Origin of the sequence: Actinophytocola sp., from assembly GCF_036378875.1 — a bacterium.
GTDB lineage: Bacteria > Actinomycetota > Actinomycetes > Mycobacteriales > Pseudonocardiaceae > Actinophytocola.
The window spans coordinates 1-56,716 of sequence record NZ_DASUVO010000129.1; the positions used below are offsets into that span (position 1 = coordinate 1).

Genomic DNA, 56,716 nt, shown 5'->3' on the forward strand with positions numbered 1-56,716 from the left:
ATGGCGCGGCGACAATCTGAGTCCGCCGACGTGCTCTGGGTACACTCATCCACCCATGGCTCTCCCGCCGCTTCAGAACCGCCCGTGCGGCGGTCGCTACGGAGACGTCGTCCAGTCGATCGGCAACACGCCGCTCGTGGAGCTCAAGCGGCTGAGCCCGAAGGCGGGGGTCCGGATCTGGGCCAAGCTCGAGTCGCGCAACCCGACCGGCTCGGTGAAGGACCGCGTCGCGCTGCGGATGATCGAGAAGGCCGAGGAGGACGGGACGCTGCGGCCCGGCTGCACGATCCTCGAGCCGACCTCCGGCAACACCGGCATCTCGCTGGCCATGGCCGCCAAGCTCAAGGGCTACGGCCTGGTGTGTGTGATGCCGGAGAACACCTCGGAGGAGCGGCGGCAGCTGCTGCAGGCGTACGGGGCGCGGATCGTGTTCTCGCCCGCGGCGGGCGGCTCCAACGAGGCCGTGCGGCGGGCGAAGGAGCTGGCGAAGCAGAACCCGGACTGGGTCATGCTGTACCAGTACGGAAACCCGAACAACGCGGGTGCGCACTACCACGGCACCGGCCCGGAGATCCTGCGTGACCTGCCCACGGTGACGCACTTCGTGGCCGGCCTTGGCACCACCGGCACCCTGATCGGCGCCGGCCGGTACCTGCGTGAGCACAAGCCGGACATACAGATCATCGCGGCGGAGCCCCGGTACGGCGAGCTGGTGTACGGCCTGCGCAACCTGGACGAGGGCTTCGTCCCCGAGCTGTACGACCCCGAGGTCCTGACCGGCCGCTACTCGGTGGGTTCGTACGACGCGCTGCGCCGCACCCGCGAACTGCTGGAGATGGAAGGCATCTTCGCCGGCATCTCGACCGGCGCCATCCTGCACGCGGCCCTGGCGGCCGCGGACAAGTCGGTACGCGCCGGCACCCCGGCTGACGTGGTCTTCATCGTGGCGGACGGGGGCTGGAAGTACCTGTCCACCGGCGCGTACAGCGGCTCGGTAGACGAAGCAGCAGCCCGCCTGGACGGCCACCTCTGGGCCTGAGACTTCGCGAGTCGCGCGTTCGGCCCCCGCGAGTCGCGCTTTCGGCCCCTGCGAGTTGCGTTTTCGAGCGCGCCCTACGTCGGATCCGACAGTAGGGTGCGGCCATGATTGAGGTGTTGCGGGAGGCTCGCGTGCCGGCCGGCGCCGACCAGGTGTGGGCCATCGTGTCCGACCCGGCCCGTGCCGCGGACTGGTTCGACTTCTCGGACCGCACCGAGGTGGTCCTCGGCGAGGGCGTCGGGCAGAAGAGGGTGCAGTACGGGCACTGGGGCCGCAAGAAGTCCGAGATCGACCAGGAGATCATCGCGTGGGAGCCCGGCAGGCTCCTCGCGTGGAAACACCTCGAGGAGCGCCTGGAAGGCAAGCCGGCGCCCAAGTTCGCGGCGTCGACCGTGTTCCGCATCGAGCTGGACGGCGACGACGAGGCCACCACCGTCCGCCTACGCTCGACGCAGGAACCGGCCGGGCTGGTGAAGGGGTGGGTCATGAAAGCCTTTGGCACCAAGGACATCGAGCGCAACCTGGAGCGCTCGCTGGAACGGCTGCGCGCCCTGGTCGCGCAATGAAGGTCATCGGCCTGCTCGGCGGCATGTCCTGGGAGTCGTCGATCGAGTACTACCGAATCGTGAACGAGCGCGTGCGGGAACGGCTCGGCGGCCTGCACTCCGCGCACTGCGTGATGTACTCGGTCGACTTCGCCGAGATCGAGGAACTGCAGGTCACGGGCCGTTGGGACGTCGCGGCCGCGCGGCTCGACGAGGCAACGACCGCGCTGAAACGGGCCGGCGCCGACTTCCTCGTCCTGTGCACCAACACCATGCACAAGGTCGCCGACCAGCTCACCGGCCTCCCGCTGCTGCACATCGGCGACGCCACCGCGGCGACCGTCAGGCAGGCCGGCATCCAGCGGATCGGCCTCCTCGGCACGGCGTTCACCATGGAGCAGGACTTCTACACGGGCCGCCTCGCCGGACACGGCCTCGAGGTGCTCACTCCCGACGCGGACGACCGCGCCGAGGTGCACCGGGTCATCTACGAGGAACTGGTCGTCGGCGTGGTGCGAGAGGAGTCGCGGCAGGCCTACCGCGACGTCATTGCCCGTCTTGTCGATCGCGGCGCTGAGGGCGTCATCCTGGGCTGCACGGAGATCGAGCTGCTCGTGGGCGCCGAGGACAGCCCGGTGCCCGTGTTCCCCACCACCCGCCTGCACGCGGAACTGGCGGCCGACCACGCCATGGGACTGGCCGAGATGCCAGGGACTTCTCAGGGTTTCACCGGACGCGGGCGTGACAAAAGCCACGTAACCTCGGTTATGTGAGCGGAGCTTGCGGAGCGAACCATTGGCACGAAGGACGGCGCCGAGTCCGCGGAGGGCGCCGGAGTAGCGGAGCCTGCGGAGCGTTCCGGCGCCACGGAGCGGGGGAGGGGTCGTCGTGAGCACGCTGCCACCGACGACGCAGAAGAAGCCGGTCAACCGGATCCTGCCGCCCAACCCCGTGCAGGCGTTGATCGTGATCGGCTTGTTCACCGCGCTGCTCTACCTGATCGAGGTGGTCGACGCCGCCATGTCCGGCCGGCTCGACCAGTTCGGCATCCAGCCACGCACACTGGGCGGCCTCGACGGTGTCCTGTGGGCGCCGCTGCTGCACGCCGGCTGGGCGCACCTGTTCGCCAACACCCTGCCCGTGCTGCTGTTCGGCTTCCTCGCGATGTCGAACGGGGTCGGGCAGTGGATCGCGGTGACGGTCACCATCTGGCTGTTCAGTGGGCTCGGGGTGTGGCTCACGGGCGCCGACGGGATCACCATCGGCGCGTCCGGGATCGCGTTCGGCTGGCTCGCGTTCCTGCTGGTCCGCGGCCTGTTCAACCGCGCGTTCGGGCAGATCGTGGTCGCCGTCGTGCTCTTCCTGTACTGGGGCAGCACGCTGCTCGGGGTCCTGCCAGGAAATCCCGGTGTCTCCTGGCAGGGGCACCTGTTCGGCGCGATCGGCGGCATACTCGCGGCATGGCTGGTGTCCCTGGCGAACAGAACCCGATCGGCATCTTCGACTCCGGCGTCGGCGGCCTGACGGTCGCGCGTGCCATCGCCGACCAGTTGCCCCACGAGCGGCTGCGGTACGTCGGCGACACGGCGAACAGCCCGTACGGCCCGCTGCCCATAGCCGAGGTGCGCCGCCACGCGTTGGCCGTCGCGGACGACCTCGTGGCGAGCGGGGTGAAACTGCTGGTCATCGCGTGCAACACGGCGTCGGCGGCGTGCCTGGGCGACGCGCGGGAACGCTACGACATCCCGGTGGTCGAGGTCGTCGTACCAGCCGTGCGGCGGGCCGTGGCCAGCACCCGCAGCGGCCGCATCGGGGTCATCGGCACCGAGGGGACCGTCCGTTCCCGCGCCTACCACGACGCGTTCGCCGCCGCGCCGAATTTGAGCGTCAGCAGCGTGGCCTGCCCGCGGTTCGTCGACTTCGTGGAGCGCGGCATCACCTCGGGGCGGCAGATCCTGGGGCTAGCGCAGGCGTACCTTGAGCCGCTCCAGCAGGCCGACGTTGACACGGTCGTGCTCGGCTGCACGCACTATCCGCTGCTCACGGGGGTCCTGCAGATCGTCATGGGGTACGACGTGACGCTCGTGTCCAGCGCGGAGGAGACGGCGAAGGACGTGGTGCGTGTGCTCACCGAGCTGGACATGTTCGGCTCGTGGGAGGACCCCCGTCACGAACTGCTCTCCACCGGCGCCACCGACAGCTTCGCCCGCCTGGCACGGCGGTTCCTCGGCCCGGATCTCGGCGCGTTCGCAGTCGCTCCCGCAAGCTGATCATGTGAAAGGGTGTCGCTTGTGCGTTTGACCGTGCTCGGGTGTTCCGGCAGCACCCCTGGTCCTCAGGCCCCGTCGTCCGGTTACCTGCTGGAGGCCGACGGCTTCACGCTCGGCGTCGAGCTGGGCAACGGCACACTGGCCGAGCTACAGGCGCTGCGGGACCCGTTCACCCTGGACGGGCTCGTGTTCTCACACCTGCATCCGGACCACTGCGCGGACTTCACCGCGCTGACCGTCCTGCGCCGCTGGCACCCGTCCCCGCCGGTAGACCCGCGCGTCCACCGCCTGCCGGTGTACGCACCGAAGGAGGCCCCGACCAGGTTCGCCGCGGCATACGCACCGGACGAGGCGGAACTGGCCGGCACAGACCTGACGGACGTCTACGACTTCCACCCACTGGCCCCGGGCACCCAGACGATCGGCCCGTTCACCATGACCACGGCCGAGGTGGACCACCCGTGCGACGCGTACGGCTTCCGGTTCACCCACAACGGGCGAACTTTCACCTACACAGGTGACACCGCCGTATGCGACACACTGGACGACCTGGCACACGCGGCGGACACGCTGCTGGGCGAGGCTTCCTGGACACACAGCCCCGTCCGTCCCCCGGGCGTGCACCTCTCGGGCCGCGAACTGGGCGAGCTGGCCACCCGAGCATCGGTGGGGCGCCTGCTGATCACACACGTGGCCCCGTGGACGGACCCAGCGGCGGTACTGGCGGAGGCCCAGGAGACCTACGAGGGCGAGGTAGCCCTGGTCAGCAGGGGCGCGACGTACGACCTCTGACTGGAATCAGGACTGGACCCAGCCAGTGTGTGTCTGGTTGCCTACCTCGACCTCGATGATCGGTTCGAACGTGCGTCCGTCGATCCCGTCGTAGTCATGCTTGACCACCGTGCGGTGGATGTATTCGGAGACCACGAGTACGAGCAGCGCCTCTATCTGCCGCAGCCGGTGCTTCAGTTCTGGCGCCTCGACCAGCCGGCATGTGATGTCGATGTCCTCGCCGAAGACGCCCTGTTCGTCGAAATGGACTTCTCCGAAATGGATGGCGACGCGGAGCCGGAACTTCCGATCCGGATGAATCGCCGCGTGCTCCGTCAGCATCTCGCGCAGGCTTGGCACAAAAGTGTCCAGTAGGACGGTTTTCGGTACACCGTCGGCGTGCACCAGAGTGATGACGCCATCCCCGCGGTCGTTGAAGGGCTCGAGAAGCTCCTCGGTGATCCCGCTCTTGTGCAGCGCCGCCTCGAGCATGCGGTACATGGCAGTGCGGAGGTCCGCCTTCGCGGAGTTGGTTCTGGACGTCGAGCCTTCGATGTCCAACGCGATGATGATGCGGGAAAACGGCTTGGGTCGAGCTTTCCCGTTCATGGCGGCTCCTGTCCTCGCCAACTTCACTAAACTTTAGTAAAGTTGGCTGACGTGTGCGGAGTTCAGCGATGAGCCAAGGGTAGGCCGTGGAGAGTTTCCCCGGCAAGCCGCGAAACTTCTGCGCTAACGCGAGGATACGACAGCGTGAACCGGTCGGCCGACTGGGCTCCAGCGTGTTCAGCGATTCGCTGAACACGCGGCATTCGCCACCCTGCGTTCCGACATTAGACGGTGACGTCACTTCAGCAGCCGGCAGTTGACCCTGAAGTTATGCTGAAGGACGTGAGTGTCGTGAACTCGGCTGGGGGTCCGACGCATCGTCTCGCGCGGCGACTGCGGTCGCTTCGCGTCGATGGGTTCGCCGGTCACCGACTCACGCAGAGCGAGCTCGCTGAGGCGCTGGGTACCAGCGTTCCGCTGATCAGTTCGTGGGAGAGCAGAACCGCTCCGAAGACACCGCCGAAGGGACGGTTGGAGGCCTACGCTACGTTCTTCGCCACGGAGAAGTCGGTGGCGCAGACCCCGTTCCGCGTACTTCCCAAATCGCAGTTGACGAGCGAGGAACAAACTCGCCGTGACGAGCTGTTTCGAGAGCTGACCAGCCTTCGGAACGGGCCAGAGGGCCACCAGCCCGGCCTGACCGCTGCCGACCCGATCGGCAGCGGCCACTGGCTTTTCCCGCCTGACCAGGACATTACGATCGTTTGTTCGATGCTGCCCCCGGAATACCTTCGGTCGATTCCCTACACGGATCCGAACGCGCCGGATTACGTCGACCTCTACAAGTTCGCCGACCTTGACGCGTTGTTCGAGCTGTTCGGGCACGTCCGCGCGGCCAACCCGCTCAACAACGTGCGTGTCCGCACCCCCAATGAGGTCACGACCGACGACTACACGAGCCATCTCGTGGTGCTCGGTGGCGTCGACTGGAACAGGACCACCGCGGTGCTGCTGCACCGCCTCGAGCTTCCCGTGCGGCAACTGCCCAGGCCGGACGAGGGCGAGGCGGGCGGCTTCGTGGTTGGGGAGGGCGAGGACCAGAAGCTGTTCGCTCCGGTGCTGGAGAAGGTGGGCGGCAACGAGGCCCTGGTCGAGGATGTCGCGCACTTCTTCCGCGCGCCCAGCCCGTTCAACGAACAGCGCACGATCACCATCTGTAATGGGATGTACGGGCGCGGCACGTATGGCGCCGTCCGCGCACTCACTGATGTCCGCTTCCGCGCTCGCAACGAGAAATATCTACGCGAGCGGTTCGCCGGCAAGGACACGTTCAGCATCCTCAGCAGGGTCAAGGTGTTCCTGGGTGTGGCGGTGACCCCGGACTGGAGCAGCTCCGAGGACCTACTACACGAATGGTCCGACACTTGAGCGAACCGATCGGCGTTCTTCTTCGTGATGGGGAGCGCTCCGAACACCACCATGGTTCGCATCACCAACTGTTGAGCGAGCCGCCTTCCGTTCGCCGTCGGGTTGTGGTGGACGCGATCGTCGTGCCGACCGCCCGGAACGTGGCCACGCTGACGTCGGCCGTCGCGCTTGCCGAGAAACTGCGGGCCACGCTGGTCACGTTGTGCAGTAAGTGGTCTTCGGCCAGCGAGGTGGCCAAGTTCGTGAAAGGACGTCGTGTCAGGCTCATCGCCATCGATGTGGGCGCACTCCCGGCTGGGGCGGTGCCCACGTTCCAGACGAGCGGGATTCTCGCCGGCACCAGGTTCGAGCGCCGTACCGACATCAGCCTCAAACGGAACCTCGGACTGATCCTCGCGCGGCTCATGGGCTGGGAGCGGATCGTCTTCCTCGACGACGACATCGAGGTGCCCAGGGCTCGTGACCTCAGTGAGGCGGCCGGACTGACCGACCAGTACGCGGGCGTGGGGCTCAAGATCGACGGAATGCCCGACAACTCGGTCGTCTGCCATGCCTTCCGCGCGGCTGGCGGTGATCAGGACGTGTTCATCGGCGGTGGTGCTCTCGCGGTCGGCACGAAATACCTGACCTCGTTCTTTCCCAACATCTACAACGAGGACTGGTTCTTCCTCCTCGACGACGACGGGTTGTCTCCCGCCACGTGGACGGGCAGGGCGGTCCAGCAGGAGTACGACCCCTTCCGGGAGGAACGCGCCAGAATGGAGGAACTCGGCGATTGTCTCGCCGAGGGTCTGTTCTGGCTGCTCGACAGTGGGCGATCGTTGCGGGACGCGACCCTGGAACACTGGCGGCACTTCCTACACGCGCGTGCCAAGTTCATCACCGATGTCATCGACAGGGTCGAGCGGATGGGTGGCGATCCAGCAGAGCGCCACCGGATGTTGGTGTCGTTGAAGGCCGCTCGCGGCCGGTGCAAGACGATCGAGCCGGAACTGTGCGTCGAATACCTCGATGCCTGGCGCGCTGACCGCGTGACCTGGCGCCACCATGTCGAAGAGATCCGCAGCCCGTTCCTCCCGGGGGAAGTCAGGGGTAAACAGGACGTACATGACCTGTTCAGGTCATTCCTGAGGATTCCGGACCGGGCAATGCACCTAATTCTTCGGAAGTAGGGCCTTCACCATGACCCGGCAGATCTCAACGGCTCGGTCTCCGTTGCCGTCGGCCAGCGTGAGGCACCGCACCATCGGATGAGGCCAATCCTCGTAGCCGAGCCGTTCGTACAGGCGCGCCGCACCGGAGTTGGTTTTCTCCACCGCGAGCGCGACTTTGTCGAAACCAAGCATGCGTAATCGGCGCTCGGCCTCCTCGATCAGTTTTGTGCCGGTGCCGACACCGCGGTGGTCCGGATGGACCTCGAGGTGGTTGAGGATCGGCGTGCCGGGCAGATGCCTAAGGAGTTCGGCCTCTTCCGCGTCCTCGAGCCACAAGTACACGACGCCGATCGGGCGGTCGCCTCGCCACGCGGTCAGCAGCATGCCGAGGTGCTCGTTCTGTCGTGACAAGCGATCTTCGAAGAACCGCCGCTGGCCCAGCTCCCCAACGAGGATGTCGAGGTCCGCCGGGCGGGCTCGTCGAATGTGCAGGTCCCCCATGGCACTGACCAACGGTAGACGAGCGTTGGTCACGTACGTCTAGGAAAGTTGGCAATTGACGTTAAACTGTCCAACGGCCCGCAGGGTGTGGGCCGGGGGAGGCTGACACCGAAGGACCGCCGTGTCCACCAAGGTCGCCGAACACAAGCAGGTCGTCCGCCGTCGGCAGGTTGACAAGCTCAGCAAGATTGACAAGTTCGCACAGCGTCGGGAGCAACTCGCCAACTCCGCGTTACGGACGTTGGCGGAGCTCGGGTACGCGCGCACGAGCCTGCGGGAGATCGCGCAGAACTCCGAGTTCTCCCATGGGGTGCTGCACTACTACTTCCGCGACAAGGTCGACCTCATCACCTACTGCGTCCGGCAGTACAAGGCCGCGACCATCAACCGGTACGACCAGGTCCTCGTCGCCTCGGTGACGGCCGGCGAGCTGCGGGAACGGTTCGTCGGCGGCATGGTCACCTCGCTGGCGCGGGACGCCGACATGCACCGCCTCTGGTACGACCTGCGTGACCAGAGCATGTTCGAGGAGTCGTTCCGCGACGACGTCCGCGAGATCGACCGCAGCATCGAGCGCATGGTCGGCCGGATCGTCGGCCAGTACGCCGACCTCGCCCGGCTACGGCTCGCGGTGCCGTCCCGGCTCGTATACGCCCTGGTGGACGGCGTGTTCCAGCACGCGCTCCGCTCGTACCTCGCCGGCGAGGAGCGGGTCGTCGCGGAGCTCGCGAACGACCTCGGGCTCGTCATCGACCGTCTCGTGGTGTGACGGCCGGCGTAACAGCAGCCAGCACAGCGACCCGACAGGGATGATCAGCCAGCACGACAGCAGCCGGTAGACCAGCACGGTCGCGGCCGCCCCGGCCTCCCCGGCGCCCGCGGCCATCAGACCAGCGAGCAGGCTCACCTCGATCACGCCGATGCCGCCGGGGGTGAGCGGGACCTGCCGCACGACCTGGACGGTCAGGTACACGGCGGCGATCGCGATCGGGCTCACCGGCAGGTGGAACGCGCTGGCCGCCGCGTACAGGCACAGCAGGTCGGTCAGCCAGTTCGCGACCGCGGCGCCGGTCGCCAGCGTCCAGTGCCGGACACTGACCTGCCGCGAGCTGACGATCGCGTCGGTCACCGGTGCGATGAGCGGGCCCAGGCGAGGCCACCGGGCGACGATCGGGTGGTGGGTGCGCCGGTGGCACGGCTGGATCTGCCAGCTCGACTGCCACGCGAACAAGCCGACGATGGCGACCAGCACGAACGCGATCAGGACTGACACCCGCGTCGCGCCCGACTCGTCCTGCCACGCCGCGCCGATGTGCACGGCGCCCGCGGCGAGCGCGCCCATCGCGTAGAGCAGGAACAACGCGGCCGCCGACAGCAGACCGGAGAGCACCATGACCGTCGCGGCCGTCGTGCGGCTCGCGCCGCCGTTGCGGAACTGGCGGAACGCGTACGCGGCGGAGATGGCCGAGCCGGCAGGCAGGCTGATCGCGATCGCGGATCGGCTGTAGGCGAGGGCGAGCGCGCGGTGGCGCGACATCGGCACGCCGAACGCGGTCAGCAGCCGGCGTTGCTGGCGGCCGAACATGCCCATCGAGAAGACCTCGGCGAGCACGGCGACGGCGAGCCAGCCGGTGTCGGCGGAGCCGATCGCGTCCGCGACGGCTGTGACGCCCGGCAACTTGTCACGCAGGGAAACGAAGGCGACGATGAGGAGTACGAGCACAACCGCGGCTTTCCCGATACCGGTGAGCAGCGGGTGCCTGTTCTTCCTGGTGTGTTGGTCCTCATCGGGCATGAGGCGCCTCCGATTTCAACCTACGTTGAATGCTCCTCCCTGATGGCCGTTCGGTCAATCGGCCTATGCGTAACGTCCGACACATAGTCAACTCGACGCGGTCAACGCCAGATTTACTCGACACCTTAGAGTTCAGGCGTGGTACGTAGCGATGGCAGGAACGACGACCAGCTCAGGGACATCCAGCTCACGCGTGGTTATCAGATCTGGCCGGCGGGCTCCGTGCTCGTCGAGTTCGGCAAGACCAGGGTGCTGTGTGCGGCAAGCGTGACCGAGGGGGTGCCCAGGTGGCGCAAGGGTTCCGGCCTCGGCTGGGTCACCGCCGAGTACGCGATGCTGCCATCCGCGACCAACACCCGCGGTGACCGCGAGTCGGTCAAGGGTCGGGTCGGCGGCCGCACACACGAGATCAGCCGGCTCATCGGCCGCTCGCTGCGGGCCTGCATCGACCTGGCCGCGCTCGGCGAGAACACCATCGTGATCGACTGTGACGTGCTGCAGGCCGACGGCGGCACCCGCACGGCGGCCATCACCGGCGGCTACGTCGCGCTCGCCGATGCGGTCACCTGGCTCGGCGCCGCCGGCCGGCTCGCCGACCCGCAGCCGCTGTCGTGCGCGGTGCAGGCGGTCAGCGTCGGGGTCGTCGACGGCCGGATCCGCCTCGACCTGCCCTACGAGGAGGACGCCCGCGCCGAGGTCGACATGAACGTGGTGGCGACCGACGCCGGCACGATCATCGAGGTGCAGGGCACCGGCGAGGGCGCGACGTTCACCCGCTCCACGCTCGACCGCATGCTCGACCTGGCGCTCGCCGGCTGCGCGGAGATCAACGCACTGCAGCAGACGGTGCTCGCCGAGCCGTACCCCGGCGAACTCCCGACCCAGAAGGTGGTCCGCTCGTGACCCAGCTGCTCGTGGCGTCCCGCAACGTGAAGAAGCTCCAGGAGATGCGCCGGATCATCGAGCGCGCCGGCATCGAAGGCGTGTCGGTCGTGGGCCTCGACGAGGTCCCGCCGTTCGAGGAGGCGCCCGAGACCGGCGCCAACTTCGAGGACAACGCGGTCGCCAAGGCCAGGGACGCGGTCGCCGCGACCGGCCTGCCGACGGTCGCCGACGACTCCGGCCTCGCCGTCGACGCGTTGAACGGCATGCCCGGCGTGCTGTCCGCGCGGTGGGGCGGCAGCGCACGGGACGACCGCGCCAACCTCGAGTTGGTGCTGGAGCAGGTGGCCGACGTGCCCGACGAGCGGCTCGGCGCCCAGTTCGTGTGCGCGACCGCGCTCGTGCTCACCAACGGGACCGAGATCGTCGTCCGGGGCGTGTGGCCGGGGACGCTCGTACGGAAACCACGCGGTACCAACGGTTTCGGCTACGACCCGATCTTCGTGCCGGAGGGCGAGACCAGGACGTCGGCGGAACTGCTGACCGAGGAGAAGGACGCGATCTCCCACCGCGGGCGCGCGCTGTCGCTGTTGCTGCCACACCTGCGCAGCCTCGGCGACCGCTAGCCTCGCGTGTCCAACAATCTGGACGGGTGAGTTCGACAAGTCCTGCACATGACTGAGTTTGTTGAACTCGCCGGTCGGTGCGGTTGGACACGCGAGTTGTGCACAGGCGGCAGCCCGAGCGCCCGGGAATGTCGGTGGTGGCCGGTAGGCTGGAAATCGGGGGCCGGAGGCCAAGCCTGCCCGGTCACGCGTCCGGGAGCAGACCGGTCAGCGCGCCAGCCGCCGCGGTCACCGATTCCGCCGCCCTCCGCCACCCCGAGCCGAGCGGGTGTTCGGTCAGCAGGATCACGACGTACCGGTAGCCACCCCCGACCAGACCCGTGCTGTGCAGCACCATCGCCGTGGAGTTGTTGCCCCAGCCCTGCTTGATCGCCCACTGGGTGTTCAAGCCGTGGGGGATGCCGAAGAACTGGTTGAACCCGTCGGCCGCGACCTCCGATGCCCGAGCGAGCGCGTCCACGATCAACTTGTGGTCCTCGGGCAGCAGGTTGTCCATCACGTACTGGTACACGCGCACCATGTCACGGGCGGTCACCTTGACCTCGCCCCACTTGCCGGCGACCTCGGGTGCCTCGGTGTGCTGCAGCCCGAGCGTTGCCGCCATGCGGGGGACGATGTCCGGCCCGTACTTGACCCACAGCGAACTCGCGATGCCATCGTCGCTCGTCGACAGCATGTTCGCGATCCGCTGCCGTTCCATCGGGTTCGCGCCGCCGCTACGTAACGCGTCGATCGCGATCAGCACCTTGACCAGCGACGCGGACCGGAACTGCCGGTCGGGATCCATCGCAAGCAGCTCCCGACCCGTGACGCGGTCGAACACCACCGCACCAAGCGTCGTGTTCGGCTCGATACCCTGCGCGGCAGCCAACAGCGGCTGCGGATCGAGCCTCGGGCCGACCTCGGGCGAGGTCGCCGGTGGAGACGACGGGGTGGCCGCCGGTGGAGTGGTCTGCGACGGGCTCGTCTGCGCCGGTGCCGTGGCGATGGTCGGCGTGGGTGCCGCGACGGCCATGTCCCCGACGGTCGCGGTTGGCCGCGCACCACACGCACCGGTCAGGGTCGTGACGCCGACCGCGACGGCCACCGAGATGCCGATGAACGCCACACGGCGGGAGCTGTTGCGCATGCCGTGAATACGCCGCCGCCGGCGACGAAGTTGACCCGATCGTGAGACAACTTCCCGCATGTAGGTGACGTACGCGCGACAGACCCATCAGGTTGCAGGCAATCGTGTCTCAGTTATGTATCAGAGATGGATCAAACCTTCAGGTCCTTCCTCAGCTTCGCGACGTGACCGGTCGCGCGCACGTTGTACATCGCCTTCTCGATCTTCCCGTCGGGGTCGACGATGAACGTTGACCGGATCACGCCCATGATCGTTCGGCCGTAGTTCTGCTTCTCGCCGAAAGCACCCCAGGCGTTGAGCACCTCCTTGCTCTCGTCGGACAAGAGCGGGAAGGTCAGGCCCTCGTCGGCGACGAACTTCGCCAACTTGGCCGGCTTGTCGGGGGAGATGCCCACGACGTCGAACCCGGCGCCGTTGAGCTCGGCCAGGTTGTCCCGGAAGTCGCAGGCCTGCTTGGTGCACCCGGGGGTGCCGGCCGACGGGTAGAAGTAGACGACGACGTGCCGCCCGCGGAAGTCGGACAGCGACACCTCGTTGCCATCCGCGTCCGGCAGCCGGAAGTCGGGGGCGACATCGCCAGCGGAGAGTCGGTTGCTCATGCCGGTGACGTTATCCCGTGGTACCGACAGTCGTCAGACCGTGCCGTCGAAGATGGGGATGGAGCTGGCCGCGGACGACTCCCGCACGGCCACCCGCACCACGCAGGGTTGGTCGGGAACCCCGAACGCGACGGCGAAACGGAGCGTTTGGGAGGGCAGCACCTCGTCGACCGTGCCGACGACCCCGGTGTAGCCCTGGGTCGAGTCGATGACCTGGTCGGCCTGCAACCCGTCCGCGGTCGCGACGAACGACAGCTGCGCCGCCCGGTACACCGTGTCGCTGTTGTTGTGCAGCACCAGCTCGAACGCCACCGCCCGGGTCGCCTTCGGGTACGCCTCCTCGGTGGGCGTGAACGACGTGGGCGCCGACACCGAAAGAGTGATGTCATCGCGGATCGATCGGGTGATTCCGCCCCTTGCCAGATAGTCGGACTGCTCAGCCGCAGCACTGGGCTTCGGAGGCCCCAGCGACTGGCGCGCCTCGTCCGTCACGCGCCCGGCGCCGCACGCGGTCAGCACCACCAGGAGGCATGCCGCGACCGCAAGTCTGACCACTGGCACGAAGAGCCCCTTCCCGGGCGAGACACGTACGTCTGAATGCACTATGCCGGTGCGGCAGCTGGTGCACGGGTCAATTGCCGGAGCTGGTGTCATGCCGTAGCCGTCCTGTGACCAGAGGGCCACCAGGAGTGATCGAGGACACGCGCTCAGGAAGCAAACGCGAACAGCAGGACGAAGAGTGCCACGGCGACGAGGAAGCCGGCGATCAGCCACCCGAAGTCCCGCCAAGGTGAGATCGTCTTGTTGTCCTCACCCGGCACGTAGATGCCCCGCGCCTCGAACCGGTCGACCAGGTGGAGGATGGCCATGAGCGCGCGCGGTGCACGCATGCCGGCCTCCTTCCCCGTTGTCGCCTGACCCTCTAGCGTAATACGCCCTGCCCGCACCACCGCCGAACTCCGCACGCTGCCTGGCCGCCCGTGCGCCCGGCCGGCCACTGTCCGTGGTGTCACCCGACCGCGACGGGGATGTCGTGATTTGTCCGGCGAGCGTCCGGGCTACCCTGTGCTGGCAGTACCGGGGGCCGTAGCCCAACAGGCAGAGGCACTGGATTTAGGTTCCAGCCAGTGAGGGTTCGACTCCCTTCGGCCCCACCGCGTCTGACCAGCGGACAAGATCGAAAACTTGATCATTGGGTGTGGCTTTGGGTGCGAGTTCACTCAAGGCGATGCGCGTGCGCGCTCAGAGGGCCGTCTGCGGTCGTATCGAGGAACGCGGAGGCTCTCTCCGCGTGAGCGTCTATGCTGGCATCGATCCGGTGACCGGCAAGCGCGTCTATTTACGCGAGACCATCAAGGGCGTCGACAAAGCGGCATACAAGCGCGCCGAGAAGGCGATGAATCGCGCTGCTCGTACATGTCGACACCCAGCGGTCACCAACGTCTTCTGTGTTCATTTCCTACGTGAACCACATTGACCGCTACAGCAAACCGGTGCTTGGTACTCTTCCGGTGCGCAAGGTTGACGCGCACACGCTAGAGAGCTTCTACACGGAACTACGCCGCTGTCGAATCCGCTGTGACGGAAACCGCTCATCGAGAAGCACAAGGTGGAAGGTGAACACGGCTGCGTTGAGCAAAAGTGTGAGCCACACCGGGGCGATCCGCTGGCAAAGTCCATGGTCCGACAGATCCACTCCGTCATCAGCGGCACGCTGAATGCTGTCGAGCGCTGGGGCTGGATTGACTCAAATCCTGCCTGTGCGGCCTGCCGACGATGGCGCAAACGGACTGAGAGTGGAAGTCTCGGGAAGAAGGGGAGAGGTGAGCCTTGCCTCCGAACTTCCGGAAGCGGAACCCGTCTTGGATGCGGTAATTGCGCGCCTAGAGAACCTCGGGCTGAATGGCAGGTCACAGAGTTTGGTCTACTCTGAGTGGTAGAGCTGCACGGCAATTCTGGCTGACCTTAGCGCCGGCGGCAAGTCAAGTCGGCGCGCGGAGGCGTGGAATTGTGCTCCCGGTTGAGCTGTACGAGATGCTTGTGCAACATCATGCTTGTCCGACATCGAGCGGCGAGAGGCAGCACACGGACACGGCACGGCAGAAAGGCGGACAGGATTTAGCGAGCCAGCCGGCTGATCGACAGCGGGTGCCCGGGAGGCACTGATAGTTGGCTGGTGGGTTCACGAAACTTGCGTAGGTTAACATTTGTTAGATGCTACGGCGGACTTAATAATGTCGCTCTCTATGCTCCAGGTATCGCCTACGTGTCGCAGTTGCGACGCTTATTGCAACACCTGTGGTGATGCTCAAAACTCCGATCATTGTGCTCGCTCCCGTCGATATCTGCGTGATGCCGACGAGTACATAGACAAGCGGTGCAACTAGGAGAAAGATTACTCTAGCCAGCCCTGCTAGTCGCTGGCTTAGTATATCCAAGCGCCTCTGTTCGGCGGTCGCCTGTGTCTGCTCGGCCGCAACTGTCTTGTCGGCAATCGACTTAACTTGTTCTAGGTACTGAATTGCAGTTATTCGCCCCGCGAGGAAGTCGTTTTCGGATTCCTCGCGTAGAGGCGTGAAATTGGTGACAGTTCGCGTTTTCATGTTTGGTTCACTTTCTCAAAACTTCCATCCGAAACGACCCGGTAGTCATCCTGGCCAAGAATGGCTAAGCCTGCTGCAAGCACGCCAGCGACGAGTATCGTGTTCCTTCGGTCAACCTCCCTTAGTGCTCCTGGCTCTGGCGAGTCAATCGATAATATTCCAAAGTGCTGATCGCCGGCATTCACTGGTACCACCAGCATGGTTCGATAGAACCTTTCCTTCGGCTTCGATATGTCCTCCTCGAGCTTTTCGTTGTGAAGATCTTCAATAAGAACGGACTTTTCGCCTTCGGCGATCTTGCGTGCGAGCTGTGCATCCGCGCGTCGCTGAAGGTTCTGATCATTGAGATCGAACTTAGTTCTTGGTGGATCAGTTCCTTCGCGGCCTTCGTAATGGACTCTGGTTAGGCAATCGGTACATAGTGTGTAAAAGCAGCTGCGATATTGTTCACGGTTTCCCGTGCCGCATTCGGCGCGAATCGTCGAGATGGCGCTGTGAATCAGCGTTTGAATAGTCTCTTTCTTCCTTGCAAGGTTGTCGGCAGAAGCCACTCTTCCTAAAGCTGTCACCAGTGGCTGAGCCGCGTCGGCAAGTAGTAGCCTTAATCTTGCTTGAGCGCTCTTGGCGCGCAGGGTCGCCTTCTCTGTTCTGATCTCCTTGAATACGTTTACGAGTGAAAGACCGATAGTTGAGACTATGGCGCCGAGGGTCCAATAGACTCTGACTTGCCCTGAGTTTGCTGCTGAGATGCTTGATGTTGCCGCGATGACGACGGGAAGGGTGCCAGTCATGACATACCGGCCTACATCCTTAAGTCGTCTCACCGACACCTACATCCCTTCATCAAGCGACTGGTACTTGTCAGCTCTCTGTCAATCTCGGCTGTCACACCTGAGAGTCGGTCCGCACACCCTTGTGCGTTACACCAGTATCGCAGATGTATAGGAGTACGTGGAGATGACGATACTGGTCAATTAAGGGACAACTGAGGATGATCAAATTTTCTGCCGTCGTGTCGGGGCGCTGTCATATCTTGATCTTTGGCTCAGGAAGTTGCAGGTGCAGGTGTGTCTTGGGGCGGTTGGTTGATCGCAGTTTAGGCAATAATTCCACCACGATCTTGAGCATGTTGTTGATCGTTTTGCTCCGAGCGGGTGGGTGTGCCGCCGCCGGCCTTCGGGCTCGTGGCGAAGGGCTAACACCAGGCAGTTGCGCTGACGTCAGAGGTTGACGACGTAAGTTCTAGTGCGGCGCTATAAAGCGTCTATCACGCGTCGAACAATCGGCGATCATCTATGGCTTCGATGCCTGTGATCTGGCCAAGTGACTTTGGCGCCCCCGGGTCTGACCGGGACGTCCATTAGGCCGTTCGGGTGAACTCGCAAAGTTGGTGCCGTTTCGGTTACCGCCGTGGCGACGCCTGGCTGTTGCCAGACGGGCCACCACGCTGCACCGCGGTGGCCCGTCTGGTTAAAGGTGAGGAGTGAGATGCTCTACCGTGCGCGGGCTGCCACCCGTCTGCGACGGGCCTAGTGGTCCTGGACGTCCTCGCATGGCGGCGACCGGGACCTGGGACGGCGGGGGCCAGTGGCGATCATTCAGGCGCCAGCGTGCCACTGATACCACGAACGTGCAGGCCAGAGGTTGTTCGAGATGGGTTGGTGCGAACGTCCCGTCAACCCATGCCTCTGAGTCAACAGATCCGCCCTGGCTATTCGGCGTTCTCCCAGGTCACCGGGGTGCTACGACTTGTAGTCGATTAGGTTCCAGCCAGTAGGGGTTCGACTCCCGTCGGCCCCACAAGCTCCGGGCGTGGCTCGCCGCCGCTCACGTGAGGGGCTTGCTGCCGCCGGTCGGCGAGACGGGCGCTGAAAGTCTGGAGCGCTTGCAGTCGGAGAATACGAACTCGCGCGAAGCGAAGCCCGTAACGCAGGGGCTGAGGAAGTCGACCGGTTCGCCAGCGGCGTCCTGATCGGTCAATCCACTACAGGTAGCCCGCTTCTATCTCGCCTGTCGCTCGCATGAATGTAGGAGATTGAAGTCGGGAAGTCCCGAGCCGGTTGTGGGAGGGGCACGGATTGCTCATGCACGGTGACCGGACTGGTGAGATGCGCGAGTCGCGCCGAGGCGGATGAGGGCCCGCGTTGATCGTGACGAGCGGGCGCGGGTTTCGATCAGAGCTGAGCTGGGCGACCACTCTGCTGATCGCCAGTGTGGAACGAGGTTCCATTCGCGGCACTTGGGTCACGAGCCGCGTTGATTCAGGCTTCAGCTCGGTCGGTGAACGCTTGGCGACGACCCGACAACTGATTCGAACACGTCGACTTCGAAGCAACTCTATTTGTCAATGCGGGCAAAAACGGACGGCCGGCTTCAGGCCAAGTTGGCGCGAAGCCGACCGTCCGTATAAGAAGCTGTCAGCCCTGGCGCCACCGTTGGTTGCCGCCGCCGTGGCAGGACCACTGGATCACTCGGGCGCCGTTCGCGTGGCTGGCGCCGTAGACGTCCAGGCACTTACCGCTGTGGGAGGCGACCAGGCGGAAGAAGCCGCCGCCGATGTCGACCTTGCTCCAGCGCTGGTTGGGGCCGCCGTGGCAGGGCCACTGGATCACGCCGGCGCCGTTTGCGTGGCTTGCGCCGTAGACGTCCAGGCACATGCCGCTGTGCTGGACGATCAGCTGCACGTACGGGCCACCGGCTGGCACGATCACCCACTGCTGGTTACCGCCGCCATGGCAGGACCACTGGATTATCGCGGCGCCGTTCTGTTGGCTGACGCCGCTCACGTCGAGGCACTTGCCGCTGTGGGCGGCGACGATGGGGCGGAACTGGGACGCGGCGCTCGCCGACCCGGTCCCTGTGAGCAGCAACGCGGCCAGCATGCAAAGAACGGCACTCGCACCGATAATTCTTGCTCTCGGACGCCGTCGGCTACATTCCGAAACGATTGAGGTAACGGGCTGCATTGACACGAAACCTTTCTCTTGGCCAATTTGGCTCGACCAAAGGATGTAGGTGGGGTCTCGTGTGGGCAAGCGGGCGTGCCTAGGTGCACCGGAACGTGTCAGTTAACGAGTGAATTACCGGTCTCAGCGGCCGTCGCTGGCCGGAGGGCGTTGCTCGTTATACCCACGAGGGTGGGGATTTGAACCTTTCGAGTATTTGTCAGTTGCGCTGTGTCGCGTCAGCCGTCGGGTGCGTCGGCTGTCACGGGGGATGCGGCCGCACGGCTCGTCGTCGCCTCGGGTTGGGTACACCGGCTCGAGGCGTGGCGGCGCACCGCGGCGGCCCAGCCTCGCTGCGCGAAGTACGGAGCAAATCCGGCAGGAATACCGGCGACCGCCAAATAGGATTGCGCTAAATCGAACTATCCGCTGCCGTGCGGTCTAGCGCCGCACCGGCAGCGAATACAAGAATGGGTCTTCCCGTTGATGTTGTGCTCGGCGGTTGCCGGGCCTTGCGAGGGAGGGCGCGGTGGCGTCGTGGAACGGGCCTGACTACCCCAGCTCGTTGAACCTTCTCATCGACCGGTTGGAGCAGATCCCTTCCCTGCGTGACCCGGCCAGCCGGCGGTTGTGTCTCGACCTGCTGGTCGACCGGCTCGGTGTGCGGCTCGTCGTCGAGGATCTGCCCACCACCAGGGCACATCTGATCGGGATCGTGCAGGCGTGCCGGCGGCAGCATCCGCGTGCGGTGTATGCGTTCCTCGACGCGGTGGAACAGTTGGAGCCCGGTTCGACGCCCGTGCAGCGGGCACGTGCCGCGGTCGACGACATGACGGCTCTCGAACTCGTCGGTGAGAACGACCGGAGTGAGTTGCTCACACTGCTCGGCGGCGGGCCGGACGACCGGTTGGGGGAGTTCGTGCGGTCGGCCGCCGGGCCCGCGGCCGCCCTCATCGCGGAGGAACGGTATCCAGCCGACGCCCTCGCCACGCTGGAACGGATGAACGCGCGCCCGGACGGAATTCCGCCGCTCCTCGTTTTCGTCGAGCTGCTCGCCGCCTATTTCGGGGGCGAGCGCGCGGACCGGCTGCGTCAGTGGAACGACCGGCAGGCCGAGCGGGTCGGGCTCATCGAGGGACTGCACGCAGTGCGGCACGAGGCGATCACCGAGTCACCGCCCCAGGAAGTTGTGGCGTACCTTGTTGTTCGCGTCGAGGCCGACCTGCTCGATGCCGATCAGCTGACCGTGACACATTGGCGGCAGAACCACCCGACCGAGTGGTGTCCCCGGCGGGGCGAGCCGTTTTCCGGGGACCTCGACGCGGTTCGCGCGCACGTCGCCGAGCTCGTGGCGGAGGCGGAATCCGGGTGGGCCAGGAAGGCGGTGACCATCCAGATCGAGTTTCTCCTGCCGTACGACCTGTTGAACCTGCCGGTGGACCAGTGGGATCTCGAGGCCGGCAGCGGACTGCCGCGCCCGTTGGGCCTGCACTACCAGGTCGTGATCCGAAGCCTTGACCGGGCGCGTTCGCCACAGTGGCACCGTGAATGGCGGCGGCGGTGGGAAAATCTCAAGGCCACATCCGGACTCCAGGGATGCGAAGAACAATGGCTGTGGAGCGAGGGCACGAAGCCGCGACAGTTGGGTGCTCTCGACGCGAAGCTGGCCGTACGCAAGGATGTCGTGTCTCTGGTGCTGCGTGCGGCGCCGGATGGCGGGAAACCGGGTGAGGTGATAGTTGGAGTGCGCACCGGGGTACCTGTGATGATCTGGCACCGTTCCGACTCTGGCCGCGCGGCGTTCGAAACCGAGGTCAAGGCGATGATGCGGGACGCGCTTCCCGATCTCGCGGAGAACCTGCGTCTCTTACGGAGCGACGCGCGGCAGGCGCCGCGACCCGGATCCCATGTCGGTAGCCGTGTCTCACTTCTGTGGGACGACCCGGAACGCCCCGTGGAGCCGCCAGAACCACCCGCGGCTCCCCTCGAGGAGGTGCCCGCGTCATGACCGCGCCAGGCAAGCCAGGATGGTGGATCTACCAGGGGCACGGGCTGCCGCCCGACGCGGGCACCGAACCCCCCGAGTTACCGGATCCACCGGGCTGGCGCGCGTTCGACGGCGGACCACCACTGCCGACCCCACCCGCGTCCGACGCGGAGTTCGTCCGCCGACTCGGTGTGCCATCACCTATTTCGGCCTCCGACGCGGCCGTCGACGAGATCCAGACGGTCAACGCAGCGCTGTACCTGCGGCGACCTCTTCTGGTGACCGGGAATCCCGGCACGGGGAAATCCAGCCTGGCGCACAAGGTCGCGCGTGAGCTGGGCCTCGGGCCGGTGCTGCAGTGGCCCATCAGCAGTCGCACGGCTTTCCGGGACGGCCTCTGGGAGTACGACGCGATCGGCCGGGTCCAGGCCGCGACGACGGAACAAGGCGACGACATCGGCGGGTTCGTTCGGCTCGGTCCGCTGGGCACCGCGTTGCTGCCCTACGACAGACCTCGGGTGCTCCTCATCGACGAGCTGGACAAGTCGGATATCCACCTGCCCAACGACCTGCTCGCCGTGTTCGAGGACGGCGAGTTCGAGATCCAGCCGCTGGCACGGGTCGCCGCCACGCAGCCCGAGGTCACGGTGTTCACCCATGACCGCGGCGGCCAGGCCACCGTGCGCGAAGGGCGGGTGCGGTGCCGCGCCTTCCCGTTCGTCGTGATCACGAGCAACGGGGAAAGGGAATTCCCGCCCGCTTTCCTGCGCCGCTGCCTTCGGCTCGAGATGCCGCAACCGGGTCTGGAGCAACTGGTGAGCATCGTGGCCGCGCACTTCCAGGAGGTCCCGCTGCGCGGACAGGACCTGATCAGGGAGTTCGTCGCCAGCAGCGAACGAGAAGGCGGGCTCGCCAACGACCAGCTCTTGAACGCCATGCACCTGGCGACCTCCGGCGCCTACCTACCGGACGAGAACTGGGCCCTGTTACGGGACGCCCTGTGGCAGCGATTGAACGTAGGGGGAACGGACTGACCGGTGACCGATGCCGCTGCGCTCAGTACTGAAGAGCTGAGCTCACAAGAGATCTCCGACGCGGTGTGGCTGGCCGCGCGGATAGCGGCGGCCGGTCCACACAGCGCACACGAGAGTGCCGGCCCGCCGCCGCCTCCGATGGTCAGGCCACCTCATCGGCCCGACCAGGCGCCGCCGGTTTCCCACGACGTCGAAGAGCCCGTCTCCTTTGCGCGGACGCCGGTCCCGACCTCGGTGCGACTGGTGTCTCTCGGACGGCGGTCACAGTCGGCCACGACCTCCGCGCCGCCATCCGAGCGCTCGGTGCTCCCCGATCTGCCGCCGGGGCTGCCGAAGGCGTTGCGGCCACTGAACCGGCTCGTCCCCAGCTGGCTCGACTGTGAGCTCGACGAAGAGAAGACCGCTGTGGCCGCCGCGGAGTCGCGGGTGTGGCTGCCCGTGCACCGGCCGTCGTACGAGCACCCGTTCGAGGTCGTCCTGGTGGTCGACCGCGGTTCGTCGATGCGGATCTGGGAACGGACCACCAGCGCGTTCCGCACGCTCCTGGAACGCCAGGGTGCGTTCTCGGACGTCCGGACCGTGTGGGTCGACACCGACGAAACCTGCGTCGAGTCGGTCGAAACCGCGCCAGGTACACACCGTGCGCCCGCCCTGCTCGCCGACCCGACGGGCAAACGGATCATCCTCGTGCTCACCGACGGTGTCGGCAAAGCGTGGACGAGCGGGGCGATGTTCACGCTCATGTCCCTTTGGGCGCGAACATGTCAGGTCGCGCTCGTTCACCTGCTGCCGCCGGAGCGTTGGGACTGGACGGGGATTCGCGTCGAGCCCCGCACACTGCACACGACGCAGGCCATTCCCGTACTGGCACTGGAGTCGCGTTTCCTGCGGCGTTGGGCCGAACTGGTCTCGGGGACGGGTGGTGTCCGGTTGCCCGTGCTGGTGCCGCCGGGGGACGAGAACGGCGAACCAGAAGACCACCGCGACGATCTCACACCCGACGAACGGATACGCAGGTTCCGCGCGACCGCGACACCCAACGCGGTGCGGCTGGCCGGGCTTCTCGCCGCCGCGCCGTTGAACCTGCGGGTCATGCAGGCGGTGCACGGCACGTTCCTGCCGGGCTCCCACCACTGGAATCTCGCTGAAGTTCTGCTGGGGGGCCTGGTTCACAAGGTTCCGCGCGACAGCGCATCACCCGTCGAGTATGAATTTCGTCCCGGGCTGCGGGGACACCTACTCGCGACGGTCACCCGGGACGAGACCGCATACGTGCAGCGCGTCGTCGAGGACGTGCTCGGCAGGGAAGAACCCGCGGTGGCGAACTTGCGCTCGGTTCTCGCTGATCCCGACCATGTCGACCTGCCGGCGGTCACCGCGGAAAATGCGCCGGTCTTGGATGTTCTCCGTCAGGTGTTCACGGCTTTGTCAGGTCCGTACGCCAGACGTGCCACTCGATTGGCGGACGTGCTAGGTACTGAGGCGGCGGGGGCCATAGACTTCAGCGGCATAGAGGAAACCGCTCATGCCACAGATCTGGGGAATCCGCCTGTGACCACCACGAGTTCGGAGCCGTCGGGCACCGAGGTCCGCCGTTCCGAAAGAAAGCCGACCGTCTGGGGTGGTGTTCCGCTACGGAACGTGAACTTCATCGGCCGTAGGGACCTTCTGGGGGCATTGCGCTCCGAGTTGGCCAAATCCACGGCCACCGCCGTGTTGCCGGGTGCCCTGCACGGAATGGGCGGCATCGGGAAGTCCCAGATCGCCGTGGAGTACGTGTACCGGCACGCCTCCGACTATGACCTGATCTGGTGGATTCCTTCTGAGGAACCGTCCGGGATCCAGAAGTCGCTGGTCGACCTCGCCAGGCGGCTCGACCTGCCGGTCGAGCAACTGGTCGACACCGCGGTCCCAGCGGTGCTGGAGGCACTGGGCAACGGCGAGCCGTTTCGCCGATGGCTTCTCGTGTTCGACAACGCCGACCGGCCAGAGGACGTCCGCACGTTCTGGCCTCGGCGAGGGGACGGCCACATCATCGTGACGTCGCGCAACGGCGAGTGGGCCGGCGTCGCGCAGACCGTGGAAGTGGACGTTTTCCAACGCGCCGAAAGTCGCGAGCTCCTGCAACGCCGCAACAAGGACCTCGCCGACGAGGAGGCGGACCGCCTCGCCACGGTGTTGGGTGACCTGCCCCTCGCGGTTGAGCAGGCGGCGGCCTGGCGCGCGGAAACCGGCATGAAGGTCGACGAGTATCTGCGACTGTTCGAGGACAAACGGACCGAACTGCTCGCGTCACGGGCGCCGGCCGATTACGACGTCGCCGTTGAAGCGGCCTGGAACGTGTCGCTGGACCGCCTGCGGGAGGAAAGCCCCGGCGCGTTGGAACTGCTCGAAGTCTGTGCGTTCTTTTCGCCGGAACCCATTTCTCGGGACATATTCAGCGGTGTCCGCAACATTCCTGTCTCGGAAGACCTCGGGAACACTCTCGCCGATCCGATCCAACTGGGCAGGGCAATCCGCGAAATAAACCGCTACAGCCTGGCTAAGCTCGATCACCGCAACGACACGCTGCAGCTGCACAGGCTCGTCCAGATGGTGCTCCGCAACAAACTCTCCCCGGAGGAGCAGGAACGGGTACGGCACACCGCGCATTTGCTGCTCGCCAACCGAGACCCCAAGATGCCGGAGTCGGTCGACAACTGGGCGCGCTATGCCGAGTTGTTGCCGCACGTCCGCGCCGTCGACGCCCGCAACTGCACGGACCAGTGGGTCCGGCACATGGCCATCAACGTCGTGCACTACCTGTTCGCGTTTGGCGACCCCGCCGGCGGCCTCGAGATGGCACGCGACTTCGCCCAGTTCTGGGGCGAGAAGCTCGGCGAGAAGCACCCTGACACGCTCATCGTGTCGCGGTGGTTGGGCCGCATGTTGCGTGCTCTCGGCCGGTTCGACGAAGGACATGCCGTCGGGCAGCGGACCCTGGATCGCATGCGGGAGACCCTGGGCGAGGAGCACGAGGAAACGCTGCTCACCATGCAGGGCGTCGCCTCCGGTCTGCGCGCCACGGGCGCGTTCGCCGCTGCTCGCACGATGAACGAGTTCGCGTACAAGACCGCGGTCAAGAAGTTCGGCCCGGACGACCCCGACTCGTTGTCCGCCGCGAACAACTACGCGTTGAGCCTGCGGCTGGTCGGAGACTTCGCCGCGGCCCGTCAGCTCGACGAGGACACGTTGCGCCGCAAGCAGATCGTGCTCGGCGAGGACCACCGGTTCACCCTGCTGACCGCGGACAACTGGTCCGTCGACCTGCGCGAGGTCGGTGACTACCTCCGGTCGAGGACCGAGCAGGAGGACACCGTGCGTCGCATGCGGGCCCAGCTCGGCGACCGGCACCCGATGACCCTGTCCGCGATCAAGAACCTGGCCATCGCGTACCGCAAGGCCGGCGAGCACCTCAACAAGAAGTCACTGAACCTGGCCATCGAGGCGACGGACGGGTTGATCACCAAATATGGTGAGTCACATCCCGACGCGATGTCCGCCGCGATGGACCTCTCGATCGAGCACCGCCAGGACGGCAACCTCATCGAGTCCCGACGGCTCGGCGAGCACGTCAAGAGCCTCTACGAGAGGACGTGGGGCGTCCAACACCCCTTCAGCGTGGCCGCGGCGACCAACCTCGCCGTGACGTTGCGACTCCTCGGCCTGATCGGCCAGGCGCGGGCGCTGAACGAGAAGGCGGTGGCTGACCTGCGGGGCTCGGTCGGGGCCGATCATCCGTTCACGTTGGTGTGCGCCACCAACCTGGCGAGCGATCTGGCCGCGGCCGACGACTTCGATGGCGCGTTCGCACTCGACGAGGACACGTTCGACCGTTCGGTTCGCGTCCTGGGCGAGGACCACCCCTCCACGCTCGCGGTGATGGTCAACAAGGCATTGGACCAGCGCGGTCTCGGGCGCCACGACGAAGCCGCCAACCTGCAGCTCCACGCCGTCGAACGGCTGCGCCGCGTACTCGGCGCGACCCACCCGGCGACCAACGACGCCCAGTTCAACCACCGTGCCAACTGCGACATCGACCCCATGCAAATTTAGTGCTGTCACCGTGAGGGTTCGTCGGGTCGCCACTGTTCGCGCGGTGAAGGCTCTGTGATGAACCCGGATCCACCGATGACCATGCTGCCCGCGTGTGTCACTGGCGATGTCTCGAAAGACGCTTTCGGGTCGTTGAACGTCATCGGCGCGTCTTTGGAGACGTCGGCGATGCCCCGACCTGTGTGGTGAAAGCGTCTTTCACGGCGGTCGGCACCTGGCGTCCGAGCCGACGAACAGGTCACAGCATTAAGCCAGCCAGCGTGCGAGTCGGGCCGGGCTCGTGACCAGGCCGGATCGGGCCCGGATCTCGCGGTGGAGTGCCGACACCAGCTCCGGGCGGTCCAGGAGCACCGCGTCCTCCGTGGCGAGGGCCAGGCCGACCCAGGATGTCGTCGGGTCCGGCATGGCGAGGATCTGTTGCTGGTACAGCTCGGCGGCGGTGTCGGTGTCGCCGTCGAGCAGCGCGAGATCCGCCGCGGTCGTGCCGGGGATCTCGGCCATCGCCAGCTCCGGTTCGGCGCGGTAGACCTCGAACAGGTCGGGATCGGCGAGCCAGGTCCTGGTCAGCGCGAGACGTGCGTGGATCGCGCTCCCCGCTGACGGTCTCAGCTCCGGTTTCACCCGGACGACCGGCTTTCGGTGGTGCCGCGACCACGCCTGCGCCAACTCGTCCACCACGGCGTCCGGTGGGTGCAGGTGACGGAGTCGCCAGGACAGGTAGTGATCCGCGTTGGCGCGTCGGGCCGCCCGGCGCACGTCCTCCGGCAGGGGATCGGCCGCCCACTCCACCAGCTGGGCGCGCGCGGCGGCGAGGAACCGCCGCCCGAGTGCCGACGGCGTCGCCTCGCTCAGCAACGTTTCGGTGACCCGTGTGACCTGCTCACGCCGGTACGAGAACTCGAACCGTGCGACCCTGGCCGCCGCTCCGTGTGCCACCGCACAGCGCTCCCGGTAGAAGGCGGTCACCCCCAGGAACGACACCAGACCGTGGAGCAGCCCGTCGGCCGGGCGGCTGTCGTCCCGCCATGGCGCGTACAGGCGGGGCGTGTCGTGGTCGCCGGCCGGGTCGAGAAGATCGATGAGGGTCAACAGGATCCCGAACTTGCTGTGCTGGAGCTCGTGCACGAGGGTCGCGGCGAACGTCGTCGGATCAGCCGGACGTGACATGACCACCGCGCCGAAGGCGTCGGTGTGCGATGCGCTGGACGGGGTGAACCTGTCGGTCGAGATGCGTGGCACCAGGGTGGAGACTCCGGCGGCGACCTCCGCAGCGGTGGCGGGGTGCTGATCGGCCAGCAGCCGCCATGTCCGCCGAACACCGTCCGCCCACAGTTCCACCTCCTGCGGCGGCTCCCGCCTTGGCGGGATGGGCCCGTCGAACTCACGAAACGGGTCGAGGTCGTCCAACCACAGATCCCATCCGTGCGTCCGCAGGACACGCAACGCCCACCAGCCGTCGCCGTCCGTCGCGGGATCCTCCGGCACCCGCACGCTGCCGGCCGGCCCGCGAATCAGCACGTTCCCGTGCTCCGCGTGCACTTCGGCGAAGTCCCACTCGCGGCGGCTGCGCACATCGGCGCGGCCGAGGGTGGGAAGAACGACCGCACCTCGCCACACCGGCACTCTGAACCGGAAGTCCTGACCGGCACGGATGGCCGCCGCGGTGGCCAACTGGTGGACATAGCCAAGGTCGGCCCACAACGGGCCAGAGGCGTCGGCTTCGCGACCCCTCAACCGCCGCAGGATCCGCGCTGCCCACAAGGCGTTCAGCGGATGTGTGATGACCGGCTCGACCGCGGCCCGGTCCTGCCGCTGCGCGCTGGCGAACAAACCCCAGGCGTCCTCCACCGCGGGCAGCGGCGACATCACCGTGTCGCGAGCGTGATCGAGCACTGCCCGCAGCAGGATCAGCTGCTTGCTTCGGTTGGCCTGCCTCAACATGCTGACGATCGCCGGGTCACTCCGGCCCCGCGCCAAGGCGTCGAGGTAGCCCAGAGACACCTCATGGGTGCCCAGCATCAGATCCGGGACTCCTGTCCGGCGGTCAACGCCCGTCCGGCACCTGGCAGCGCCGTAGTTTGCCTTCGTTGTCGAGTACCCCGATCCGGCTGCGCTCCGTCCGCCCGACGATCGACGACAACGACCGGAGCAGCACCGGATCGTCGCTGCTCCGGAGCTCGTCCAGCGACAGGCCGGTCAAGTCGACCATGCTCGTGGTGACCTCAGCTCGAGTGGTTCTCATACAGCCCTCCCGTGCGTTACGCCCCGCAGTCGGGTGCACACCCAATCATGCAATGAAAGCCCCGTCTTCGGACATCCCTGAGGGGAAACCGTTTGCCCGGAACCCCCGTGTATCACGCGGTCGTCTGCTGCTTCTTGTCCGAAGAACACGAGAGGAACCAGCGATGACGACAACGGCAGCCACGACCACGACCGGTGCCGACCTCGGTGTGGTGCGCGAGATAGACGAGTTCCGGCAGTTCGTCGGCCACCAGGCGGGACTGACCACAGAGGACCGACTGCTCCTGCTGACGCAGGCGGAGGTGTTGATTCGTGACGTGTACGTGCATCTTCCCCTGAAACGGGCCATGCACGCGATCGATCCCGTGCAGCGGTTGCGGTTGCTGCGCGCCCGGACCGACGAGCTCGACGATCTGGCGTTCCACGCCGAGCTCAGGGACATCTTCAACGACCTGCGGGACCTGCACACCTCCTACGGGCTGCCCGAGCCCTACCGGGGCATCGCGTTTCTCGGCATCCTCGTCGAGCAGTTCGAGGAGGGCGGGCAGCCGCGCTGGCTGGTTTCCAAGGTGGCGGAACACATCGTCACCGAGCCCACGTTGCGGGTCGGGTCGAGGATCACGCACTGGAACGGCATGGCGATGGCACGTGCCGTGTGGCGGAACGCGGAGAACGAGGCAGGAAGCAACCCGCCGGCACGGTATGTGCGCGGCCTGGAAAGCATGACACTGCGGGCCGTCGCCGGCTCGTTGCCGCCGGACGAGGACTGGGTGCACCTGCGGTACGTCACCGACGGCACGGTGCACGAGACCAGGATCGGCTGGAAGGTCTACGACAAGGGCGCCGACATCCTCGCCGGGTCACCCGATCCCGCCGGGCTGCGCGAGGCGTTGCGTACGCCGCTGCGGTACCAACTGGGGGTCGACGTGCGCACCGATGTCGTGCGGCGCGCGAAGAAGGACCTTTTCGCGCCGGCCGCGGTACTCGAGGAGCAGCGGGTCGCAGCGGTCGGGGTGGCCGAGCGCACCGAGGAGATGGCACAGGCGGGCGTCATTCCGACCACCCGCCCCGACGACCTCACCGCGCGCGTCGTGCGGACCGCCGGCGGCACGTTCGGGCATCTGCGGCTCTGGACCTTCCACATGAAGGACCGGAAGATCGTCGAGTACCTGAACGAGGTCATCCGGCTGCTTTCCACCGAGTTCCCGAAGAACGGACTGATCATCGACGTGCGGGGCAACGGCGGTGGGTTCATCGTCGCCGCCGAGTTCCTGTTGCAGCTGCTGACACCGCGGCGGATCACGCCGGAGCCGAGCCAGTTCGTCTGCACGTCGTCCACAATGGAGCTGACGGACGTGGTCGATTCGATGCGGCCGTGGCACGCCTCGATCGGCCAGGCCGTGTCGACCGGCGCGGCCTACTCGACCGGGCTTCCGTTGTCCCCCAACGACGTCGTGAACAGCGTCGGGCAGATCTACCACGGGCCGGTGGTGCTGGTCACGGACGCGTTCTGCTACAGCGCGACCGACATCTTCGCCGCCGGGTTCGTCGACCACGAGATCGGTCCCGTGCTCGGTGTCGACCGCAACACCGGCGCCGGCGGGGCGAACGTCGTCCGGCACGCGGACCTGACCGAGGACTGGACCGGTGGGCCGCTGCGGCCGCTGCCCGGCGGCGCCGAGATGACGGTGTCGCTGCGCCGCACGCTCCGCGTCGGCGAGAAGGCCGGCCAGCCCGTGGAGGACTTGGGTGTCGTGCCCACGTCCTTGCACGCGATGACGGAGAACGACCTGCTGCACGGGAACCGGGACCTGCTCGAGGCCGCGGGCGCGCTGCTCGCCGGCAGGCCGGCACGCACGCTCGACGTGTCGGTCGCCGACATCGACGGGACGACCGTGACGTTCGAGCTGACGACCGGGAACGTCACGAGTGTCGACGTCTACGTCGACGGCCGGCCGGTCGCCGGCCCGATCCCCGGCGACGACACGCACGTGACGGTCCACCTGCCGGGCGCGACGGCCGCTGTCCGGTTCGAGGGCTTCTCCGGGCGCGAGCTGGTCGCGTCCCGCCAGGTCCGGTTCGCACCGCGGGACCCGGGAGGTGTCATGCCCGTCAGCGGGTGGATGCCACTGGGCGCCTAGCACTGGTGAGCACGGCCGCCGTCTTCGGTCAGCTCATCGATCAGCGCGGTCAGCCGGGGATCGGGGTTGCGGGCAGTCTGACGGCCCAGCCCGTCGAGCACATGCCACGCCCATTCGTCGAGGTTCACGATGTTGGGCGCCATCCCCTGCGGGTGTAGCAGCAGGCGCGGGATGCTGACCGGCGGCGTGCGCAGGAACGCGGCCACCCCGCCGGTGAGCACGGCGAACGCCTCGTTCGCCGCCACCAGGTCGCCGTGCCGGTCGACGATGATCGCCGGGTACGGCTGGTGGCCGCGGAGCACGCGTTCGGGAGCGGCGCGCACCGGCGCCAGCTCGCGGTCGTCCCAGTGGCGTTCCTGGTACGCCTGTGGGCGGCTGATCGTCGGCCTCGGGTCGGGGTTCAACTCGCCCGCGACGGAACGGCAGTTCACCGCGGCCGGTGTCCCGTTCACCGGCCGCGTCGGACGGCTGACCGAGACGATCGAGGTGCTGCGCGCGGTGTGGTCGGGCAAGCCGCTGCGCTACGGCGGCGAGCACTTCACGTTCGACGACTTCGTGCTGTCCCCGGCCCCACCGATCTGGCTCGCCGGGGCCGGCGCCACCGCCGAAACGCGGGCCGGGCGGCTGGCCGACGGCTGGCTGCTGTACCTCCCGGACGTGCGGAGCTACGCGGAAGGCTGGCACCGCGTGCGGGCGGCGGCGCAGGGACCGACGCCGACCGCAGGGCTCTAGCCACCGTGGCGCTGGACTCGTCGGTCGACGCGGCACGGGAACGGCTGCGCACGACGGTCGAACGGTGGTACGGCGCTCCGTTCGAGGTGGTGTCGTCGCTCCAGGCCATGTTCGCCGGTACCCCGGCCGGTCTGCGCGACTGGCTCGACTCCTATGTGGACGCTGGGGACAAGAACCCGCGCCGCGGACTGGACGCACTGGCCGGCGTCATCCGATGAGCGCGCTGTAGCCGTTGAGCGCCGGCTGGCCGCCCAGGTGGGCATAGAGCACCGTCGAGTCCTTCGCGATCTCGCCCCGGGTGACCAGGTCGATGAGGCCCGCCATTGACTTGCCCTCGTAGACCGGGTCGGTGATCATGCCCTCCTGCCGTGCGGCCAGTCGCATCGCGTCCAGTGTGGACTCGTCCGGGATGCCGTACGTGCCGGCGTGGTAGCGCTCGTCCAGCAGGATCTCCTCGTCGGTCAGCTCGCGGTCGACCCCGATGAGGGCCGCGGTGTTCCTGGCGATCCTGGCCACCTGGTCCCATGTCTCCTTCGGCTTGGCCGAGGCGTCGATCCCCAGCACACGCCTCGGCCGGCCGCCGAGTGCCGCGAACCCGGCGATCATGCCCGCCTGTGTGCTCCCGGTGACCGAGCAGACGACCACGGTGTCGAAGAAGACACCCAGCTCGCGTTCCTGCTCCGCCACCTCGAAAGCCCAGTTCGCGAAGCCGAGCCCGCCGAGGCGGTGGTCCGACGCGCCTGCCGGGATGGCGTACGGCCGCCCGCCCGAGGCCTCGATGTCCGCGAGGGCCTGCTGCCAGCTCTCCTTGAACCCGATGCCGAAACCGGCCTTCACGAGGCGGACGTCCGCGCCGGCCAGCCGCGACAGCAGGATGTTGCCGACCTTGTCGTACACGGCGTCCGGCCAGTCGACCCAGCTTTCCTGAACCAGCACACATTTCAGCCCGACGCGGGCCGCGACCGCCGCGACCTGGCGGGTGTGGTTGGACTGCACGCCACCGATCGACACCAGCGTGTCACAGCCCTGCGCGAGCGCGTCGGTGACGAGGTACTCCAGCTTGCGGGTCTTGTTGCCGCCGAACGCGATGCCGGAGTTGCAGTCCTCCCGTTTTGCCCAGAGGTCGGCGCCGCCGAGGTGGGCGGTCAGCCGCTCCAGCCGGTGCACGGGGGACGGTCCGAACAGGAGCGGGTAGCGGTCGAAGTCGTCGAGTGGCATGGGGTCCTCCGATCATGGCACGCCGAGCACCATCCGATAGTAGGTGCTATGTGGACGTTGGCGGCACCCGCTCCTGCCGCGAGAAATGGATATTCGACTTTCTCCGGAAACGTGAAATGTGGTCTGGCCGCTGATCAGTGCGTTGGCCGACCGACAACTACGATTCGAGTATGATCTTTTTGCCGACGGCACTGCGGTACTTTCTCGAAGTGGCCCGCACCGGCTCGATCAGCGAGGCCTCCGAGCGTCTGAACGTGGCGACCTCGGCGATCAGCCGTCAGATCGCGAAGCTCGAGCAGGAGGTCGGGACGCCCTTGTTCGAGCGCCAGCCAAGGGGCATGGTGCTGTCCGAGGCTGGCGAGATCCTCGCCGGGTACGCCAGGCGCAGCTCGCTGGAGGCCGACCAGGTGCTCGCCGACGTGCACGGGGTGCGGGAATTACGCCACAGCACCGTCCGGCTCGCGAGCCCCGAGGATTTCGCCCGCGATTTCCTGCCGGCGGCGATCATCGCGTTTCGGGAAAAACACCCGGGGATAAGGTTCCGGCTGAATGTCGTCGACCCGGCCGCGGCGACCCAGCAGGTGCGGGACGGGGTGGCGGATCTCGCCGTCACCGACGGTGCCGTTCCGGAGAAGGGCGTGCGTGTCGAGTACTCCCGGCGGCAACCGATCTACGCGCTCATGCCGGACGACCACCCGCTCGCGACGCGGGACGATCTCGCACTGGCCGAGCTGCTCGAGTACCCGCTCGCGCTGATGGACGAGGGCACCACGATCCGGCGGCTGTTCGACGTGTGCGTCGCGGCCGAGGGGCTGACCTTCGAGCCGGCGTTCGTGAGCAACTACTCCGGCGCGCTGGAGAGCTTCGCGCGGTTGCGGGGCGGTGTCACCCTCGTCGCCCTGTTGACGGTCCAACAGCGACTCGCAACCGACCGACTGGCGATCGTGCCGATCCGCGACCCCGAGCTGAGCAGACGCGGTGTGCAGATCCAGTCGTTGGCTCGACGTGTGCTTCCCGCTGCCGTGCGGTCGTTCCTCACGCACCTGGTCGAGCGGATCGAGTGACCCCGGGTTCGGGGCCACTCGACCGGGTTTCAGAACGAGACGCGCTCGACGCTGTCCGCCCGCAGCACCGACTGCTGGTCGAACTGCTCCTTGTAGTCGGTGCGGATCTCCTCCAGTTCGCGGTTGGCGCCCCTGTCGTCGAACGGGTACAGGATGATCAGCACGTAGGAGTCCTCCTTGCCGCCCATCCACTGGCCGTGGGCCTCCAGCCACGTCAGGCCGTCCGGGAAGGCGGGGGTGACCTCCTTGTCCAGGAACAACTCGAACTCGGCCGGCGTGATCACCGTGCCGTCCGGCCGGCTGCCGCCGAAGTAGAGCTCGGTGCGCTTGAACGGCTCACCCGGGGTGGCGGGCGCCCCGACCGCGCTGTCGGTGGCGGCTGCGGTGGAGGCAGTGAGCCCCAGCAGCAAAGCGGTGACCATGCCCGCGATCGCGGTGCGTCGTGTCGTCATGAGCCACATTCAAGCGGGCAGCGTCGCTTTCGCGCAGGTCGTCCCACCTGACGGGCCAGACACCCGCACCTGTCAGGAAATTGTCGGTGGGTGGGGCTACCGTCGAAGCCGTGAGAGTCGCCACCTGGAACGTGAACTCCGTCAAGCAGCGGGTGCCCCGGTTGCTGCCCTGGCTCGACCAGCGGCGGCCCGATGTCGTGTGCCTGCAGGAGACCAAGCTGTCCGACGCCGCGTTCGCCGAGTTACTCGGGGCCGAGCTGGCCGAGCGGGGGTACGAGTTCGCGCTGGCTGGGCAGGCGCAGTGGAACGGCGTCGCGATCCTGTCGCGGGTCGGACTGGCCGACGTGGTCGTCGGGGTCGATGGGGCGCCTGGGTTTCCGGATCCGGAGGCGCGGGCGGTGGCCGCGACCTGTGGTGGGGTGCGGGTGCACTCGCTGTATGTGCCGAACGGGCGGGTGCCGGACTCCGACCACTACCGGTACAAGCTGGCGTGGCTCGCTGCCTTGCGGGATGTGGTGAAGGACGGTCCGTCGGCGGCGATGCTGTGTGGGGACATGAACATCGCGCCTGCCGACGCTGACGTGTTCGATCCGGCCGCGTACATCGGGCAGACGCATGTCACGCCGCCGGAGCGGGCCGCGCTCGCCGAGCTGCAGGGGCTCGGGTTGCACGACGTGGTCCGGGAGCGGTGGCCGGACGAGCGGGTCTTCACCTACTGGGACTACCGCGCCGGCATGTTCCACCAGGACCTCGGGATGCGGATCGACCTCGTACTGGCCACCGCGCCCGTCGCGGGGCGGGTGGCGGCCGCGTGGGTCGACCGGCACGCGCGCAAGGGCACCGGACCGAGCGACCACGCACCGGTGATCGTCGACCTCGACGAGGCACCGGACGGGGACATCGGCCCGGTCGTGCCACCGCCCTCGTCGCGCGGACCGAGGAAGGGCTCGGTGAAACTGCCGCAGGCCAAGTAGCCCAGGGGGTCTCGAAGGGCACCATGGGACACCGACGCGGCCGGTCAGGCCCGCGCGGACGCCCTGAAGGGCACCCTCGAGACGCTCGACCCAGGTCCACCGAGGGGCTTGGTGGTCTGCGGTGCGGCTCGGTGGACCACTGCGGTTTCGGGCGAGAAGCGACCCGCCTGACGTCACGGTGCGGTGGCGACGTCCGGCCGGCAGCCGTGCGAGGAAGGCGTCCGTCACCACCGCTCAAGCGTGCTGGCGGCGCACCCGGCATGGCCAACATGCTGCTCACGCCGCGGGCAATGTCCCGAAAGACGCGCTCATGTCGTTGAACGTCCCCATCGCGTCTTTCGGGACACCAGATCGGCCATCCCGCGGTTCGTGACCGCCGGGCTAGGTGACCGAGGCGGCTATCGCGCGGATTGCTTCTCTTAGGTCGTGGCCTGATGGTGGGCTGTCCGGGTCCACGAGCCACTGGGCTGCCAGGCCGCCGATCAGTGCCTGGAACACCGCGCCTGCGGCCTCGCCCGGGACGCCGAACAGGTCTGCCAGGCCTTGTCGTGCCTGGCGATTCGCTTCCGCGAACGCGGACTTCATCTCCGGCTTCTGGTCCAGGTGCGCCAGCAGTTCGAACTGGACCGCCCACAGCCGGCGGTTCGCCGCGAACGACCTGATCACCTGCGTCCACGTCTCCTCGAACCGCTCCGCCGGGGTGGCGTCCTGGCGTGTCGCCAGCGCCTCGCGTAGGTCCTCGCTCCACTCGTCCAGCGCCCGGTACAGCGCCGCGTTCAGGAGCTCGTCCTTCGTGCCGTAGTGGTAGCCGATCGCGGCCAGGCTCACGCCCGCCGCGGTCGCGATGTCGCGTGCCGTGGTCCGGGCGTAGCCCTTCTCGTACAGGCATCGCATGGCGCCAGCCAGGAGGTCCTCTCGGTTACCCATGGCACAACTGTACAACACAAACGTCTTGCACAAACGTCTAACACAATTGTACAGTCGATGGCATGCAGAACAAGACGGTCCTCATCTCCGGTGCCGGCGTCGCGGGCATCACCCTCGCCTACTGGTTGCGTCGGCACGGCTTCACGCCGACCGTCGTCGAGCGGGCGGCCGGCATCCGCGACGGCGGGTACAAGATCGACATCCGGGGAGCCGCCCTGGACGTGGTCGAACGCATGGGGTTGCTCGACCAGATCCGGGAAAGGGCCACCGGCGTGCGGGCGGGCACCGTCATCGACTCGGCCGGGCGGCGGGTCGCCAGTATGGACGGTGACACCTTCGGCGGCCGTGCCCACGGCGACGCCGAGATCCTTCGCGGCGACCTGCACCGGCTCCTGTTCGACGCCACCGACAGCGTCGAGTACCTCTGGGGCGACTCGATCGCGGAACTCGAGGCGGCCACCGGCGAGGTCACGTTCGCCAGCGGCGTCACCCGCACCTTCGACCTGATCGTCGGCGCCGACGGGCTGCACTCCGCGACCAGGACGAAGGCGTTTCCCGGCAACCACGTCCGCGACCTCGGCTACCGGGTGTCGATCTCCAGCGTGCCCAACCACCTTGGGCTGGACCGCGAGGAGCTCACCTACGTCAGTCCACACCGGACGGTCCTGGTGTGCTCGACCGCCCAGGACACCGCGGCCAAGGCGATGTTCCTGTTCGCCGACGACGGTCCGGTGCCCTCGGACGGCCGTCAATACCTGGCGGACCGCTACCGGGACGAGGGCTGGGAGGTGCCCACTCTGCTCGACAACCTGGGTGACGACTTCTACCTCGACTCCCTCAGCCAGGTCCACATGGAACAGTGGTCGACCGGTCGGGTCGCGCTCGTCGGCGACGCCGCCTACTGCGCCTCGGTCGCCTCCGGGCAGGGCACGAGCCTCGCGCTGGTCGGCGCCTACGTGCTGGCGGGCGAGTTGGCGGCCGCCGACCACCACGAACAAGGGTTCGCGAACTACGAGTCCGCGATGCGGGAGTTCGTGACCGCCAACCAGAAGCTGGGCCCGGCGAACATCAAGCGGATGGTGCTCGCCAGCAAGGCGCAGGTCAGGCTGTCGATGATCTTCCTGTCGCTGCTGTCGAAGCTCCCCGGCAAGGACCGGCTCATGGCCAAGGCGATCGAGCCGATCCACCGTGCCGCAAACGTGATCACGTTGAAGGACTACCCCGTGCGAAGCTTCCCCGCATGAAACGCAGCAGGTGGTCCATGATCGCGGTGTTCGCGCTGCTCGGGGCCGTCACACAGGTCCTCTGGGTCACCTATGCCCCCGTCACCGACGCGGCCACCCGCTACTACGGCGTCGGTGACGGCGCCATCGGCTGGCTCGCGAACGTGTTCCCACTGTTGTACGTGCTCCTCGCGATCCCCGCAGGGATCGTCCTCGACCGTTCGTTCAAGGGCGGGCTGGGTGTCGGCGCGGTGCTCGTCGCGGTCGGCGCGGTCATCCGGATCGCCGGCGACGGGTACGCCACCGCGCTCACCGGTCAGCTGGTCGTCGCGGTCGCGCAGCCGCTCGTGCTGAACGCGGTCACCGCGGTCGCCGGGCGGTACCTCGCCGAGCGCGACCGGCCGACCGGCATCGCGGTCGGGTCGGCCAGCACGTTCGCCGGGCTGATCATCGGGTTCGGGCTCGGGGCCGTGTTCGCCGACGACGTCCGCACGCTGCTGCTCGTGCAGGCCGCGCTCGCCGTGGTCGCCGCCGTCGCCATCCTCGCCGCGCTGCGGATCCCCGCCGAACACCGGGTCGAGCCCGCGGCGGCCGGCGCGTTGCGGGCGGCCTGGAACGGGGCGAACCTGCGGCCGCTGTACTTCCTCGTGCTCTTCCCGTTCGGGGTGTTCATCGCGCTGTCGACCTTCGCCCAGCCGCTGCTGGAACCTGCCGGGGTGTCGGAGGAGACAGCCGGACTGATCCTCATCACGAACGTCGTGGCCGGCGTGCTCGGGTGCGCGGTCGTGCCGATCTGGGCGAGCCGGCGCGGCCGCGAACGGTCGGTGCTGATGGCGGCGTTACTGGTCACCACCGGCGCGTGTGTGCTGCTGGCCGTGGCGCCCGGCGTGGCGATCGCCTTCGTCGCGTTCGCGTTGATCGGGTTCTCGCTGCTGCCCGCGCTGCCGATCGTGCTGGAACTCGTCGAGCGCCGCGCCGCCGGCGTCGAGGGCACGGCCGCCGGGTTGATCTGGCTTTCCGGCAACCTCGGCGGGTTGATCACGACCGCACTGGTCGGTTTTCTCGTCGACGTGCCGCTGCCGGCGTTCCTGCTGCTCGGTGCGCTGTGTCTGGTGACGTTGCCGGGACTGCGTAGGTCCGAGCCAGCGCCGCAACCGACGCCGTGATCCGCTCCCGCAACGACGCAGGCGACAGGACCTCGACGTCCGCGCCGAACCCGAGGAACAGCCGGTGCGCGTGGTCGGCCTTCTCGATCGGCACGACCGCGGTCACCCACCCGTCGTCGTCCGGCGCCGACGCGGTCTCCTCCACAGCGCGCGTGATGGCCGGCTCGACCGAGTCCACCAGGCGTTCCCGCAGGTCGGGGGAGAGGCGGATGGTCGCGGTGTCCTCGTGCCGGCGCGCGTCGAAGTCGGCGAGGTAGGACTGCCAGTACGCGGCGAGGTCGAAGCCGGTCGGACGCTGGAAGCCTTCGTCGAGCACGGTCAGCGACTGGATCTGCGAGACCCGGTACGTGCTGATTCGTTTGCTTGCCGCGATGAGGTACCAGCGGCCGGCCTTGAGTACCAGGCCGTACGGGTCAACCGTTCGAGTTACTTCGGTCGGGGCACGCCAGCGGTGGTAGTGGATCTCGATGCGTTGCTCCCGCCAGACCGCGTCCGCTGCGTCCGCCAGCGCGGGCGTGTCGTCCGGCTCGGCGTACCAGCTCGGCGCGTCGAGGTGGAAGCGCTGCTGGACACGCGTGGCGCGGTCGCGCAGCTCCGGTGGCAGGGACGCGGTCAGCTTGAGCCAGGCCGCGGCGACCTCGGCGCCGAGCCCCAGCTCCTGCGCCGGACCGGGCAGGCCGGTGAGGAACAGCGACTCGGCCTCCGGCTCGGTGAGCCCGGTCAGGCGGGTCCGGTAGCCGTCGAGGAGCTGGTAGCCGCCCGCGTGCCCGGCCTCGCCGTACAGCGGGACGCCGGCCCCGTGCAGTGCCTCGACGTCGCGGTAGACGGTGCGCACCGAGACCTCCAGTTCGGCGGCGAGCTGCGCGGCCGTCAGCCGGCCCCTGGTCTGCAGCAGGAGCAGCAACTGGACGATCCGGGAAGCACGCACGAACAATACTGACATTGGATGTCAGTGGATGCCCCATAGCGTGCCGGGCATGAACGACTTCGACTTCCTCGTGGGCACCTGGCAGACCAGGCAGACCAAGATGGTCAAGCCCCTCAGCGGCAGTGACGAGTGGGTGACCTCGCACGGCACCATGCGGAACTACGGCATGTTCGACGGTGCCGCCAACGTGGACGAGGTGGACGAACCCGGCTTTGGCTTCAAGGGGATCTCGTTACGCCTGCTCGACCCGGAGACCCAGGAGTGGTCCATCTACTGGGTGAACTCGCGTGACGGAAAGCTCGCGCTGCCCCCGGTCGTCGGCCGCTTCGACGAGCACGGCGTCGGCGAGTTCTTCAGCGAGGAGGACTACGACGGGCGGCCCATCCGCGTCCGCTACCGGTGGTCAGGTATCACTGGGACCTCCGCGCGCTGGGAGCAGGCGTTCTCCACCGACGGCGGCGAGACCTGGGAGACCAACTGGAAAGCGGAGTTCACCCGATGAACGACTTCGACTTCCTCATCGGCAGCTGGGACTCCACGCAGCGGCGGCTGCGCACGTGGTTGGTGGGCAGCGACGACTGGGAGGTGTTTCCCGCACACGCGGTCTGCTACCGCATGTTCGACGGCGCCGCGAACGTCGACGAGGTCACCTTCCCGACACTCGGCCGCAGCGGAATGAGCGTGCGGCTCTTCGACCCTGCCGCCGACCGGTGGTCGATCTACTGGGCCAGCACCAGCCTGCCCGGGGTGCTCGGCCCGCCGGTGACCGGCCGGTTCGTCGACGGTGTCGGCGAGTTCTTCGGCGACGACGAGCACGAGGGCCGGCCGGTACGGGTGCGGTACCGCTGGTCGGAGATCACCGACGTGTCGGCGCGGTGGGAGCAGGCGTTCTCCGCTGATCAGGGTCGCACGTGGGAGACCAACTGGATCATGGAGCTGACCAGGCGCGCTACAGCTCGTTGAACGGCTGGGCGTAGGCGAACGGGCCCCGGATCGCGCTGTCGTATGTGGACAGTGGGCGGGCCTGGAAGTGCGCGCCCCACTCCGCGACCGGGGGCGTGATGCCGAGGTTGCCGGCGGGTTCGAAGCCGAACCTCGGGTAGTAGTCGGTGTGGCCGAGCAGCACGACGACCGGCTCGTCGAGTGCGTCGGCCGCACCGAGCACGGCGTGCATCAACGCGCCGCCGACACCGCTCTTCTGGTGAGTCGGGCGGACGCCGAGCGGTCCGAGGCCGAGCGCGGGCGTGGTGTCGACGTGCGCGCGGGTGCACACCACGTGCCCGACCACCAGGCCGCCCTCCTCGGCGACCAGCGACAGGGCCGGCAGCCACGCGTCCGACGCACGCAACGCCGTGACCAGGTTGGCTTCCAGTTCGGTGGGGAACGCGGCCGCGTGCACCTCGGCGATGGCGGCGACGTCGTCGGGACGTTCTCGTCTGATCAGCACGATGATCACCCTCGCATGGGAGGTCAACCGGATTTCACGCGTAGCGCCAGCAACTCCGGCGCGAGCACGACGACCGTGCCGGGCTCCACTCGCACCAGCCCCTCGGAGGCGAGGGTGCGCAGTGCGCGGTTGACCGAAACCCTTGTCAGGCCAAGGGTTTCGGCCAATCCCTGCTGTGCGCCGGGCAGCCGTACCCGGGGCTCGCCGGAACGTAGGAGCCACGCCGCCACCCGCGTGGTGGCGTCGGCGAAGCTCGTCAGCACCAGGTCCTCCTGCCGTTCCCGCAGTTGCCCGGCGAGGTGGGCGAACACGTGCGCCCGAACGGCCAGCACGTCCACCACCGCGAGGAACGACGCCGCGGGGACGAGTCGGAGCCGGGACCGTGCCGTCGTGACCCAGGTGGCGGTGTGGCCGCCGCCGTCGAGCACCGCCGCCTTGTCCACCGCGCACGGCGCCACGAACTCGCCCAGCCTGCGCCGCTGCCCGGCCGCGGTCTCGTGCACGGCGGTGACACCGCCGGTCTCCACGACCAGGAGGTGCCGGGCGGGTTCGCCTCGTACCGCCACCACCGTGTCCGCGCCGACCTCCCGCACGACGGACATCGCGGCCAGCCGGTCGAGCGAAGCCGTGGGTAGTAACCGGAAAAGCGGTACGTCGGCAAGCACGACCAGCAGTATCACCTGATACAGCGCCGGCCGCCCGCACCGGCCTACCGTGCCCGCATGATCGTTCTGGAACTGGCCTTCGACGACGACCCGCGCCGGCTCGAGGCCCGGCCCGCCCACCGGGAGCGGCTCGCGGAGCTGCACGCGAACGGCACGCTCGTGCTGGCCGGACCATGGGCCGACGACTCAGGCGCGCTGTTGGTTTTCGACGCCGAAATGTCCGAAGTAGACAAAGTGATGACCGAGGATCCTTACTACACCACGGAAGGCGTGCGAGTGCTCGGGCTACGCGAGTGGCGGCTGGTCGTCTCCTAGACGCGGCATCGCCTCGTGGATCAGCGCGAGCACCGTGGTCGTGAGCATGAGCCGCACCTGGTCGCGGCTGAGTTCCTCGCGTACCAACCACTCCCGGCACGCCGCCTTCACCATGCCGCCGTACGAGCGCAGCACCGCGCGCAGTTGGGCGTCGCCGTCGATGCCGATCGCCTCCAGCATGCGGTCCGTCGCGATCTCGTCGGCGTCCGCCAGGATCTTCTCCACATCAGAGTCCCAGCCGCCGGCCGCCAGCCACGCTCTGCCGTGCCGGGCAACGCCGTCGAGGAACCAGTCGATGGCCGCGGTCACCCGTGTCTCGAGCGGGCCGTCCGGCAGCTGCTCGACCGCGAACCGGGGGATGGTCACCAGCCGGCGCACCACCTCGAGGTACAGGTCGCGTTTGGTGCCGAAGTAGTGGTTGATCAACCCGCGGGCCACCCCGGCGTGCTGGGCCAGCTCGGTGGTCGACACCTCCGCGTACGGGTGCTCGCCGAACAGCCGGATGGCGGCGCCGAGGATCTGTTCGCGCCGTTCGTCCGGCTGCATGCGACGGGTCGGTGCGCGCATCCGCATCCTCCCTCGTCGCAGGCTCGACTCTTGCCTCGTTCCCGAGCCCGCGCCTCGGTCGGGGCGCGGTCATTCCCCCGGTCGGTTGGGGAATGGTCAACGAACCGGGAGTATAGAGACGATCAGTCGCGCACGCCCGGGCTGCCGACGAGCGTCCGCAGCCGGGACAGCAGTTCGCTGCGGCTGGACGCCCCCAGCCGCTGCCGCATCCGCGCCACGTGGTGTTCGACGGTCTTCGCGGAGATGAACAGCCGGTCGCCCACGTCCTTGTAGGTCAACCCGGACACCACCAGCTCCGCGACCTGGAGCTCCCTTTCGGACAGCGTCACCTCGGGTGCCGCGACCTTCGCGTCCGGCGAGTCCGGTGCCCGCCGCGCGGCGACCGGCTTGCCCTGCAACAGCCGCGCGCAGTCCAGCAACCGGACCATGGCCTTGCGGTCGGCCGTGCGGGTGGCGGCGCGGCCCGCGAGCCGTGCCCCGTCCCACGTGAACCCGGCCGCGTGCAGGCCCTGGGCCGCGTCCTCGACGGCGTCCGCGTCGACCTTGCCCGCGAGCAGGTCCACCCAGCACCGGCCGGCGTTGGCCAGCATGCCGAACTGCTCGTCCTTCGCCGCCGCCCGAACCATGGCCTCCACGTGCTGCTCGGCCGCGTCCGGCTGGTCGGCCATCACGGCCGCGTGCAGCCCACCCCACCACAGCGGGGTCGCCCACAGCGGCGGCTCGCCCAAGCCGGACAGCAGGGTCCGTGCCTGCGACAGGTGGGCGGCCAGCCGCACCTCGTCCCGCAACCGCGCCGCGGCCACGGTCAGCTCACCGAGGGGCAGGATCGTGAACAGGTCCATGGGATGGCGCAGGAGCGCCTCGCCGGCCTGCACCCACGCACGCCCCAACGTGTTCGTGTCGCCCGCCCGCCTGGCCACGCCCAGCTCGATGGCCACCGCGAACAGCCAGTCGCGCGGCTCCAGGTGCGTGCCGCGCAGACCGTTCAGCTGCTCGGCCGCGGCGGTCAGGTTGCCCCGCAGCATGGTGATCCACGTGCGCAACAGCTGGTGCCGGGTGGCGAGCGGAGCGCCGCCGGTGCCGGCCGCGATGGCCCGGTCCAGCAGGGAGGTCGCGGTGCCCAGCTCGCCGTAGTGCAGTGCGAGCAGGGCGCCGAGGGCGGCCGGGCTGTCCGGCAGCAACACCCCCCGGCCGACCGGTTCGAGCAGCCCGGCGGCGCGGACCATCATCGACAGCGCGGTCGTCGGCGTGCCGGTCACCGACTCGTGCAGGCCACCGGCCATCAGCGTGATCGCGCTGGACAGCGACGTCGGCGGACCGTCGGACTTGGTCTCCGCGCGCAGCTCCCGCGCGTCCGCGAGGTCGCCGATGCCGAGCAGCCCGAGCGTGGCGAAGTGCTTGCCCTCCTCGATGCCCGACCACCGGTACAGCTGGGCGCTGCGGAACAACTGGCCCCGGTGGGCGAGTGCCGCCGCGGCGACGCCGGCCGCGTGCCGCCGGTCCGCCGCGGCCTCGGTGGTGATCACCTCGTCGGCGAGCCGCAGCGCGCCGTCCAGGTCACCGGCCAGCGCGAGTGCCTCGGCCCGGCGCGCCCCGACCTGCAGCGGCGGCCGGCCCGCGGTGACGGCCGCCTCGTACAGCTTGGCCGCGAGCGCCGGGTCGACGGACAGTGCCTCCGCGGCCGCCGCCTCGAACGCCCTCGCCGCGGCCGCGCCGCCGATGCCCGTGCCCAGCAGCGGCCGGACCAGCGCCAGCACCTGACCGCCGCGAGCCAGCTGCAGCTCGGCCAGCCGCTGCCGCATCCACGCCCGCCGCTCGACCGGGACGAGCACGCGAATGGCCCGCCGGGCGATGGGCAACAGGGCGCCCGCCGTGCCGACGAGCCCGGTGGCTCGCGCGGCGGCCACGATGTCGCTGACCGCCGCCGCGTCCCGTTCGAGCAGCTCGACCAGCAGGTCGAGGTGCAGGCCGATGCCGGCGTCGGCGGCCAGTAGGAAGGTCAGGACGTCCTCGTCGAGGCGGCCGAACTCGCCGCGGAACTCGGCGAGCGCGGCGACCGGCACCTCGAGCTTGCCGCCCTTGTACTCGGCCAGCGCACGGATCAGCCGGTCGACGAACGCCGGCACCCCGCCCGTCTCCGCGAGCACGAAGTCGGTCAGCGCGTCGGTGCGCCGCCCGGGCGGCAGGCACGCCCGCACCTGGTCCTTGTTGAACGGCGCCGGCACCAGCTGCTCCGGCACCAGGTCGAGCAGCTCGGCGAGGCCCGCCGGCCTCGGCCACGGGCGGGCCGCCACGACCAGCCTGGTCCGGCTCGCCACGTCCCGCAGGCGGGCGAGGTCGGCGTCGTCGAGCAGGTGGGCGTCGTCGACGAGCAGCACGCCGTCGGTCGCGTCGTCGGGTGTGGTGTGCACGGGCGTCCCGGCGGCGCCGAGCGTCGCGCCGATGTGGTGCAGCAGCGTGGTCTTGCCGTACCCGCCGGGGGCGACGATGCCGACGTGCGCACGCTGGTCGGCGGCCAGCGCGTCGAGGTGCCGCGCGGCGGCGTCGTCCAGGATCGGCGTCACTCGTCGTCCTCGGGGTCGGGGTTGCGTCGTCGTCTGCGGGGCCGGTCGTTGGATTCTCTGTCCTCGTCGCTGTCGTCGAACTCCCAGGATCGTTCTTCGCGATCCAGCTCGTCGACGTCGGTGCCGCCGCGGGAGCGGCGGGTGAGTCTCGCCAGGCCCCGGGCGGGCGGGTCGAGCGGCGCGATCTCGACCGGTGGCCGAGGCGGCGGCGGGCCGACCTCGGCCACGTCTCCGACCATGTCGTCGAACCGCATCAGGTCGGTGACCGCGGGCGACGGGGTGACGGAACGGGCCACGGACAGGGGTTCGGCCCGCACGGTCGGCTTGGCGACTTTGCCACCGGCCAGCGCGGCACCGCGGGCGATGGCGGTCACCGGGTCCTGCACGCCGACCACGCGCACCCGCACCGCGGCCGTCACCAGCTCGGCGATCAGCGGCACGTGCGCGCAGCCGCCGACGAGGACGACAGCACGCAGCGCGTCCGTGTCCGCTCCGCTGCCCTGGATCGCCCGCTGCAGCACCCGGACGGTGTGCTCGACGACCGGGCGGATCAGGGTGTCGAAGGCCGTCCGCTGGAGCAGCACCGTGGCCTTCTTGGCACCCGGCGGCGTGGGGATGGTCACCGCGACCGCGGTCGACAGGCGCTCCTTGGCGTCCACGCACGCGGCGCGGAGCTGGACGAGCGCGGCCGGGTCGTCCGGCAGCTCGCCGAGCTCGGCGGCGGCGTGTTCGGCGACCAGGTCGTCGAACAGGTCCCCGCCCAGCACGTCCGGGCTGTCGGCGTGCGACCGCAGTTCGAACCCGAACGAACCGCGGCGCAGTACGGCGGCCTCGAACCGGCTCGCGCCCAGTGAGTAGACCGCGATCTCCTGCCCGATCTCGAGCCGCTCGGTCGCGGCGTACGCCTCGGCGGCGGCGACCGGCCGGGGGAGCATGGTCAACTCCGGCAGGTTGAGGTCACGCAGCGCGGACTGGAGGACAGACCTTCTGTGCACCCCCCATCCGACTGGGTGGGTGACCACCAACTGGCTCGCGGGGGCGCCCTCGTGTTCCTCGACCCTGTCGACCACCCAGGCCACGAGCGCGGCGGCCAGTGTCTCGGCCGGGTAGTGCTGGTCGCCGAGCGCCAGCGGCACCTCGTCCCCGATCCGGTCGAGGAAGTCACGGGCCACCCGGTCCGGGTTGGAGGCGCCCGCGCGGATCGCCGCCTCGCCGACCTCGACCGCGTCGTCGCTGGTCAGGTACAGCACGGAGGCGACCCCCGGCTGGTCGGTGGCCGCGTCGAGGGGCACGACCGCAGGCTCGCTCCAGCTGTCGCGCTGGTTGCGGCTCACCGCGGCGGTGGTGCGTGCGGTGCCGAGGTCGATCCCGAGGGCATAGGGCATTGCGGGCGTTACCTCCGTCCGTCCGAGCCGCGTATGTCGTATCAGGGGACAGGCCCCGTAGGGCAACCCCCCGGTTGGGTTCGGGTTAGCCCCTAACCCCCTAATGAGTGAGTCATTGTTAGCCCTATGGGTCGAATCGACAACTCGGAGTGATCCCCGATGTCCCCCGGCCCTGGTCGTTCCTATGTTGGTCGCCACACGGCACCGCCGCGTCGGCCCACGTATCGCTCCCGACCGCCGCCGAGTGCCAGACCGAATTCGCATTAGGAGAACTTGTTGATCGCCAACACGCCTGAAGAGCCGCCAGCCGCGGCGCCAGTCGCTGCCTCGGCGGACGCCTCGGCCCAAGCCTCTGCCGAGACCTCTGCTCCGGCCGTCGACGGCACGGGTGAGTGCGCTCCCGGGACCCTGCAGGACTTCGTCATGAGCCTCATCAACGACGAGGCCGCCAAGGCCGCCTACCTTGCCGACCCGCTCGGCGCCCTCAACAACGCCGGCCTGGCCGACCTGACGCCGGCCGATGTGCAGGAGGTCCTCCCGCTGGTGGCCGACGGCCTGCCGACCGACCTGTCGGCGCTCCCCGTGGGCGACCTCCCCGTGGGCGACCTTCCCGTTGGCCTGCCGACCGGCCTGCCGGCCCTGGGTGACCTCCCGGTGCCGAGCCTGAACGACCTGCCCGTCGACCTGCCGAGCATCCCGGTCGACCTGCCGGCCGTCGGCGACCTCGGCGCTCTGCCGGCGCTGGGTGGCCTGCCGAGCCTCGGTGACCTGCCGGCCCTGGGTGACCTGCCCGCCGTCGGCGACCTCCCTGTGGACGTGCCCTCGGTGGGCGCGCTCCCGGTGGTCGGCGACCTGCCCGTCGGTGGCAACCTCCCGGTGGACCTGCCGGCCGTTGGCGCGCTGCCCGCCGTCGGTGACCTGCCCGTCGGTGACCTGCCGGTGGATCTCCCGACCGGCCTGCCGGCTCTGGGCGACCTGCCGGTGGACCTGCCGACCGGGCTCCCGGCTCTGGGTGACCTGCCCGCCGTTGGCTCGCTGCCGGTGCTCGGCGACCTGCCCACCGGGCTTCCCACGGGTCTGCCCGCGCTGGGTGACCTGCCGCTCGACGTGCCGTCCCTGGACACGCCGCTCGGCGACGTCACCGCCTTCACGGACAGCGTCTCGGGCGTCATCAGCGTCGAGGCGGACACGGACCCGATCGACACGGCCACCGCGGCCGTGCTGAACAACGAGAACGAGGGTGGCGCGCCGACGGTGTCGAGCCACACCGAGACCGTGTTTGGCGACCTCGCTGCCGGCGCGAAGCTGGCACCCGAGGAGTTCGGCGGCTCTGTCGCCGGCAGCACGCCGGCCGCGGACCTCGGCGCCGGCCTGGTCGGCCACTTCGGTGGCGACGTCGGGGGCTGGGCCGGCGCCGACACGGTTGCCGGGGACGTCGGTGTCGGCGCCCTCGCGGGCCCGGAGGGCCTCGCGCTCGCCGCGGAGTCCCCGCTCGGCAACCTGTCGCTCAACTCCGACGGTGAGTTCGACATCCAGCCGGCGGACCCCGCCGACCTCCTGGACGTCGACCACCTCGGCAACACCGGTGACGCGGTCGCCGGCACCGTCGCCCACTACGTCTCCGCCGGTGCGGGCGTCGTGGCGGGCGGTGTCGACCAGGGCGCGGACACCCTGGGCGGCTACCTGACCGGCATCAGCTCGGTCACGGACACCGTCGAGTCCACCACGGACACCGTCACCGACGGCATCCACACGGGTGGGGACCTCGTGTCCGAGCAGCTGACCAACCTGCCGACCACCGACGGCCTTCCGCTGCCGCAGCTCCCCGAGCTGCCGCAGCTGCCGGACGTCAGCTCGCACGACCTGCCGCAGGTGTCGGACGTGACCGGGCACCTCCCGGTCGACGTGCCGTCCCTGCCGGTGAACCTGCCCGACACGAGCGCGGTCACCGACCTCGTCTCGCACAACCCGGTGACCGACGTCGTCGGCGGTACCCCAGTGGGTGGGGTCGTCGACGGTGTGACGGGTCACCTCGACCAGGTCACCGACCACCTCGGTGACCTGCACCTGGGTCTGTAAACGCGCCTTTCAGCCCAGAAAGAAGGGGTTAGCCCCAACCCCAGGAGGCCGGGGCCCACGCGTCACCGTGGGCCCCGGCCCTCTTTCACCCGGATGGTTGAGCACGGCACACTCTTCCGAGTGAGGACTCCGCCCTGGCTCACCGTTCTCGACGACACCATCGCGGCCTGCATCACCCATCACCGCTCTGACCTGGCCGGAAAGCTCGAGAAAAGACGTTCGTTACTCCTTGAGCCGAAGCTCCGGGTGCCTGTGATCGGCGAGCCGAACCAGGGTAAAAGTCAGCTCGTCAACGCCCTCGTGAACGCCGAAGTGTGCGCCGTGGGTGACGATGTGACCACAATCACGCCCACGACTGTAACGCATTCGCCGACGGCCACGGCCGCTCTCGTGACGGACGTGCCAACGTCCGGCCGGCGCGCGATCGGGACGTCGAACGAGCCCACGAGGATCCCCGTGCCGGTCGAAGAGGTCGCCGCGCGGGCGCTGGTCAGCCAGCGCGCCGACGCGGAGATCCACGCGGAGGTCGGCCTGCCCCGCGAGCTGCTCGCCGCCGGTCTCGTGCTCATCGACACGCCCGCGGTCAACGGCAGCGGCCCGCTGCGCACCGCCAGCACGCTCGCCGCGCTGGCCACCGCCGACGCGGTGCTCATGATCTCCGACGCCACCGGCGAGCTGTGCGGCTCCGAGCTGGAGCTGCTCAAGCAGGTGTGCACGTTGTGCCCGGTGGTCACCGTCGTCCTCACCAAAATCGACATCGTGCCGCGCTGGCGTGCCGTCGCCGAACGAAACCGGGCCCGTCTCGCCGCCGCGGGCCTTCGGGTCAAGGTCGTGCCGGTGTCCGCGATGGTGCGACTCGCCGCTGCGAAGACCGGCGACAAGCAGCTCAACGAGGAGTCCGGGTTCGGCGAGCTCGTGCGCACGCTGTCGAAGGACGTGCTCGGCAACAGCGACGTGATCTACCGAGGGGCCACCGCGATGATGACCGCGCAGGCCACCCAGGCGTTGATGGGTCCACTGACCGAGGCGCTGACGGAGATCCGCAGCGGGGAACAGGGGCGGGCACAGACGCAGTACCGCGCCGCGCAGCACCGGCTCGACGAGCTGCGCCGGCGTACCTCCCGCTGGCAGACGATGCTGTCGGACGAGGTCGCGGACCTGATGTCGGACGTCGAGTATGACCTGCGCGACCGCACCCGCAAGATCGTCCGGGCGGCGGACGAGTTCTTCGACGCGGCGGACCCGGCCCGGACGTGGGACGACTTCGCCGAGTGGCTGCGGGAGGCGCTGGTCGAGACCGCGGACGTGAACTTCGCGTGGCTCGTCGAGCGGTTCCAGTGGGTGGCGGAGAAGATCGCCCGGCAGGTCGCGCTGGAGGAGGCCGTGCCGGAGGAGTTCGCGACCGACGGGCTGATGGACCACGTCGGCGGGCTCGAACCGCCGAGGGTGGAGAAGTTCACCGTCGGCCAGCAGCTGTTCGTCGGTCTGCGCGGGTCGTACGGCGGCCTGCTCATGTTCGGCCTCGCCACCACGATCGCCGGCATGCCGCTGATCAACCCGATCTCGCTCGGCGCGGGCGCCGCGTTCGGCGCGAAGAGCATCTGGGACGAGCGGTCCGGCCGGCTCAAGCGGCGGCAGGCGGTGGCGAAGTCGACCGCGCAGCGGTACGTCGACGACTTCTTCCTGTCCTACGGCAAGGCCAGCAAGGACACCACGCGGCAGGTGCAGCGCAAGCTCCGCGACCACTTCCAGGCGGTGGTGGAACGGCTGCAGACGGGCATCGCCGAGCAGGCCAACGCCGCCAAGCGGGCCGCCGAGGCCGAGCTCGCGGAGCGCCGCAGGCGCAGCCAGGAGATCACGGCCGAGGTGGACCGCCTCGTCGTGCTACACCGGCGCATCCAGGCGCTGGTCGGTCAGGCCCCGCCGCCGAAGGAACTTACGGCGTAAGCGGACCTCGCGGAGCGAACGATCGTTGTTCAGGACGGAGTCCGCGAGTGGGTGAGGGGGTTTCGTGAGCAGTTTGGCCGAGCGCGCGCACGGCATGATGCTGGACGCGTTGGAGCTGTACAGAGACAGCCCGCGTGCCGTGAACTGGTTGCGCCGCCACCTCGACCGGCTCGCCGAGCCGCTCCGGGTGGCGGTCGCCGGTCAGCCGAAGGTCGGCAAGTCGACCCTGGTGAACTCGCTGGTGGGCGAGGAGGTCGCGCCGCTGTCCGTCGAGGAGGGCAGCCAGGTGCTGGCCTGGTACCGGGGCGGGGCGAACCCCAGGGCCCAGGTGTACCCGACGCAGGCGCCGCCCAGGGACGTGCCGGCCGCACGCATGGGCGGGCGGTTGCACATCGACCTGGAAGGGTGGCGGTCCGACGGCATTGACCGGGTGATCGTCGACTGGCCGTCGCGCACGCTGCGTGGTCTGACGCTGATCGACACGCCCGGCGTCGAACCGTCCGAGGCCGCCTCGCGGATCTCGCTCGACGCCGACGCCGTCCTGTACCTGATGCGGCAGTTCCACGCGACGGACGTCGGGTTCCTGCAGTCGCTGCAGGACCACCCGATCGCGCGGGAGACGCCGGTGAACTCGATCGTCGTGCTGTCCCGTGCCGACGAGGTGGGCGGTGGCCGGATCGACGCGCTTACCTCGGCGAAGCGGCTGGCCCGGCGGTACCGGTCGGACGTCGCGCTGTCCGGGCTGTGCCAGAACGCGATCGCCGTCTCGAGCCTGCTCGCCCAGGCCGGCCGGACGTTGACGACGGACGAGCTGGCGTCGCTTCAGGTGCTGGCCGCGGCCGCGCGCCGGGAGCTGGAGATCGCGCTGGTGTCGGCGGACCGCTTCGTTGGTGAGGTCGTGCCGCTGCGCCTCGACGCCCGGACCAGGAGCGCGCTGCTCGACCGGTTCGGGATGTTCGGGATCCGTCTGGTGACGACGTTGATCCGGCAGGGCTTCGCCACGGTCGAGTCGCTGTCGCAGGAGCTGGTGACCCGCAGCGGCCTTGACGAGCTGCGCGAGTCGATCCGGCAGTGCTTCACCGATCGCCACGACGTGCTGAAGGCCAGGTCGGCGCTGCTGGCCATGGAGGTCGTACTGCGGATGGAGCCACGCCCGGCCGCGCGGCGGCTGGTGTCGGCGCTGGAGGCGCTGGTGGTGAGCGCCCACGACTTCCGCGAGCTGCGGCTGCTCGCGGCGTTGCACGGCGGCCGCACCACCCTGCCGGACGCGTTGACGGACGAGGCCCGACGCCTGGTCGGCGGGGTCGGCACCGCGTTGCCGGAACGCCTCGGCTTCACCCGCGACGCCTCGGGCCACGAACTGCACGACGCCGTGTCCGACGCCCTGCGTCGCTGGCAGGAACAGGCGGCGAACAAGGCACTGGGCACCGGCCAGCGCCGGGCCGCGCGCATCGTGGTCCGCAGCTGTGAGGGCATGGTCGCCCAACTGACCCGGTACTGAGTCTTTTGCCGCGCCGAGCAGGGTGGCGATGCTCGCGGGCGGTGCCCGGTGAACTAAGTTGGGCTGCCTCAACATGTTCGAGGGAGGAACCGTGGCGCGCGACCCCGACACCATCCAGCGGGAGATCGAGCAGGCGCGGGACGCGCTCGCGTCCACGCTGGACCAGCTGAGCACGAAGGCGAACCCGAAGAAGCTGGTCGACGATGCCAAGGCCGGCGCGGCAAGCACCCTGACCTCCCCCAAGGTCAAGTACCCCCTGATCGGCATCGCCGCCCTGATAGTCCTACTACTGATCCGCAAACTCTTCCGCTGACACCGCGCGAGTCGCGCGTTCAGCCCCGGCGAGTCTCGCGTTCGGCCCCTGCGAGTTACGTTTTCGGGAACACCCGAGGCGTACACGAAAACGCAACTCAGGGGGCCGAGAGCGCGACTCGCGGGTTTAGCTGCCGGTGGCCTTGGGGGTTTCCGCTGGTTGGGCGGCCTTGCGCGGGACCGGGGTCGGCTTTGGGCGTGGGCGTTCGGTGTCGGTGTGCTTGGCCGGGGACGGGACCGCGGTGGCCGCCGGTTTGCGTTCGGCCGGCTGGTCGGTCTCGGGCTCTTCCACGGGCGCGGGTTCGTCGGTTCGGGCCAGGCGGGCCGTCAGGTAGGCCGTGGTGAACTCGACCGCGTCGCCGTTCAGTAGGTGGACCACCGTCTTGTGGCCGGACTCGTCGGAGGTCAGCTGCTCCACCAGCTGGTCCGCCCGGTCGCGCGCCGCGATGAGGCCCGGTGCTCTGCCGGTCAGCGTCTTTCCGCGGCCCTTGACCGCGATCGTCCAGTCGTCCCCGTCCGGGGTGTAGTGCGCCTCGATCGGGTCAGCCATGTCTGTCTCCCGCCCCTCTGTTCGCCCACCCAACCCCCCTGGCGGACGGGCATGTTCAGCTGACCATAATCGATCAGCGGTGACCCTGCGTGGCTAATTCGGACGTAGCCCGAACCAGACCGTTCGCATCACCATCTCGGCGGCGTCCGCCGCCGAGACGTCGTCGCGCTGCACGTACCACAGGGACAGCCGCTCGCACGCCCCGACGACCATCTCCGCGTACGCCACCAACTCATTGTGCGGCACATCTGGCAAGAAAGACTCGAAAAGAGTGGCGTTGACCGCGGTCTGCTGCTGGCGCACCGCCTCGATTTCGGACACGGCGGACGGACCCGCCACCGCCGCCTCCGCCTGGATCAGCTTCCACGACCGCCGGTGCGAGTCGGTGAACTCGAAGAACGCCCTGAGCCCGTGCCGGAACCCCTCCTCCGCCGAGGCCACTCCTTCGACCGACGCGAGTGTCACGTTGAGTAGTTCCGCGCGTGCGGCCCGGATGCAGGCGACGAGCAGGCCCTCCTTGGACCCGAAGTACTCGTAGATCATCGGCTTGGAGACGCCGACCCGCTCCGCGACCTCGTCCATCGAGGTGGCCAGGTAGCCGCGCTCGGCGAAGATCTCCTCCGCCACCTCGATCATCTGCCGCTCGCGCTCCGCGCGCGGCATTCGTCGCCGTTTTTCCTTGGTGGGCGTCACGGCTCGACCCTACCGGAGGTAACCTACTCGCAGTAAGGTATTGCGGCATGGAGTTCCATACCGTGGTGATCGGTGCCGGCTTCTCCGGCCTCGGCATGGCCATCCAGCTCAAACGGGACGGCCGGGACGACTTCGTCGTACTGGAGAAGGCCGACGATGTCGGCGGAACGTGGCGCGACAACACCTACCCGGGCTGCGCCTGCGACATCCAGTCGCACATGTACTCGTTCTCGTTCGCCCAGAATCCGAGCTGGACCAGGTCCTACTCCGCGCAACCGGAGATCTGGCAGTACCTGCGCGACATCGTCGACCGGTACCGGCTCCGTGAGCACCTCCGCTTCGGCGTCGAGGTCGAAGCCGCCCGCTGGGACTCCGACGAGCTGCGCTGGCACGTCACCACGAGCGCAGGCGAGTACACGGCCCGGTTCCTCGTCCTGGGCATCGGCGCACTGCACGTGCCGAACATCCCGGCTCTACCCGGCATCGAGCGCTTCCAGGGCGAGGTGTTCCACTCCGCCCGCTGGAACCACGACTACGACCTCACGGGCAAGCGCGTCGCCGTGGTCGGCACCGGCGCCAGCGCGATCCAGTTCGTCCCGCGCATCGCGCCCGACGTCGCCGAGCTGACGATCTTCCAGCGCACCCCGCCGTGGATCATCCCCAAAGCCGACCATCCGGTGCCGGGCTGGGCCAGGTCCCTGTTCCGCCTGGTCCCCGGCGTGCAGCGGCTCTACCGCGACCTGATCTTCTGGCTGCTCGAGGCCCGCGCGCTCGGCTTCAACGGCCACCCGCGCCTGATGCGGTTGTTGGCGCGGGCCGCCCTCGCCAACATGTCGCGGACGATCCAGGACCCGGAGCTGCGGCGCAAGCTCACCCCCGACTATCTGATGGGCTGCAAGCGGATCCTGCTGGCCAACGACTACTACCCGGCCCTGAACAGGGACAACGTCACGGTCAACACGGCCGGGATCGCGGCGGTCGCCGAGGGCGGGATCGTCGACGGCGACGGGGTCGAGCACCGGGCGGACGCGATCATCTACGGCACCGGCTTCCACGTCACCGACGCGTCCGAGTACCACCTCGACATCACCGGCGTCGACGGCCGCGACCTGGCGAAGGAGTGGCGCCGGCACGGCCTCCACACCCACCTCGGCATCACGGTCGCCGGCTATCCGAACCTCTTCTTCCTGCTCGGCCCGAACACCGCGCTCGGGCACAACTCGGTCGTCTTCATGATCGAGTCGCAGATCAGGTACGTGGCGCAGGCCATGGCGCTGGCCGACCGTACCGGCTCCGCGGCGCTCGACACGAAGGAGAGCGCGCAGGCCGAGTTCCAGTCGGACATCCAGCGCAGGCTGGTCGGCGGCGTGTGGACGCGGGGTGGCTGCCGGAGCTGGTACCTCGACTCACGGGGCGTGAACAGAGCCATCTGGCCCGGCTTCGCGTGGCGTTACTGGCTGCGCACCAGGACACTCGACCCGTCCACGTTCGAGCTGGTCGGCTGAGTTGTGTTCATAGCGTGTTCAGTCTGGGAAAGAAACCACCCGTTTGGTGTGAGCACCCTTCTTCACCTGCGTAAACTGGCGAGAAAACACACCAAGCGGTGGATATCTGGCATCTGGGAACAGCGTGGGACCATCCTCCGATGCCCACGGTTCTCACCGGGCCCGGTACTCTGAGCGACGTGATGATGACCGAACAGCATCATTCACAAAGGGCGATGAGGTAGTTGACCGAGCACCGCGGGTGTCGAGAATTCGCCTTGCGGGCGGCGGATGGCGAGGCAGCGTGATTCGTCGCTGACCAGGCGAGATCTGCCACACAAGGTCGACACGGGGGTTGACGTTGAGCCGAGGAACGCCGGGGTTCACCGCTGTGCTTGCGGTGACCGAGTTCCGCGCGCTCTGGTTCGCCGAGGCGCAGTCCGTCTTCGGTGACCAGCTCGCGAAGGTCGCGCTGACCATCCTCGTCTACAACCGCACGGGCTCCCCGCTGCTCGCCGCGCTGATGTACGCGCTGACGTTCCTGTCCGCCCTCATCGGCGGGCTCGGCCTCTCCCAGCTCGCCGACCGGTTCCCGCGCCGCAGGCTCATGGTCGTGAGCGCGCTGGTCCAGGCACTGCTGGTCGGTCTGATGGCCATCCCCGGCATGCCGATCGCGCTGCTGTGCGCGCTCGTCCTCGGGGTCGGGCTCGTCCAGGCGCCGTCCGCGGCCGCGCAGAACGCCATGACGCGGGAGATCTTCACCGACGACGAGCTGTACCTGCGTAGCCAGGACCTGCGCGGCATCACCACGAACACGATCATGCTGCTCGGTCTGGCCGGCGGCGGCATGCTGGTGGTCGCGATCGGCGCCAGCTGGGCGCTCGCGGCCAACGCGATCACGTTCGGAGTCAGCGCGATCCTGATCGCCCGGTTCGTCAAGGAACGGCAGATCGCCGGCAGCAAGGAAGACGGCTGGTTCGGCGCGGCCCGATGGGTGTTCGGGCGCAGCCGCATGCGTGTCCTGCTGACACTGTCCTGGTTGGTCGGTCTCGTGGTCATCCCAGAAGGACTGGTGGCCCCGCTGGCCAGGGAGCTCGGCGAGTCCGACGCGGCGGTCGGTTGGCTGCTCGCGGCCGACCCGCTCGGGTTCGTTGTCGGGGTGTACCTGTTGTCACGGTTCGTGGCCGCGCATCACCGCGTTCGGGTGATGGGCGTGCTCGCGGCAGGAGCGTCCGCCACCCTGATCGGGTTCGCGTTCCAGCCCAACCTGGTGTTCGCGCTGGCGATGCTCGCGATCGCGGGCATGTTCGGCGCGTATCAGATCACCGTCAGTGCGACGTTCAATTCCCTCGTTCCGAATGATATTCGGGGAGGAGCGTTCGGCATCATTCGAACGGGCCTTCGAGTATCGCAGGGAATCGGCGTAGCAATTGGCGGCGCGGTAGCACAGGGTATTGATTCGGCTACAAATACGATTGCCCTGGCTGGCGTTCTTGGTGTGCTCATCGCGATTCCCGCCGCGGTCGCCTGGGCTCGGTTGAACCGGGTCGAGCCGGAGTCCGCGGGCTTGACGCGGTTGAACACACTACCGTCCGGATAGCTCAGGTGATCACAGATCGCGGTCCATCATCACGGTTCACCTCCTGGTGGGGAAGACCAGAGCTGAACTGGTCGTATCCTGCATGAGTTCGGCGGCAGAACATCACAGATCGCGATCGGACATCACAGTTCACCTCCCGCGGGGGACGGGGTAGGTACCGAATGGCGTCACCGGGTGAGAAACCCACAAACGTGCAGTGGCATGCTAGCGGTCCACACAGTCCGTTGGTTTTCGGCTCGTTCGGGGCACACTCGTATGTGGCACCGATGGAGGACGTTCGCCCATGAGCTTCACCGCCCACGATGGGTCCGGGCAAGCGTCGCCTGCCGGAAAAGGCCACTCCACCAGAACAGGGCGTGGGGGAAGCGCCCCGACTGGTCGGACACAGGCCCGAGCCCCTGTGTCACCCACAAGTGTGAACGATCAGAGCGATTCAGAACAGCGTAGCCCCCTTTTTGTAGTACATCCCCGTCACTGGGCGTTCTGGCAACAGCGGCCGAGACTGGTCGCCTACATGATGTTGTGCGACCTCGTGGCGGTCGCGTTCATCGTGTTTGTCACGGTCACAGCCCCGGGGCCGGTCCGCTCG

Annotated in this window: 53 protein-coding genes, 1 tRNA gene and 2 pseudogenes (1 of these 56 cut by a window edge); 33 read left to right on the forward strand and 23 right to left on the reverse strand. The window is 68.3% G+C overall.

The window, feature by feature from the left end; translation table 11 throughout:
* The first annotated feature begins 55 nt into the window (after positions 1–55).
* The 6 genes from VF106_RS36590 to VF106_RS36615 all read left to right on the forward strand — a co-directional run bounded on the left by VF106_RS36590 (position 56) and on the right by VF106_RS36615 (position 4,646).
* Complete coding sequence (locus tag VF106_RS36590) at positions 56–1,039, forward strand: PLP-dependent cysteine synthase family protein (RefSeq protein WP_330844534.1); 984 nt, start codon at positions 56–58, stop codon at positions 1,037–1,039.
* 104 nt (positions 1,040–1,143) lie between these two features.
* The gene (locus tag VF106_RS36595) at positions 1,144–1,605 is read left to right on the forward strand and encodes an SRPBCC family protein (RefSeq protein ID WP_330844535.1); all 462 of its coding nucleotides are present in this window, start codon (positions 1,144–1,146) and stop codon (positions 1,603–1,605) included.
* On the forward strand, positions 1,602–2,357 hold the full coding sequence (locus VF106_RS36600) for an aspartate/glutamate racemase family protein (protein WP_330844536.1): 756 nt from the start codon (positions 1,602–1,604) through the stop codon (positions 2,355–2,357). Before VF106_RS36595 ends, VF106_RS36600 begins: the two co-directional genes overlap by 4 nt.
* A gap of 115 nt (positions 2,358–2,472) precedes the next feature.
* On the forward strand, positions 2,473–3,108 hold the full coding sequence (locus VF106_RS36605; RefSeq protein WP_330844537.1) for a rhomboid family intramembrane serine protease: 636 nt from the start codon (positions 2,473–2,475) through the stop codon (positions 3,106–3,108).
* Positions 3,045–3,854, forward strand: a complete 810-nt coding sequence (gene murI / locus VF106_RS36610) for a glutamate racemase (RefSeq protein ID WP_330844538.1) — start codon at positions 3,045–3,047, stop codon at positions 3,852–3,854. The genes VF106_RS36605 and murI overlap by 64 nt, the downstream gene beginning before the upstream one ends.
* A gap of 21 nt (positions 3,855–3,875) precedes the next feature.
* Entirely contained in the window at positions 3,876–4,646 is a 771-nt protein-coding gene (locus tag VF106_RS36615; protein ID WP_330844539.1) for an MBL fold metallo-hydrolase, read from the forward strand.
* A 6-nt stretch (positions 4,647–4,652) separates the two neighbouring features.
* Here the strand turns inward: VF106_RS36615 and VF106_RS36620 are convergent, their stop codons facing one another.
* Complete coding sequence (locus tag VF106_RS36620) at positions 4,653–5,117, reverse strand: hypothetical protein (RefSeq protein WP_330844540.1); 465 nt, start codon at positions 5,115–5,117, stop codon at positions 4,653–4,655.
* An 828-nt stretch (positions 5,118–5,945) separates the two neighbouring features.
* On the opposite strand from VF106_RS36620, the gene VF106_RS36625 reads away from it, so the two are divergent.
* Both VF106_RS36625 and VF106_RS36630 read left to right on the forward strand, forming a co-directional pair.
* Positions 5,946–6,602, forward strand: a complete 657-nt coding sequence (locus tag VF106_RS36625; protein ID WP_330844541.1) for a hypothetical protein — start codon at positions 5,946–5,948, stop codon at positions 6,600–6,602.
* Between the two features lie 104 nt (positions 6,603–6,706).
* Complete coding sequence (locus VF106_RS36630; RefSeq protein WP_330844542.1) at positions 6,707–7,774, forward strand: hypothetical protein; 1,068 nt, start codon at positions 6,707–6,709, stop codon at positions 7,772–7,774.
* Here the strand turns inward: VF106_RS36630 and VF106_RS36635 are convergent.
* Positions 7,757–8,257: a GNAT family N-acetyltransferase gene (locus VF106_RS36635; protein WP_330844543.1), complete on the reverse strand. Its 501-nt coding sequence runs from the start codon at positions 8,255–8,257 to the stop codon at positions 7,757–7,759. The genes VF106_RS36630 and VF106_RS36635 overlap by 18 nt on opposite strands.
* A 121-nt stretch (positions 8,258–8,378) precedes the next feature.
* Here VF106_RS36635 and VF106_RS36640 point away from each other — a divergent pair, with 121 nt between their 5' ends.
* Positions 8,379–9,026, forward strand: a complete 648-nt coding sequence (locus VF106_RS36640) for a TetR/AcrR family transcriptional regulator (RefSeq protein ID WP_330844544.1) — start codon at positions 8,379–8,381, stop codon at positions 9,024–9,026.
* A 21-nt stretch (positions 9,027–9,047) separates the two neighbouring features.
* Here VF106_RS36640 and VF106_RS36645 read toward each other — a convergent pair.
* Positions 9,048–10,052, reverse strand: a pseudogene (locus tag VF106_RS36645) (lysylphosphatidylglycerol synthase transmembrane domain-containing protein); the annotation flags it as partial.
* 138 nt (positions 10,053–10,190) lie between these two features.
* On the opposite strand from VF106_RS36645, the gene rph reads away from it, so the two are divergent.
* Entirely contained in the window at positions 10,191–10,955 is a 765-nt protein-coding gene (gene rph, locus VF106_RS36650; RefSeq protein ID WP_330844545.1) for a ribonuclease PH, read from the forward strand.
* Entirely contained in the window at positions 10,952–11,560 is a 609-nt protein-coding gene (rdgB, locus tag VF106_RS36655; protein ID WP_330844546.1) for an RdgB/HAM1 family non-canonical purine NTP pyrophosphatase, read from the forward strand. The genes rph and rdgB overlap by 4 nt, the downstream gene beginning before the upstream one ends.
* Positions 11,561–11,744: 184 nt before the next feature.
* Here rdgB and VF106_RS36660 read toward each other — a convergent pair whose 3' ends face one another.
* The 4 genes from VF106_RS36660 to VF106_RS36675 all read right to left on the reverse strand — a co-directional run bounded on the left by VF106_RS36660 (position 11,745) and on the right by VF106_RS36675 (position 14,178).
* Positions 11,745–12,689 carry a serine hydrolase gene (locus VF106_RS36660; protein WP_330844547.1) on the reverse strand — a complete coding sequence of 315 codons (945 nt, stop codon included), beginning with the start codon at positions 12,687–12,689 and terminating at the stop codon, positions 11,745–11,747.
* A 131-nt stretch (positions 12,690–12,820) separates the two neighbouring features.
* Positions 12,821–13,288: a thioredoxin-dependent thiol peroxidase gene (gene bcp, locus VF106_RS36665; RefSeq protein WP_330844548.1), complete on the reverse strand. Its 468-nt coding sequence runs from the start codon at positions 13,286–13,288 to the stop codon at positions 12,821–12,823.
* 33 nt (positions 13,289–13,321) lie between these two features.
* Complete coding sequence (locus tag VF106_RS36670) at positions 13,322–13,849, reverse strand: hypothetical protein (protein WP_330844549.1); 528 nt, start codon at positions 13,847–13,849, stop codon at positions 13,322–13,324.
* Between the two features lie 146 nt (positions 13,850–13,995).
* Positions 13,996–14,178, reverse strand: a complete 183-nt coding sequence (locus VF106_RS36675; protein ID WP_330844550.1) for a hypothetical protein — start codon at positions 14,176–14,178, stop codon at positions 13,996–13,998.
* A gap of 190 nt (positions 14,179–14,368) precedes the next feature.
* On the opposite strand from VF106_RS36675, the gene VF106_RS36680 reads away from it, so the two are divergent.
* Together VF106_RS36680 and VF106_RS36685 are read left to right on the forward strand one after the other, a co-directional pair.
* Positions 14,369–14,442, forward strand: a tRNA-Leu gene (locus tag VF106_RS36680).
* Positions 14,443–14,579: 137 nt separating this feature from the next.
* Complete coding sequence (locus VF106_RS36685) at positions 14,580–14,765, forward strand: hypothetical protein (RefSeq protein WP_330844552.1); 186 nt, start codon at positions 14,580–14,582, stop codon at positions 14,763–14,765.
* Positions 14,766–15,887: 1,122 nt separating this feature from the next.
* On the opposite strand, the gene VF106_RS36690 is transcribed toward VF106_RS36685, so the two are convergent.
* Entirely contained in the window at positions 15,888–16,682 is a 795-nt protein-coding gene (locus VF106_RS36690; protein ID WP_330844553.1) for a GAF domain-containing protein, read from the reverse strand.
* 1,626 nt (positions 16,683–18,308) lie between these two features.
* Complete coding sequence (locus VF106_RS36695; protein ID WP_330844554.1) at positions 18,309–18,773, reverse strand: RICIN domain-containing protein; 465 nt, start codon at positions 18,771–18,773, stop codon at positions 18,309–18,311.
* 628 nt (positions 18,774–19,401) lie between these two features.
* On the opposite strand from VF106_RS36695, the gene VF106_RS36700 reads away from it, so the two are divergent.
* From VF106_RS36700 to fxsT, 3 genes are read left to right on the forward strand one after another with little or no spacing between them, the layout of a single operon-like run.
* Positions 19,402–20,844: a VMAP-C domain-containing protein gene (locus VF106_RS36700; RefSeq protein ID WP_330844555.1), complete on the forward strand. Its 1,443-nt coding sequence runs from the start codon at positions 19,402–19,404 to the stop codon at positions 20,842–20,844.
* Positions 20,841–21,857 carry an AAA family ATPase gene (locus tag VF106_RS36705; RefSeq protein ID WP_330844556.1) on the forward strand — a complete coding sequence of 339 codons (1,017 nt, stop codon included), beginning with the start codon at positions 20,841–20,843 and terminating at the stop codon, positions 21,855–21,857. Before VF106_RS36700 ends, VF106_RS36705 begins: the two co-directional genes overlap by 4 nt.
* Before the next feature lie 3 nt (positions 21,858–21,860).
* Positions 21,861–25,952 (forward strand): FxSxx-COOH system tetratricopeptide repeat protein, encoded by a 4,092-nt coding sequence (fxsT, locus tag VF106_RS36710; protein WP_330844557.1) that lies wholly within the window; start codon positions 21,861–21,863, stop codon positions 25,950–25,952.
* Between the two features lie 246 nt (positions 25,953–26,198).
* Here the strand turns inward: fxsT and VF106_RS36715 are convergent, their stop codons facing one another.
* Both VF106_RS36715 and VF106_RS36720 read right to left on the reverse strand, forming a co-directional pair.
* Positions 26,199–27,971, reverse strand: coding sequence for an HEXXH motif domain-containing protein (locus tag VF106_RS36715; RefSeq protein ID WP_330844558.1), 1,773 nt, complete (start codon positions 27,969–27,971; stop codon positions 26,199–26,201).
* 25 nt (positions 27,972–27,996) lie between these two features.
* Positions 27,997–28,194, reverse strand: a complete 198-nt coding sequence (locus VF106_RS36720; RefSeq protein WP_330844559.1) for an FxSxx-COOH-like cyclophane-containing RiPP peptide — start codon at positions 28,192–28,194, stop codon at positions 27,997–27,999.
* A 163-nt stretch (positions 28,195–28,357) separates the two neighbouring features.
* On the opposite strand from VF106_RS36720, the gene VF106_RS36725 reads away from it, so the two are divergent.
* The gene (locus VF106_RS36725; RefSeq protein ID WP_330844560.1) at positions 28,358–30,334 is read left to right on the forward strand and encodes a S41 family peptidase; all 1,977 of its coding nucleotides are present in this window, start codon (positions 28,358–28,360) and stop codon (positions 30,332–30,334) included.
* On the opposite strand, the gene VF106_RS36730 is transcribed toward VF106_RS36725, so the two are convergent.
* A complete protein-coding gene (locus VF106_RS36730) occupies positions 30,331–30,657 on the reverse strand; it encodes an MmyB family transcriptional regulator (protein ID WP_330844561.1) in 327 nt (108 codons plus the stop codon). The two genes, VF106_RS36725 and VF106_RS36730, sit on opposite strands and share 4 nt — an antisense overlap.
* On the opposite strand from VF106_RS36730, the gene VF106_RS36735 reads away from it, so the two are divergent.
* Positions 30,602–31,066, forward strand: coding sequence for an LLM class flavin-dependent oxidoreductase (locus VF106_RS36735; RefSeq protein WP_330844562.1), 465 nt, complete (start codon positions 30,602–30,604; stop codon positions 31,064–31,066). The two genes, VF106_RS36730 and VF106_RS36735, sit on opposite strands and share 56 nt — an antisense overlap.
* A 5-nt stretch (positions 31,067–31,071) precedes the next feature.
* Positions 31,072–31,284 carry a hypothetical protein gene (locus tag VF106_RS36740; RefSeq protein ID WP_330844563.1) on the forward strand — a complete coding sequence of 71 codons (213 nt, stop codon included), beginning with the start codon at positions 31,072–31,074 and terminating at the stop codon, positions 31,282–31,284.
* Here VF106_RS36740 and VF106_RS36745 read toward each other — a convergent pair.
* Positions 31,274–32,284, reverse strand: a complete 1,011-nt coding sequence (locus VF106_RS36745) for a 1-aminocyclopropane-1-carboxylate deaminase (protein ID WP_330844564.1) — start codon at positions 32,282–32,284, stop codon at positions 31,274–31,276. The two genes, VF106_RS36740 and VF106_RS36745, sit on opposite strands and share 11 nt — an antisense overlap.
* A 170-nt stretch (positions 32,285–32,454) precedes the next feature.
* Here VF106_RS36745 and VF106_RS36750 point away from each other — a divergent pair, with 170 nt between their 5' ends.
* Positions 32,455–33,348 carry a LysR family transcriptional regulator gene (locus tag VF106_RS36750; RefSeq protein ID WP_330844565.1) on the forward strand — a complete coding sequence of 298 codons (894 nt, stop codon included), beginning with the start codon at positions 32,455–32,457 and terminating at the stop codon, positions 33,346–33,348.
* A gap of 29 nt (positions 33,349–33,377) precedes the next feature.
* On the opposite strand, the gene VF106_RS36755 is transcribed toward VF106_RS36750, so the two are convergent.
* Positions 33,378–33,800: a DUF3574 domain-containing protein gene (locus tag VF106_RS36755; protein WP_330844566.1), complete on the reverse strand. Its 423-nt coding sequence runs from the start codon at positions 33,798–33,800 to the stop codon at positions 33,378–33,380.
* Between the two features lie 110 nt (positions 33,801–33,910).
* On the opposite strand from VF106_RS36755, the gene VF106_RS36760 reads away from it, so the two are divergent.
* Positions 33,911–34,774, forward strand: a complete 864-nt coding sequence (locus VF106_RS36760; RefSeq protein WP_330844567.1) for an exodeoxyribonuclease III — start codon at positions 33,911–33,913, stop codon at positions 34,772–34,774.
* A gap of 381 nt (positions 34,775–35,155) precedes the next feature.
* Here the strand turns inward: VF106_RS36760 and VF106_RS36765 are convergent, their stop codons facing one another.
* A complete protein-coding gene (locus tag VF106_RS36765) occupies positions 35,156–35,701 on the reverse strand; it encodes a TetR/AcrR family transcriptional regulator (protein WP_330844568.1) in 546 nt (181 codons plus the stop codon).
* A gap of 62 nt (positions 35,702–35,763) precedes the next feature.
* Between VF106_RS36765 and VF106_RS36770 the strand changes: the two genes are divergently transcribed.
* Both VF106_RS36770 and VF106_RS36775 read left to right on the forward strand, forming a co-directional pair.
* Positions 35,764–36,945, forward strand: a complete 1,182-nt coding sequence (locus VF106_RS36770) for an FAD-dependent monooxygenase (RefSeq protein ID WP_330844569.1) — start codon at positions 35,764–35,766, stop codon at positions 36,943–36,945.
* Positions 36,946–36,962: 17 nt separating this feature from the next.
* Positions 36,963–37,907: pseudogene (locus VF106_RS36775) on the forward strand (MFS transporter); the annotation flags it as partial.
* A gap of 55 nt (positions 37,908–37,962) precedes the next feature.
* Here VF106_RS36775 and VF106_RS36780 read toward each other — a convergent pair.
* The gene (locus tag VF106_RS36780) at positions 37,963–39,033 is read right to left on the reverse strand and encodes a helix-turn-helix transcriptional regulator (RefSeq protein WP_330844570.1); all 1,071 of its coding nucleotides are present in this window, start codon (positions 39,031–39,033) and stop codon (positions 37,963–37,965) included.
* 34 nt (positions 39,034–39,067) lie between these two features.
* Between VF106_RS36780 and VF106_RS36785 the strand changes: the two genes are divergently transcribed.
* Both VF106_RS36785 and VF106_RS36790 read left to right on the forward strand, forming a co-directional pair.
* Entirely contained in the window at positions 39,068–39,520 is a 453-nt protein-coding gene (locus VF106_RS36785; RefSeq protein ID WP_330844571.1) for a hypothetical protein, read from the forward strand.
* Positions 39,517–39,981: a hypothetical protein gene (locus VF106_RS36790; protein ID WP_330844572.1), complete on the forward strand. Its 465-nt coding sequence runs from the start codon at positions 39,517–39,519 to the stop codon at positions 39,979–39,981. The genes VF106_RS36785 and VF106_RS36790 overlap by 4 nt, the downstream gene beginning before the upstream one ends.
* Here VF106_RS36790 and VF106_RS36795 read toward each other — a convergent pair.
* Together VF106_RS36795 and VF106_RS36800 are read right to left on the reverse strand one after the other, a co-directional pair.
* The gene (locus VF106_RS36795; protein WP_330844573.1) at positions 39,968–40,465 is read right to left on the reverse strand and encodes a GNAT family N-acetyltransferase; all 498 of its coding nucleotides are present in this window, start codon (positions 40,463–40,465) and stop codon (positions 39,968–39,970) included. The genes VF106_RS36790 and VF106_RS36795 overlap by 14 nt on opposite strands.
* Before the next feature lie 23 nt (positions 40,466–40,488).
* Positions 40,489–41,130 (reverse strand): Crp/Fnr family transcriptional regulator, encoded by a 642-nt coding sequence (locus VF106_RS36800; protein ID WP_330844574.1) that lies wholly within the window; start codon positions 41,128–41,130, stop codon positions 40,489–40,491.
* Between the two features lie 57 nt (positions 41,131–41,187).
* On the opposite strand from VF106_RS36800, the gene VF106_RS36805 reads away from it, so the two are divergent.
* On the forward strand, positions 41,188–41,445 hold the full coding sequence (locus tag VF106_RS36805) for a YciI family protein (protein WP_330844575.1): 258 nt from the start codon (positions 41,188–41,190) through the stop codon (positions 41,443–41,445).
* Here VF106_RS36805 and VF106_RS36810 read toward each other — a convergent pair.
* From VF106_RS36810 to VF106_RS36820, 3 genes are all read right to left on the reverse strand, one after another.
* Positions 41,416–42,012, reverse strand: coding sequence for a TetR/AcrR family transcriptional regulator (locus tag VF106_RS36810; protein ID WP_330844576.1), 597 nt, complete (start codon positions 42,010–42,012; stop codon positions 41,416–41,418). The genes VF106_RS36805 and VF106_RS36810 overlap by 30 nt on opposite strands.
* 122 nt (positions 42,013–42,134) lie before the next feature.
* Positions 42,135–44,576, reverse strand: a complete 2,442-nt coding sequence (locus VF106_RS36815) for a helix-turn-helix transcriptional regulator (RefSeq protein WP_330844577.1) — start codon at positions 44,574–44,576, stop codon at positions 42,135–42,137.
* The gene (locus VF106_RS36820; RefSeq protein WP_330844578.1) at positions 44,573–45,961 is read right to left on the reverse strand and encodes an Hsp70 family protein; all 1,389 of its coding nucleotides are present in this window, start codon (positions 45,959–45,961) and stop codon (positions 44,573–44,575) included. Before VF106_RS36820 ends, VF106_RS36815 begins: the two co-directional genes overlap by 4 nt.
* Before the next feature lie 276 nt (positions 45,962–46,237).
* On the opposite strand from VF106_RS36820, the gene VF106_RS36825 reads away from it, so the two are divergent.
* From VF106_RS36825 to VF106_RS36840, 4 genes are all read left to right on the forward strand, one after another.
* Positions 46,238–48,040 carry an IniB N-terminal domain-containing protein gene (locus VF106_RS36825; protein WP_330844579.1) on the forward strand — a complete coding sequence of 601 codons (1,803 nt, stop codon included), beginning with the start codon at positions 46,238–46,240 and terminating at the stop codon, positions 48,038–48,040.
* Between the two features lie 93 nt (positions 48,041–48,133).
* Positions 48,134–49,987, forward strand: coding sequence for a dynamin family protein (locus VF106_RS36830; protein ID WP_330844580.1), 1,854 nt, complete (start codon positions 48,134–48,136; stop codon positions 49,985–49,987).
* Positions 49,988–50,051: 64 nt separating this feature from the next.
* A complete protein-coding gene (locus VF106_RS36835; protein WP_330844581.1) occupies positions 50,052–51,488 on the forward strand; it encodes a GTPase in 1,437 nt (478 codons plus the stop codon).
* A 91-nt stretch (positions 51,489–51,579) separates the two neighbouring features.
* Positions 51,580–51,801 carry a DUF3618 domain-containing protein gene (locus VF106_RS36840; RefSeq protein ID WP_330844582.1) on the forward strand — a complete coding sequence of 74 codons (222 nt, stop codon included), beginning with the start codon at positions 51,580–51,582 and terminating at the stop codon, positions 51,799–51,801.
* A gap of 126 nt (positions 51,802–51,927) precedes the next feature.
* Here VF106_RS36840 and VF106_RS36845 read toward each other — a convergent pair whose 3' ends face one another.
* Together VF106_RS36845 and VF106_RS36850 are read right to left on the reverse strand one after the other, a co-directional pair.
* The gene (locus tag VF106_RS36845; RefSeq protein ID WP_330844583.1) at positions 51,928–52,350 is read right to left on the reverse strand and encodes a hypothetical protein; all 423 of its coding nucleotides are present in this window, start codon (positions 52,348–52,350) and stop codon (positions 51,928–51,930) included.
* Between the two features lie 93 nt (positions 52,351–52,443).
* Entirely contained in the window at positions 52,444–53,043 is a 600-nt protein-coding gene (locus VF106_RS36850) for a TetR/AcrR family transcriptional regulator (RefSeq protein ID WP_330844584.1), read from the reverse strand.
* 47 nt (positions 53,044–53,090) lie between these two features.
* On the opposite strand from VF106_RS36850, the gene VF106_RS36855 reads away from it, so the two are divergent.
* The 3 genes from VF106_RS36855 to VF106_RS36865 all read left to right on the forward strand — a co-directional run.
* Positions 53,091–54,548, forward strand: a complete 1,458-nt coding sequence (locus VF106_RS36855; RefSeq protein ID WP_330844585.1) for a flavin-containing monooxygenase — start codon at positions 53,091–53,093, stop codon at positions 54,546–54,548.
* Positions 54,549–54,918: 370 nt separating this feature from the next.
* Positions 54,919–56,127 carry an MFS transporter gene (locus VF106_RS36860; protein WP_330844586.1) on the forward strand — a complete coding sequence of 403 codons (1,209 nt, stop codon included), beginning with the start codon at positions 54,919–54,921 and terminating at the stop codon, positions 56,125–56,127.
* A gap of 514 nt (positions 56,128–56,641) precedes the next feature.
* Positions 56,642–56,716, forward strand: partial view of a GGDEF domain-containing protein gene (locus VF106_RS36865; RefSeq protein ID WP_330844587.1) — the 5' portion only. Its footprint extends 1,119 nt past the window's final position; the window shows 75 of its 1,194 coding nt (coding positions 1–75); the start codon lies at positions 56,642–56,644; its stop codon lies off the right edge, out of view.

Coding starts and splice junctions, on each gene's coding strand:
- VF106_RS36735 (WP_330844562.1), top strand. CDS start 30,602: ATGATCGCCGGGTACGGCTGGTGGCCGCGGAGCACGCGTTCGGGAGCG.
- VF106_RS36750 (WP_330844565.1), top strand. CDS start 32,455: ATGATCTTTTTGCCGACGGCACTGCGGTACTTTCTCGAAGTGGCCCGC.
- VF106_RS36720 (WP_330844559.1), bottom strand. CDS start 28,194: ATGAGAACCACTCGAGCTGAGGTCACCACGAGCATGGTCGACTTGACC.
- VF106_RS36830 (WP_330844580.1), top strand. CDS start 48,134: ATGGTTGAGCACGGCACACTCTTCCGAGTGAGGACTCCGCCCTGGCTC.
- VF106_RS36755 (WP_330844566.1), bottom strand. CDS start 33,800: ATGACGACACGACGCACCGCGATCGCGGGCATGGTCACCGCTTTGCTG.
- VF106_RS36765 (WP_330844568.1), bottom strand. CDS start 35,701: ATGGGTAACCGAGAGGACCTCCTGGCTGGCGCCATGCGATGCCTGTAC.
- VF106_RS36780 (WP_330844570.1), bottom strand. CDS start 39,033: ATGTCAGTATTGTTCGTGCGTGCTTCCCGGATCGTCCAGTTGCTGCTC.
- VF106_RS36725 (WP_330844560.1), top strand. CDS start 28,358: ATGACGACAACGGCAGCCACGACCACGACCGGTGCCGACCTCGGTGTG.
- VF106_RS36745 (WP_330844564.1), bottom strand. CDS start 32,284: ATGCCACTCGACGACTTCGACCGCTACCCGCTCCTGTTCGGACCGTCC.
- VF106_RS36620 (WP_330844540.1), bottom strand. CDS start 5,117: ATGCTCGAGGCGGCGCTGCACAAGAGCGGGATCACCGAGGAGCTTCTC.
- VF106_RS36600 (WP_330844536.1), top strand. CDS start 1,602: ATGAAGGTCATCGGCCTGCTCGGCGGCATGTCCTGGGAGTCGTCGATC.
- VF106_RS36695 (WP_330844554.1), bottom strand. CDS start 18,773: ATGCTGGCCGCGTTGCTGCTCACAGGGACCGGGTCGGCGAGCGCCGCG.
- VF106_RS36705 (WP_330844556.1), top strand. CDS start 20,841: ATGACCGCGCCAGGCAAGCCAGGATGGTGGATCTACCAGGGGCACGGG.
- VF106_RS36790 (WP_330844572.1), top strand. CDS start 39,517: ATGAACGACTTCGACTTCCTCATCGGCAGCTGGGACTCCACGCAGCGG.
- VF106_RS36805 (WP_330844575.1), top strand. CDS start 41,188: ATGATCGTTCTGGAACTGGCCTTCGACGACGACCCGCGCCGGCTCGAG.
- VF106_RS36595 (WP_330844535.1), top strand. CDS start 1,144: ATGATTGAGGTGTTGCGGGAGGCTCGCGTGCCGGCCGGCGCCGACCAG.
- VF106_RS36715 (WP_330844558.1), bottom strand. CDS start 27,971: ATGCTGGGCACCCATGAGGTGTCTCTGGGCTACCTCGACGCCTTGGCG.
- VF106_RS36810 (WP_330844576.1), bottom strand. CDS start 42,012: ATGCGCGCACCGACCCGTCGCATGCAGCCGGACGAACGGCGCGAACAG.
- VF106_RS36625 (WP_330844541.1), top strand. CDS start 5,946: ATGCTGCCCCCGGAATACCTTCGGTCGATTCCCTACACGGATCCGAAC.
- VF106_RS36690 (WP_330844553.1), bottom strand. CDS start 16,682: ATGACTGGCACCCTTCCCGTCGTCATCGCGGCAACATCAAGCATCTCA.
- VF106_RS36660 (WP_330844547.1), bottom strand. CDS start 12,689: ATGCGCAACAGCTCCCGCCGTGTGGCGTTCATCGGCATCTCGGTGGCC.
- VF106_RS36675 (WP_330844550.1), bottom strand. CDS start 14,178: ATGCGTGCACCGCGCGCGCTCATGGCCATCCTCCACCTGGTCGACCGG.
- VF106_RS36635 (WP_330844543.1), bottom strand. CDS start 8,257: ATGGGGGACCTGCACATTCGACGAGCCCGCCCGGCGGACCTCGACATC.
- VF106_RS36590 (WP_330844534.1), top strand. CDS start 56: ATGGCTCTCCCGCCGCTTCAGAACCGCCCGTGCGGCGGTCGCTACGGA.
- VF106_RS36845 (WP_330844583.1), bottom strand. CDS start 52,350: ATGGCTGACCCGATCGAGGCGCACTACACCCCGGACGGGGACGACTGG.
- VF106_RS36855 (WP_330844585.1), top strand. CDS start 53,091: ATGGAGTTCCATACCGTGGTGATCGGTGCCGGCTTCTCCGGCCTCGGC.
- murI (WP_330844538.1), top strand. CDS start 3,045: ATGGCTGGTGTCCCTGGCGAACAGAACCCGATCGGCATCTTCGACTCC.
- bcp (WP_330844548.1), bottom strand. CDS start 13,288: ATGAGCAACCGACTCTCCGCTGGCGATGTCGCCCCCGACTTCCGGCTG.
- VF106_RS36770 (WP_330844569.1), top strand. CDS start 35,764: ATGCAGAACAAGACGGTCCTCATCTCCGGTGCCGGCGTCGCGGGCATC.
- VF106_RS36785 (WP_330844571.1), top strand. CDS start 39,068: ATGAACGACTTCGACTTCCTCGTGGGCACCTGGCAGACCAGGCAGACC.
- VF106_RS36820 (WP_330844578.1), bottom strand. CDS start 45,961: ATGCCCTATGCCCTCGGGATCGACCTCGGCACCGCACGCACCACCGCC.